Source organism: Xenorhabdus indica (genome assembly GCF_014467235.1).
Taxonomy (GTDB): Bacteria; Pseudomonadota; Gammaproteobacteria; order Enterobacterales; family Enterobacteriaceae; genus Xenorhabdus; species Xenorhabdus indica.
The window spans coordinates 1-57,671 of the sequence record NZ_NKHP01000015.1 but is presented as its reverse complement, the minus strand read 5'-3'; the positions used below and the strand labels follow the sequence as shown (position 1 = coordinate 57,671).

The following is a 57,671-nucleotide window of genomic DNA, read 5'->3' as shown; positions in this document are numbered from 1 at the left end:
AATCCTGTGTTTTTCCCGTAAGGCTGTTTTATTATGGTCTGCAAGAAAGACTATTCTGGAAAAGTATTATGGAAAAAAAATATCTGCATATTGCGGCAGGAATTATTAAAAATAGCAATGATGAAATTTTTATCACCCAACGCCGTGCTGATTCACACATGGGGGGATTTTGGGAATTTCCGGGAGGGAAGCTCGAACAGGGAGAAACACCAGAACAGGCTTTGATCAGGGAATTAAAAGAGGAAGTTGGTATCACGGTAACTCATTGTGAATTGTTGGAAACTATCATACATGAATTCTCGGACAGAAATATTACCCTTTACTTTTATTTGGTTGACCAATGGAAGAATGAGCCATTTGGTAAAGAGGGACAGCCTTATCGTTGGATCCCGCAAGCTGAATTAATTGCTGATGAATTTCCACCAGCAAACCGCAGTATCGTCAATCTATTAACTAAAGGTTAAACTAATTGAAACAGATATCGCGGTAGTGCCAGATGATTCGATACTACCGTGATATGTTTTAGCGAAAAGCACCGTACACTTTCGCCCAATGCAGGCGGAAATATAAGATGTGATTACTAATCAGGTTATTCACTCCAGTCATCATTTTCTGTACTGTCGCCCTGACTGGGGATTTTCTTTTCTTCATTCGCCCATTCGCCCAAGTCAATTAACTGGCAACGTTTACTGCAAAATGGGCGATGAGGACTGATTTCACCCCATATTATTGTCTTGCCGCATGTCGGGCATGCGACAGTCAATACTTCAGACATTTTAGTTCTCTCCTGCTTAGTTTGATGATTATATTAACAGCAGGCCAATTCAAATGACAAATGCGTAGGCACAGTACCGTTTTCACTATCCATTGGTAAGAAACGGATAGCAAAACGGGTTTTGTGGCCGGAGATTTGTGGATAAATCAGTGAGTTCAGCACAATATCTAATTTTAATCTCAATAGATCTGCCTCATCGGCGTTTCCCTGATAGAAACCGTTATGACTGATTTGCGCAGAGAACATCGTTGAGTGGCGTATCAGCCCTAGAATACTTTCTAATGCTTGTTTTAATGGTAACAAACTGTCTAGCCAGGATTTAACTGTTTCATCCCGGATAGATTGTGGTAGATGTAGCCACAGATGTAATGTCGGTAAGTCAAAACTGCAACATCCTCCAGGGATGCTGAGCCGTTGACGCACCATGCTGATAATACGATCTTCTTTAATTTGTTGGCTAAGGCGCGGAGCATGATGTAATGCGAGGCTCCGCTCTTTTAGTTGCTCTATCAGTTTGTGAATCATAGGAGTGTCCACATTAGGTGCACTGAGCCATTGTTTTAATTTTATTTGTTGGCGATCCAGTTCCTTTAATAATTCAGAGCGCACTTCACCACGTTCCAATATCTCAATTAATTCAGCAATCGTACGAAAAAACGCGAGACTGTTTGCTTGTGAATCCAGATAACGCTGTTTTTCTAGTTGTTGTAGTGAAGACTCAATCCTCAACCATGAACGCATTTTCTCATTTAGTGGGTGTTCAAAAATAATAGCGGAGGTTTCATCATTCATTACGTTCTTCCTGTCTAACTAATTCTGCTTGTTTCAAATATTTTTGATGTAATTCGATTATACGTGCAGTGAGATCTTGCTTTTTTTGATCGTTAAGTATGACATCATCTGCCTTTTCCAGCCGTTCTTGACGGCTGGCTTGCGCAGCCAGAATATTTTCAACTTGTTCACGGCTGATGCCATCACGTGTAATTGTCCGGCTGATTTGTATCTCAGGAGGAACATCAACAACCAGGATACGGTCAGCCAAGTGTGTTAAGTTGTTTTCTATTAACAGAGGAACAACCCAAATAACATAAGGATAACTGACCTGATTTAATTGCTGTTGTGTTTCTGCATGTATTAGTGGATGAAGAAGTGAGTTGAGCCATTGTTTCTCTTCTGGTGCTGAAAAAATCTTCTGACGTAGCGCGGTGCGGTTTAAACTGCCATCTGGTAATAAGATGTCGGAGCCAAAGTATTCTGAAATTGCTTGTAATGCGGGAGAACCAAGAGTAACAACCTCTCTGGCAATAATATCTGCATCAACAAGCGGGACACCAAGGGATGAAAATACATTAGAGATAGTCGTCTTACCGCTACCAATTCCACCTGTGAGTGCAACAATATAATTCATTCTATCCCTTAAAAGATTTCTGATAGCATATGCAAATTGTAACTCAAGGGATGCACATGAGCTATAAACAAACATGTATAATTCCAGTTTTTACACCCCTTGAGAAAAAATAATGAAAACATGCAAATTAAGCTGTTACGCCAAAATAGTACCTAATTGAAAGATAGGCAAGTACATGGCGAGTAGTAGCAAGCCAACAATCACTGCCATAATCAGCATTAATACTGGTTCAAGTAATTGCACTAATTTATCAGCATAGTTGATAAATTGTTCTTGATACCATAACGCTAGATTACCCAAAAATATGTCAAGTTCACCTGATTCTTCACCAATTATGACAAATTGTTTACATAATGGCGGAAAACAGTCTTCTCTTTTCAAGGCACTACTCATTGGTATCCCTTGCTGAATCTGTCGGTGAAGGCTTTTTATCCCCGCTATAAATAAAGGATGGTGTGTTGCATTCAGTGTACATTCCAGACCGCGGGTTAAGGTCAAACCTGCTTTCTGTGTCATAAACAGAATATGGAATATTTGGCTGGTGTGCTGGTAGATTATGAGTTTTCTGAAAAGAGGCAGCTTAAGAAGAAGCATTTTTTCCTTTGAATGCAACATAGGGAATCGAAAACGTAACCAGGAATAGAGGATTACCAATATTAATATCGTTGTTAAAAGTGGTATACCCCGGTTAGTCAGAAAGTCAGAGGTTGACAAAACTCCTTGTGTTAATAATGGCAGTGAGGCATCAAATGCAGAATATACCTGTTTGAATTCGGGCAGGACGACAATTAACATTAACAAAATGACAAGTACTGTGATAAAGGCGACTATCAAAGGATAGCGATACGCTTTTTGGATCTTTTTATGCAGTATATTTTGTTGTTCTAATCTATGAATGAGTAGTTGGCAGCAAGTTTCGAGTTGGCCGGTTTGCTCCCCTACTGCGATAATTTGGCAAAATAAGCGAGAAAATAATCGGGGATAGTGTTGCAACGCGGTGGAAAATGATTCTCCTTGGCTGATTTTTTGAATAAGATCTGTCAATACACATCGCCAAATGATGTTCTTGCATTCTTGTAATAGGATAGTCAGCCCCTGCAATAAAGGGATACCTGATGTCAGTAATGTATTTAGTTGATGGATGAAATGCAGACGATAAGTAATTTCCTTTTCGCTGTAATAAATAAATTTTTTACATTTTATCGTATAAGGTTGCAAATCAAGTTGGCTCAAGTACTGGAAAATAGAGTGTCTATTTCGGCCAATACTTTCTCCTCTTATAATATTTCCTTTTTTATTAATCGCTTGCCATTGATAAATATATTCCATTTTCATTCTGTACTCTCTGCCTTGATCTCTATTGGATATGTCTCTTGTCCTGTAATTTGATAAATCTCTTCCAGTGTCGTTGTCCCCTGTTCTACTAACTCCAATCCAGCAGAGAAAAGAGTTGCTTGCTGTTGTCGGACGGGCAAACAAGGAAATTTGTCAGAAAATTGTTCTGATAAAGTTTGCTGGAGTTCAGGCTTGATTTCGAGAAATTCATAGATGGCTGTCCTGCCATAATAACCAGAAAAACAGTGTTCACAGCCGACTGCCACCCATTGCTGCACAGTAATTTGTTGTTTTATTTCTCTGTTTTCAAAATGTATGATCGTAGGTTCTTCCGTTTTTTGCCGGCAATGGGGACAAAGTTTGCGAACTAACCGTTGGGCAATAATTAATTTTACACATGATGCAGTGGTATAGCCTGAAACCCCAAGATTTTGCAAGCGAGATAGTGTGTCTATTGTGGAATTCGTATGCAGAGTGGATAAAACCAAATGGCCTGTTTGAGCGGCTTTCATTGATATTTCAGCCGTTTCGTTATCACGAATTTCACCAACCATGATGATATCGGGATCTTGCCGCAATAATGCCCGTAAGACTTTAGCGAAATCGAGTCCAATTTTGTTATTTACCTGTGTTTGATTGATGCCCGTTAAAGGAATTTCTACCGGATCTTCAACACTACAGATATTCTTCTTCGCTTGATTTAAATATTTCAGGCAACTATACAATGTGACAGTTTTACCGCTTCCTGTCGGACCTGTGACCACAATCATTCCCTGTGGTACACGAAGTTTCTGCTTTAAAAGCTGTAAATGGGACTCAGATAGACCGAGTTGTTCCAATGATAATTGGTGTATGGTGTTTAAAATTCGCAGAACAATTTTTTCTCCATACAATGTTGGTAATGTAGATATGCGTATTGCATAACTGGTTTTGTGATCATTCCAGTCAAATTGCCCGTCTTGCGGTTGGCGCTTTTCAGCAATATTAAGTTTTGCCATGATTTTTAAGCGAGCAGGAATACCCGCATTCATTTGAGAAGAGGGTGATGACATAGAATGCAGCACACCATCAACTCGAATACGTATCCGATAGTTGTATTGAGAAGGTTCAAAATGAATATCTGATGCTCTTTTTTGTATAGAGATTGAGATTGTCTGATTAATTAACTGAATGACGGGAGTATCAATATCTTCGGTATAGCTGTCATTGAATTGTGTATCATTGTGATTATTGTTTGGAGTACTTAATTTTTCTCTTCGGTAAGTTTTTGTTTCATCGTTTTCAGCACAGTAACTTTCTGTACAAGGTATAAATGGTCCTTCTTGTGTCAACATAGATTCAATTTTAGCTTTTGGCCAAATATCAAAATCAATTATTGCACCAGAAATAAAACGTAGTGAAGCAATGAACTCTTCGTTAGGGGATTGGCTACAGGCAATAGTTATAGTATAAGCATTCCTTTTTATAATAATTGCCTGATGTTTTTGGCAGAGTTCTTTGATTTTTCTTTCAATTAAAATATTTTCCGTATTTTTCATTTATTATATTCCTTTGCTATTTAAATGGCTTAATGATTTTTGTCCAAATAGTATCTTGGAAAGATATTATTTTTTATAAAAATGAATTTTTATATTTTTCAATTATTAACTAATGATTAAATTAATGACTGTTAAAATTTCAGTGTTTCTTGACATTTTGTTTTTAATGATTCATTTTCGGCATTACATGTCGTTTGCCAATGTGTAATACCTGTTTTAATATCCTGAATCGGTTTTAAGATGGCATTAAGGCCATTGAGATTTTGTTTACCAACGATAGCTATTTCTCCCATTTTTACAGTTATAGTACTGATATAACGGCTATTGTGACCAGATGGAATGGATGTATGACCAGTGTTGCACTCTTTGTAGCTTTCTGTTTCAAAACGGCAAATTTCAACTCCAGACTTATAAGGTATAATAGCCTGGAGTACATCGGTTAATGCTGCCTTTTGAATATAGCCTTGATAACTGGGAATACCAATTGCACCAAGGATAGATACAATTGCCATCACAACCATGACTTCCATTAATGTAAATCCTTGCTGATTCATATTATCTCCTTTTTATTTTCTTCTTTTATGTGTTTTTCTGCATATCCCACTATATTTTTTTCAGAGCGATGCATGATTTTTAATATGAGTTGGTGCTAATAAGGATGGAGATATTTTAAAAAAAGAAAATGATGTTAGTGAATTTTGTGGAAATGGCTCGAAAAGATAACTATTGATTACATTTTTTACTGGAAAATTTTCGAGCTTGCTCGCAAATGAAAGTAAGAGCGAAAAAATCTCTCGATTGAAAATGCTAACATACTAATCTGTTACACTTTGAGCAGTTGTCTTCCAATGTTGTGGAAAAATTAGCGATGAAACAGTTCGATGGAGTAAGAGAATGAAGTTAAATGAAGGGTGGATTGATGATGCCAGAAAAGTGACTTCTCCACATTATGATTTGCGCCCGGAAGGGGAAATCCCATCATTACTTGTCATTCATAATATTAGCTTACCACCCGGTAAGTTCGGTGGGCCGTATATTGATCAGTTATTTATGGGAACGTTGGATCCCAATGAAGATCCTTTCTTTGAAGAGATAAAAGGACTGCATGTTTCTGCTCACTGTTTGATCCGTCGAGATGGTGAAGTTGTACAGTATGTTCCATTCGATAAAAGGGCTTGGCATGCGGGTGTTTCCTGTTATTGTGATCGTGAAACGTGTAATGATTTTTCAATAGGTATTGAGTTGGAAGGGACGGATTACGAACCATTCACTGAAATCCAGTATTTTAAGTTGGTGGAAGTCACTCAGCTACTTATCAAACAATACCCTGATATTCGTAACAATATTACAGGGCATAGTGAAATCGCACCGGGTAGAAAAACCGACCCAGGGCCTTATTTTTATTGGGAACATTATCGGCAATTATTGAAGGAGCGAGTTGGATGACCCTCTTTATCCTATTGTTAATACTGGCATGGGAGCGCATTTTTAAAATGGGAGACCATTGGCAGTTGGAACACTATCTGGCCCCTTTTTTTGCCAGAGTAAAATTATATTCACTGTGGGCAAGCTTAGGGATGACCCTTGTGGTTATTTTTTTGATCTGGAAGCTCATTGGGGTTCTGAGTACAGTGGTTTTTGGTATGCCGGCAATTTTATTGAGCATCATGATTAGTTTGTTATGTGTTGGTGCGGGTTCTTTGCGTCATAGCTATCGTGAATATCTCCGAGCTGTGCGTATTGATGATTCAGATCAGCAAAATATCCATCTTACCCATTTGACAATGGGACAAGGAATTCCATCGAATATAACAAAAGATGAACGATTGCGTGAAATACAGAACGCATTAATCTGGATCAATTTCCGTTACTACCTTGCTCCAATTTTCTGGTTAGTCGTGATGGGGGAATTTGGCCCGGCAATTTTGATGGGTTATGGTTTTTTAAGAGCATATCAAGGATGGTTAGCAAGATATGGGACTACTGTACAACGTGCTCAATCAGGTGTTGATGCGTTATTAAATTGTCTGGATTGGATCCCTGCACGTTTGGCTGGTATCGCTTATGCTCTGTTGGGACATGGTGAAAAGGCATTACCTGCCTGGATTGCATCACTCAGCGACTTGCGGACATCCCAATATAAAGTGGTCAGTCAATTGGCTCAATTTGCATTGAGTAAGGAACCTCATCTGGATCTTTTGGAGACTCCCCTGGCAGCAGTAAAAATCGCGAAAAAAGCGACATTTACGATTGTGATCATTGTTGCCTTGTTGACGATTTATGGGACGTTAGCCTAGTTGAGAACAGTCACTTTGGGGCAACATAAAAAAATCCCGCCGGTGTCAGGTTTGACATATGGCGGGAATTGCATGAAAAAGAGCTTTATACCGTCCATCTTTCAGGTTGCTTCTTTGATGGCTGTGAGTATTCACTTGCTACAGTGATGCAACTTGAAATCTATTGGTACATATCAATTAGCCTGAACCTCTTCATCCTTAATAGTTTTCCATCCTGAAAAGTTGGAATATTCCCTGAGTTGGCACTTAGTGTGACCATTTGAAGAAAATATCCATAACATTCTTGTTATTCCTGAGGGGGAGAGTATTGCGTTCAATGTGTCTTGCTGTTTTTTCTAACCACTCATTTGCCACTGCTGTGTAACTGACACTTCTATGTAACTTGATTCTTGAATATGTAGCTCACAATCTATCTATCTATCTATCTATCTATCCAGCATATTGATTGTCCAGCATATTGATTGTGTATATAGAATATACAGTAGTAATTTTTCAGTTATGATTAGAGATTAGACATTAGGAGTTTTACCGATAACATGCTCTTGTTGCTGTTATATTAAAGCATTATATCCATTTTCTCTTTACACCATGTGTTACAAACTAATAATAATGTATAAATTTAAATAATAAATAAACAAATGAATTGATATACTAAATGAATTATAATAATGGATAATGAATTCGTATTATGCCCTTAAATGCTTACTTATTTTATTGTCTGAAAGTCCCATTTAGTTATAATTTTCTGATAAAAATTAAAATAATTTGTTAAAATTTGCAGGTTTTTATGATTTAGCCCAAGGTCTTTATAGACAGCTAGTGAATACTTTGTTACTTTATGGCCTGTATTTTAAATTGGTATTACCAATTGACTAAATCCCGACTAAATGAAGTCAGTTGAATGAGGTTGATTGTCTAAAAGTTCGTCTGAATACCCTGTCAAACAGGGGATAGGGATATAGTTGAAGTAATTAATTCACATAAAACTAATTCACATAAAACTAATTCACATAAAAATAGTTCGAAAGTAACGTTTACTTACTGAATGGCTTACAGCAGATATGGCTTATAGCAAAATTCGCCAACCAAAGTTATCAGATGTGATTGAGCAACGTCTTGAACACCTCATTCTCGAAGGCTCATTACGTCCTGGAGAAAAGCTGCCGCCTGAGCGTGAACTGGCGAAGCAGTTCGAAGTATCACGCCCTTCATTGCGCGAAGCCATTCAAAAACTGGAAGCTAAAGGCTTTCTTTTCCGTCGTCAGGGGGGAGGAACGTTTGTACAGAATAATCTCTGGCAAAGTTTCAGTGATCCACTCGCCCAACTTATTGCAGAGAATCAAGAATCACAATTTGATCTCCTGGAAGCACGCCATGCACTGGAAGGTATTGCGGCTTATTACGCTGCTCTCAGGGGAACGGATGAAGATTTTAAACGTATTGAGAAAAAACACCTCGCTATTCAAGAAGCCCAACAATGCGGGGATATCAATGCGGAATCAGATGCTGTCTTGCAATATCAACTTGTTGTCACAGAAGCAGCCCATAATGTGGTATTGCTGCATTTATTGCGTTGTATGATCCCGATGCTGGAACAGAATATCCGGCGTAATTTCGAATTCATTTATACCCGCAAAGAAATGTTGGCAGCAGTAAGTAGCCACAGGGCAGAGATTTATCACGCAATAATGGCGAGAGAACCGGAAAAAGCGCGTGAAGCTTCGCATCGCCATTTGTCTTTTATAGAAGAAGTTTTATTGGATATGACTCGTGAGCATACTCGTCGTGAGCGCTCACTAAGACGGTTCCAACAACATCAGGACTAAGAGCCTATCCCCCGGGGCGTCATGGATTAATACAACTCCCAAATGGGATAGATTCTAAACTTGACTGTACAGATCCTGGCTGCTGCGTCTGTACAGTTGTTAGCTCTTTATTTAAGGGGTTTAGCGGCAACATATAGCAGGGCCTATCTTCCGGTCATGACTGACTGAATGTCAAAGGGTATGACCAGAAGATAGGCTCCAAAACAACCATTAGAAATAGATAACAGATAAGGAACACACCATGTCAGATATTTTGAAAAATGACGTGGATCCGATCGAAACTCGCGATTGGTTACAGGCGATCGAATCGGTCATCCGTGAAGAAGGTGTTGAACGTGCTCAATTCTTGATTGATCAGGTTTTGAACGAAGCACGTAAAGGTGGCGTTAATGTTGCGGCTGGTGCTGCAACCCGTGATTACATCAACACTATTCCGGTTGAGGATGAGCCGGCTTACCCTGGTAATCTGGATTTGGAGCGCCGCATTCGTTCTGCTATTCGCTGGAATGCAATCATGACTGTTTTGCGTGCATCCAAGAAAGATCTGGAGCTGGGTGGTCATATGGCTTCATTCCAGTCTTCCGCTACTGTTTATGAAGTTTGTTTTAACCATTTCTTCCGTGCTCGTAATGAGAATGATGGTGGCGACTTGGTTTATTTCCAGGGTCACATTTCTCCGGGCGTTTATGCACGTGCATTCCTTGAAGGTCGTTTGACAGAAGAACAGATGAACAATTTCCGTCAGGAAATTGGCGGCAATGGTCTGTCTTCTTACCCACATCCAAAATTAATGCCTGATTTCTGGCAGTTCCCAACTGTTTCAATGGGGTTGGGTCCAATTTCTGCTATCTATCAGGCTAAATTCCTGAAATATCTGGAACACCGTGGTCTGAAAGACACTTCTAAGCAAACCGTTTATGCTTTTCTGGGCGACGGTGAGATGGATGAGCCAGAATCCAAAGGTGCGATCACTATCGCAACTCGTGAAAAGCTGGACAACCTGGTCTTCATCATCAACTGTAACCTGCAACGTCTTGATGGCCCAGTAACGGGTAACGGTAAAATTGTTAATGAACTGGAAGGCATTTTCGACGGTGCTGGCTGGCAGGTACTGAAAGTCCTGTGGGGTGAGCGTTGGGATGCACTGCTGCGTAAAGATACCAGCGGCAAACTGGTTCAACTGATGAATGAAACGCTGGATGGCGACTACCAGACATTCAAGTCCAAGAATGGCGCGTATGTTCGTGAGCACTTCTTCGGCCGTTACCCAGAAACTGCGGAATTGGTCAAGGACATGACTGATGACGAAATTTGGGCTCTGAACCGTGGTGGTCATGATCCTAAGAAAGTTTTCGCTGCACTGAAAAAAGCGCAGGAAACTACAGGTAAACCAACTGTAATCTTGGCTCAAACCATCAAGGGTTACGGTATGGGTGATACCGCCGAAGGTAAAAACATTGCTCACCAGGTTAAGAAAATGAACATGGAAGGTGTTCGTCAATTCCGTGATCGCTTCAATGTACCTGTATCTGATGAGCAAATTGAAAACTTGCCATACGTAACTTTCGACAAAGACTCTGAAGAATCTAAATATCTGCATGAGCGTCGTAATGCACTGGGCGGTTACCTGCCAAGCCGTCGTATTAACTTCGACGAAAAACTTGATATCCCTGCTCTGGAAGATTTCAGCTCTCTGCTGGAAGAACAATCTAAAGAAATTTCTACCACTATCGCTTTCGTTCGTGCACTGAACATCATGCTGAAGAATAAGTCGATCAAAGATCGTCTGGTTCCAATCATTGCTGATGAAGCACGTACTTTTGGTATGGAAGGTCTGTTCCGTCAGATCGGTATCTACAGTCCGAATGGTCAGCAGTATACTCCTCAAGACCGTGAGCAGGTTGCGTACTATAAAGAAGATTCTAAAGGTCAGATCCTACAGGAAGGTATCAACGAGTTGGGTGCTGCGTCATCCTGGTTGGCTGCTGCAACTTCTTACAGCACCAATAACTTGCCAATGATCCCGTTCTATATTTACTATTCCATGTTCGGATTCCAGCGTATCGGTGATCTGTGCTGGGCAGCGGGGGATCAGCAGGCTCGTGGCTTCCTGATTGGTGGTACTTCTGGCCGTACGACTCTGAACGGTGAAGGTCTACAGCACGAAGATGGTCACAGTCATATTCAGTCTCTGACTATTCCTAACTGTATCTCTTATGATCCAGCGTTCGCTTATGAAGTGGCTGTTATCATGCATGATGGTCTGGAGCGTATGTATGGTGAAAAACAAGAGAATATCTACTACTACATTACCACTCTGAACGAAAACTACCACATGCCAGCAATGCCTGAAGGTGCTGAAGAAGGTATCCGTAAAGGTATCTACAAGCTGGAAAGCATAGAAGGCGCGAAAGGTAAAGTTCAGTTGCTAGGTTCTGGTTCTATCCTGCGTCATGTTCGTGAAGCAGCTAAGATCCTGTCTGACGAGTACGGCATTGGTTCTGACGTTTACAGCGTAACTTCCTTCACTGAACTGGCTCGCGATGGTCAGGATTGTGAGCGTTGGAACATGCTGCATCCTTCAGAAGAACCACGCGTTCCTTACATAGCTCAGATCATGAACGATGCACCAGCAGTCGTTTCTACTGACTACATGAAGCTGTTTGCTGAGCAGGTTCGTAACTTCGTACCAGCAAGCAAATTCCGCGTATTGGGTACTGATGGTTTCGGTCGTTCTGACAGCCGTGAAAATCTGCGTCATCACTTTGAAGTTGATGCTTCTTACGTGGTTGTTGCAGCTCTGGGTGAATTGGCTAAACGTGGCAACGTTGATGTGAAAGTGGTTGAAGAAGCAATCAAAAAATACAACATCAACCCAGAAAAAGTTAACCCACGTCTGGCATAAGAGGTAAAGATTAATGTCTATCGAAATTAACGTACCTGATATTGGTGCAGATGAAGTTGAAGTTACTGAAATTATGGTGAAAGCTGGTGACACAGTAGAAGCAGAACAGTCACTGATCACTGTTGAAGGTGACAAGGCTTCCATGGAAGTTCCATCGCCACAGGCGGGAGTGGTTAAAGAAATCAAAGTTGCAGTTGGCGATAAGGTGGAAACCGGCAAACTGATTATGATTTTTGAAGCTGCACCCGTACAACAGGAAGCGGCTCCGGTAGCAGCGTTTCCAGTAGTGGCTGAGAGCAAAGAAGTTGCTGTACCAGATATCGGTGGTGATGAAGTTGAAGTTACTGAAATCATGGTAAAAGTTGGTGACACCATCACTGAAGAGCAGTCACTGATCACCGTTGAAGGTGACAAAGCTTCTATGGAAGTTCCGGCCCCATTTGCGGGTACAGTGAAAGAGATCAAAATCGCAGTTGGCGATAAAGTAAAAACTGACTCTCTGATCATGGTATTCGAAGTTGCCGGCGCAACACCTGCAGCAGCTCCAGCAGCGGCTCCGGCTCCTGCGGCAGAACCTGCGAAAGCAGCACCAGCACCAGTAGCCAGCCAGCCAGCAGAAAGCAAAAATGAGTTTGCAGAAAACGATGCTTACGTTCATGCAACTCCAGTGATTCGTCGCTTGGCTCGTGAATTTGGCGTAAATCTGGCTAAAGTGAAAGGGACTGGTCGTAAAGGCCGTATCCTGCGTGAAGATGTTCAGGCTTACGTGAAAGATGCAATCAAACGTGCAGAAGCAGCACCTGCGGGTGGTAGTCTGCCGGGTATGCTGCCTTGGCCGAAAGTTGATTTCAGCAAGTTTGGTGAAATCGAAGAAGTTGAAATGAGCCGTATCCAGAAAATCTCCGGTGCTAACCTGAGCCGTAACTGGGTAATGATCCCTCACGTTAACCTGTTTGATGAAGCGGATATCACTGAAGTTGAAGAATTCCGTAAGCAACAGAACAAAGAAGCTGAGAAGAAACAGCTTGGCGTGAAGATCACTCCGCTGGTATTCGTTATGAAAGCGGCTGCGAAAGCACTGGAAGCAATGCCTCGCTTTAACAGCTCTATCTCTGAAGATGGCCAGAAGCTGATCCTGAAAAAATACGTCAACATCGGTATCGCGGTTGATACACCTAACGGTCTGGTTGTTCCTGTATTTAAAGATGTTAATAAGAAAGGCATCGTTGAACTCTCAAGAGAACTGGCAGAAGTATCTAAGAAAGCGCGTGCTGGTAAGCTGACTGCTTCCGATATGCAGGGTGGTTGCTTCACTATCTCAAGCCTGGGGGGCATCGGTACAACCGGTTTTGCACCAATCGTGAATGCACCAGAAGTAGCCATTATGGGGCTGTCCCGTTCTTCTATGAAGCCGGTCTGGAATGGCAAGGAGTTCGTTCCTCGTCTGATTCTGCCTATGTCTCTGTCTTTCGACCACCGTGTGATCGATGGAGCAGATGGTGCTCGTTTCATCACTTACATTAATCAATTGATGAGCGATATTCGTCATCTGGTGATGTAATGCGAAGGCCGGTAAATATGCCGGCCTAATAATTATGATCGTGACAGGTATTTTATACTTGTATCTGGCAGGTTGCGATTTCTGTCACGTTAACGCGCTTTTCAGGTTATTTACAATTCTGTAAACTGCTCGCGGTGTGTACGTCCCGGTGGAATATGTTTTTTTCGTCTGACCCGCCGGACAAATAATTAAGAGGTCATGATGAGTACTGAAATTAAAGCCCAGGTAGTGGTGCTTGGAGCAGGCCCGGCAGGGTATTCTGCTGCTTTCCGTTGTGCAGACTTAGGTTTGGATACTGTTCTGGTTGAGCGCTACTCTACTCTGGGTGGTGTTTGTCTTAACGTGGGTTGTATTCCATCTAAAGCATTGCTTCATGTTGCAAAAGTGATTGAAGAAGCAAAAGCGTTGTCACAACACGGTATCGTGTTTGGAGAGCCACAAACTGATATTGATAAAATCCGTCTCTGGAAAGAAAAAGTTATTTCCCAGTTGACAGGTGGTCTGGGCGGCATGGCTAAAGGCCGTAAGGTTAACGTTGTTAACGGTGTTGGTAAATTTACAGGTGCTAACACCCTGGTAGTAGAAGGCGAGAACGGTACAACAACGATTAATTTTGATAATGCCATTATCGCAGCGGGTTCACGCCCAATTCAACTGCCATTTATTCCACATGATGACCCTCGCGTATGGGATTCTACCGATGCACTGGAACTGAAAGCTGTTCCGGGACGCCTGCTGGTTATGGGCGGCGGTATTATCGGTCTGGAAATGGGTACTGTTTACCACGCTCTGGGTTCTCAGATTGACGTGGTGGAAATGTTCGATCAGGTTATTCCTGCTGCGGACAAAGACGTTGTTAAAGTGTTCACTAAGCGCATCAGCAAAAAATTCAGCTTGATGCTGGAAACTAAAGTGACCGCGGTAGAAGCTAAAGAAGATGGCATCTACGTGACAATGGAAGGTAAAAAAGCACCAGCAGAACCTCAGCGTTATGATGCTGTTCTTGTTGCTATCGGCCGTGTACCAAACGGTAAACTGCTTGATGCTGGCAAAGCGGGTGTTGCTGTTGATGACCGTGGTTTTATCCATGTTGATAAGCAAATGCGCACTAACGTACCTCATATCTTTGCTATCGGTGATATCGTTGGTCAGCCAATGTTGGCACATAAAGGTGTTCATGAAGGTCATGTTGCAGCAGAAGTTATCTCTGGCAAGAAACATTACTTCGATCCAAAAGTTATTCCATCTATCGCGTACACTGAACCAGAAGTTGCATGGGTTGGTCTGACTGAGAAAGAAGCGAAAGAGAAAGGCATCAGTTACGAAACTGCAACTTTCCCGTGGGCTGCTTCTGGTCGTGCGATTGCATCTGACTGTTCAGATGGTATGACTAAACTGATTTTCGATAAAGAAACTAATCGTATTATCGGTGGTGCTGTTGTTGGTACTAACGGTGGCGAACTATTGGGTGAAATTGGTCTGGCTATCGAAATGGGTTGTGATGCAGAAGACATTGCTCTGACTGTTCACGCTCATCCAACACTGTATGAATCAATCGGTATGGCTGCGGAAATGTACGAAGGCAGCATTACTGACTTGCCAAATCCTAAGGCGAAAAAAAAGAAATAATTCTTTATAATTTGCAGTAGGTTAGCAAAGATACTAAACGGCTTTCAGAGATGGGAGCCGTTACTTACAATATATGGCATTGCCAATTAAATAAAGAGTGGGATTTAGTTAATCGATAGCCATTAGGGATAACACTCCAGCGATTGCTTATTTTAGGGTCCAAACACATTTCAACGGCTCCAAAATTAGAATTGCCTGTAAATACAAAACCTAATCGTTGATAAATCGGTATGGCATAGCGCTCAGCGTAGAGTTTCAACATGCCTGAATGATTTAACGAAATGGAGAAATTCACGGCATATTCAATGAGTAAACTTCCATATCCTCGACCACCGGGATAAGTCAATATATATCCTATTAGATCAGCGGTATCGTGAGAAATTACTGATGATGCTGGAATGAATATCATGATGCCAACTGGTTCAGGAGTACAAAAACAGGCAAAATAACGATGCGTATTTATATTTCCTCCGATACTTGTATTGGTATAAATATTGTTTATTGAATTTGCCGTGCTGATAAATGATTGGTGTCTTCTCATATCGGGGTGAGCCAATGCCTCATTTCGCTTTAATCCGTTCAGTGCTGATATCATGTCTTCTTTGGAAACTTCTTTGATAATCGTTTTATAATCGGGATAACTTCCTTCTTCAAGGATGGGACTTGAATGAGAAGTAGATGGTATATCATTTCTTATTGGGGTATTTGGCATAACCCCCTCCATGACGGTGCATTTTGTGTAACATTTGGTGTTTTTTACTATTGCCTGACGGTATTGATTGCTTTTTTAGGTTAAGATAGCAACAAACAGCATTTAGTACTTTAATACATCTTTTAAGCTCATATATCCAGAATTTTATCACGGTTCAATGTTGATTTTATGTGAATGAATTAACATGCCATTCAAATTTTGGTATGCTAATTGTCCGAAGCTCGGCATAATTTTAGTGTTATGTGAGCAAAATCCTCTGACCTGGCATCCTTGATGGTCATTTCATGGTGATCGTTACCGGGTGCAGACAGCCGGGCATATAAATGACAATGAGAGCGAGGAGTAAGTCGTGCTAGAAGAATACCGCAAGCACGTAGCCGAACGTGAAGCGCAAGGCATCGTCCCTAAGCCATTAGACGCAGCTCAAGCAGCCGCGCTGGTCGAATTATTGAAGAACCCACCTCAAAGTGAAGAAAATTTTCTGTTAGACCTGTTGACAAACCGTGTTCCCCCCGGTGTTGATGAGGCGGCCTATGTAAAAGCTGGTTTCCTTGCTGCTATCGCTAAAGGTGAAACAACTTCACCACTTGTTACGCGGGAAAAAGCCATTGAGTTATTGGGAACCATGCAGGGTGGGTACAATATCCATGCTTTGATTGATGCTCTCGATGATAAAAAATTGGCTCCAATTGCAGTGAAGGGGCTATCCCAGACTTTGCTGATGTTTGACAGCTTCTATGATGTGGAAGAAAAAGCGAAAGCAGGTAATCCACATGCTCAACAAATTATCCAGTCATGGGCTGATGCAGAATGGTTCCTGGAACGTCCTGAACTGGCAGAAAGAATTACAGTTACTGTCTTTAAAGTCACCGGTGAAACTAACACCGATGACCTTTCTCCTGCACCAGATGCGTGGTCACGTCCGGATATTCCATTACATGCCCTGGCAATGTTGAAAAATGCCCGTGAAGGTATCGAACCTGATCAGGCGGGTGTTGTTGGTCCAATCAAGCAAATTGAAGAACTCAATAAAAAAGGCCATCCTCTGGCGTATGTAGGGGATGTCGTGGGTACAGGCTCTTCCCGTAAATCTGCTACAAACTCTGTATTGTGGTTTATGGGGGAAGATATCCCGTTTGTGCCAAACAAACGTGGTGCAGGTGTTGTATTGGGTGGAAAGATTGCGCCAATCTTTTTTAACACGATGGAAGATGCAGGTGCATTGCCGATTGAGGTAGATGTTTCCAAACTCAATATGGGTGATGTTATTGATATCTACCCTTATAAAGGTGAAATTCGTCATCACGATACCAATGAAGTGCTGGCAGCTTTTGAACTGAAAACGGATGTACTAATTGATGAAGTGCGCGCAGGCGGCCGAATTCCATTAATTATCGGCCGGGGTCTGACAGCGAAAGCCCGTGAATCTTTAGGATTGCCACACAGTGATATTTTCCGTCAGGCAAAAGCAGTTGAGAAGAGCAGTCGTGGTTTCTCGCTGGCACAGAAAATGGTAGGTCGTGCCTGCGGTACTACCGGGATCCGTCCGGGAGAATACTGTGAACCGAAGATGACTTCTGTTGGCTCTCAGGACACAACTGGCCCAATGACGCGTGATGAATTGAAGGATTTGGCCTGTCTTGGTTTTTCGGCTGATCTGGTTATGCAGTCATTCTGCCATACAGCGGCCTATCCAAAACCGGTTGATGTAACAACTCATCATACTTTGCCTGATTTCATCATGAACCGTGGCGGTGTATCCCTGCGTCCGGGAGATGGGATTATCCATTCCTGGCTGAACCGTATGTTATTGCCAGACACTGTAGGTACAGGTGGAGATTCCCATACGCGTTTCCCTATTGGTATCTCTTTCCCGGCGGGTTCTGGGTTAGTGGCATTTGCCGCTGCGACGGGGGTTATGCCGTTGGATATGCCTGAATCCGTATTAGTTCGTTTTAAAGGTAAAATGCAACCAGGTATAACCTTACGTGATCTGGTTCATGCAATTCCTTACTACGCGATCCAGCAAGGTTTGTTGACAGTAGAGAAAAAAGGTAAGAAAAATATTTTCTCTGGCCGTATTCTGGAAATTGAAGGTTTGCCAGAACTCAAAGTTGAGCAGGCATTTGAATTGGCAGATGCTTCCGCAGAACGTTCCGCAGCAGGCTGTACGATCAAACTGGATAAAGCACCGATCATTGAATATCTGCAATCTAATGTCGTATTGCTGAAATGGATGATTGCAGAAGGTTATGGTGATCGCCGGACATTAGAGCGCCGTATTATCGGTATGGAAAATTGGTTGAAAGATCCACAATTGCTGGAAGCAGATGCAGATGCAGAATATGCAGCAGTGATTGAAATTAATTTGGATGACATCAAAGAGCCTATTTTGTGTGCACCAAATGATCCGGATGATGCTCGTCTGTTATCAGAAGTTGCTAACAATAAAATTGATGAAGTATTTATCGGCTCCTGCATGACGAATATTGGTCACTTCCGTGCGGCTGGTAAGTTACTGGATCAACATAAAGGCCAGTTACCGACCCGCCTGTGGGTTGCTCCGCCAACGAAAATGGATGCTGCTCAACTGACAGAAGAAGGCTATTACAGCGTCTTTGGTAAGAGTGGTGCGCGCATTGAGATCCCTGGTTGTTCACTGTGTATGGGAAATCAGGCTCGTGTTGCAGATGAAGCGACGGTGGTATCTACGTCTACGCGTAACTTCCCAAACCGTTTGGGCGCGGGAGCCAATGTATATCTGGCATCTGCGGAGTTAGCTGCTGTGGCTTCATTGTTAGGTCGCCTGCCAACGCCAGAAGAGTATCTGCAATTCATGTCCAAGGTGGATGAAACAGCGGCAGATACTTATCGTTATCTCAATTTTGATCAATTGAACCAATATACCGAAAAAGCAGACGATGTGATCTTCCAAACTGCTGTGTAAAAAATATCTTGCTAAGAAATGAGAAGGCGAAGGCCTTAATACCGCTCGCTTAAACGCGAGCGGGCTTTTTTTGTAAGGATCATGCTTACCAATATGCTGAGACTGAATTTTAATCAGATGGAACAACAAAGGTTCTGTCGCATTAATGGTGTTTGATACGGGTCATGTATTAAATGGTTAGATTAAACATTAAAAATAATGTTCACGCTCAATAAAAGTTCCTATCACCTTATCGTGCATTTCTTCGAATTTTGAATAACCAATAGTTTTTCTATTCAATCTTTTTAATCGAGATAAACGTCTTTCCGTCAGATGCTCTTCTTCGGGAAGGTTGTCATAAACAACATAATCATTCGTGCAGTAAAACCGAATATTAAAAGGGGATAAGAGGGTAAGTATGTTCTGATTTGCGACAATAACGATAATGGACGTCAACTTTAACCATGTTTCACCATTAAAAAGCCATAATAACTAACCATTTAAGACACGGACCATCTTGGTTTACTTAAGTGAGCAGTATTAAGGCGGAGTCCTCCCTTTTTTATGTCTATTTTTTGTGGCAAATTTTGTGTCAGTTTGTGGATAGACTCTGGGGTGGACATCGGAAATGTTTAAAACCCAGATGTGGTTGATATAACAAAAAGGTGGAGGTAAGTGATGGAATATGAATTTATACAGGATATCACTGGTCAGGTGATGACAAATTTTTCAATGGATCATGAAGCTATTGGTCACTGGTTGAATGAGGAAGTAAAAGGCGATTTAAGTATTTTAGATAAGATAATTTCAGCATTGATGGATATAAAAGGTAGTGAACGTCAGTGGCAATTGAACGGTCATGAATACACACTGTTAATGAATGAAGAAGAAATTATGATCAGAGCTAATCAACTCCAGTTTGATACAGAGATGTTAGAAGAGGGGATGAGCTATTACGATAATGAGAGCCTGGCACTTTGTGGTACAGATGATTTTATTAATATGTTGGCAAATTACAGAGTTTTTGTTTTGCAAAACAATTAAAGGTAAGTGTTTATGTTCAACCAATGGCAGATTTCTGCCATAATCGATATTCCATCATTTTTGTGTAACATATTTGTGTGACATTGTACTGGCTTTTTATTTATAAACAGGAGCCTATATTGCTGGGAGTGTCTTCCCGGCAGGTTCCAACAAAAAAGGTAGGCTTTTATGGAAGAGATCAATCTATCAGGTGAGATTGATAAGGCAGCAAATTGGTTTGTCAATAATCAAAATCTACTGATCCAGTATGCAGTGAATATTGTGTTTGCCATTTTAATTCTGATTGTAGGCTTGGCTGTTGCTAAACTGGCAAATAAAGCTGTGAAACGCGTTATGACGCTACGTGGTATTGATGCGACTATTTCTGACTTTTTGTCAGCAATAATTCGTTATGCCATCATCGCCTTTACTATTGTTGCGGTGCTTGGAAAATTAGGCGTTCAGACCGCCTCTGTGATTGCCGTTATTGGTGCCGCAGGTTTGGCTGTCGGTTTGGCATTACAGGGTTCACTGTCAAACTTCGCTGCTGGCGTGTTGCTGGTAGTTTTCCGTCCGCTCCGCACTGGTGAATATGTCATTATTGGTGCAGTGGAAGGGACGGTTGTACAAGTACAAATTTTCTCCACAACATTACGTACTGCGGATGATCGTATTATTGTGATCCCTAACGGAAAAATTATTGCGGACAGTATTATCAATACCAGCCGTGAACCAAACCGCCGTACTCAGATAATGGTCGGAGTTGCTTATGACGCTGATATCGATGAAGTAAAGAAAGTGTTGGGTGACGTTATCAAAGCGGATAAGCGCATTCAGCATGAGAAAGGTGTCACTATTAGGTTGCATGAAATGGCGCCTTCATCACTCAATTTTATTGTACGTGTGTGGACAACTAATGGAGATGCCTGGAGCGTTTACTGGGATCTGATGGAAAATTTCAAACGAGCTTTGGATAAACACAATATTGGTATTCCTTTCCCACAAATGGATGTTTATCTGCATCAGCAGCAAGTTGCTCTACAGAAGAAAACGGAGCAATAATCAATATATTTGGTGTGAGAAATCTTGGTGTGAGAAAGTAGAAGTACTCTCACACCAAGTCAGCACTGCTTAAATAGCTTGGGGTTTGCCACTCTTTCCACTCTGTTTCTCCCAATACCTTTTAATTACTCTATAAGTTTCTTTAATGATAGATAAGAAATATTTATTTCTGCTAATGAATGAATTTTCCTAATATGTAGATAGAACTTATCTGATTGAATAAATATTAGGAATTTTTGCATGTTTTCAACATTGATTCAGGGCTTTTTTCTCAGTGCCGCAATGATTATTCCACTTGGACCACAAAATGTTTTTGTGATGCAGCAGGGTAGTAAAAAACGCTTTCATTTGATGAGTGCCGCATTATGTTCTATCAGTGACATTATTCTTATCATGGCAGGAGTCTTTGGGGGTAGTGCCTTGCTTGGGCAGTCAGCATTTCTGTTGCAAGCTGTAACATGGGGAGGCGTTGCATTTTTGCTATGGTACGGATGGGGGGCTTTTCGGCTGGCATTATCAACGGATATTGCATTCTCCAGCACAGAAACTCTGGCTCAAAGCCGCTGGCGGGTTATTGTGACATTATTTGCAGTAACCTGGTTGAATCCTCATGTTTATCTGGATACTTTCGTTGTATTAGGTAGCATTGGAGGACAATTATCAGCGGAACACAAACCGTGGTTTACTGCCGGTGCAGTTACCGCATCCATCAGTTGGTTCTTTGCATTGGCTATTCTGGCTGCATGGTTTTCATCAATTCTTAATCAGCCACGATCTCAGCGCATCATTAACTTATTTGTTGGTTGTGTGATGTGGTATATCGCATGGAATTTGTTTAAGCAAGAATTACAAATTTTTAATTAAATTAAACATTTCTTTATAATTTAAATACTTCTTTATAATTCAAACCGTTTTTTATAAATATAGTTCTTTATAAATATGGTTCTTTATAAATATAGTGTGCTAATGTTTCTGAAAGCAGCTTGTCTTAATATGAGAATTCTGTAGAAAATACTTATTTATTTGCTGTGTACCTAATAGATAAAGGGTATATCCGAAAGGAGGTTTTAGTGAAACGTAACTCACTGATATTTGCTGTTATGTTAGCTGCAGGCAGTTTGTCATGTATGACAGCTTCGGCTGCGGAATTACCGTCCACCCCGCATGTATCAACTTCTGGTAATGCGACAATCAAAGCGGCTCCAGATATGGCGACTTTGTTGATCCATGTGAAAGTGAGTCAGAAAAGTGCAGCAGATGCGAAGAGAAAAGTGGATGAGCGTGTTGCAAAATATTTTGATTTTTTGAAAACGAATGGTATCGAAAAGAAAGATATTAATGCAGCCAATATACGGACTCAGCCAGAATATCAGTATGATCAGAAAACAGGCAAATCAACGCTTACGGGATATGACGCTTCCCGCTCAGTTGAAGTCAAAGTTCGTAAGCTGGATCAACTGAATACACTGTTGGATGGAGCCTTGAAAGCGGGATTAAATGAAATTAATTCCGTACAGTTCAGCGTAGCCGATCCTCAGCGCTATCGTGATGCAGCCAGACAGAAAGCAATTGCGAATGCGATTCAACAGGCAACTGAATTAGCAAAAGGTTTTAACAGTAAGTTAGGTTCCGTATATAGCATCACTTATCGTCCGCCTGAAGCGGTGCCTTTTCCAATGAGTCGGTTGCAATTCAAATCAGCTTTAATATCTGCGGCTTCTGCGGAAAATTCATCTGATGAAACTTATGAACCGCAGAGCATAGAGTTTTCTGATCATGTTGATGCAGTTTTTGAGTTACAGCGTTAATTAGTTTCATCATCTTCCTGACGTAACATCTGGCGTCCTAGTTTTAACAGGGCGTCAGTCACTTTTCTCATCGCGCTGCTTTCCGGGGCAAAACGGTGCCAGTAAAGCATACGGCGTTGGCACAAGCCGGGGGTTAAATCAACCAATTCACCTGCCTTCAATTCTTTGTCGATTTGTAAATGGGGGATCATGCAACATGTCGATCCTTGTTTTGCCAATTGAACAAACGCTTCGGACGAGTTAACGATATGGCAAGGCACACTGCCCGGTGATAAATCAAAATATTGTTGCAAAAAGGCCTGATGCATATCATCCAAATGATCGAATGCAACAGCAGGGGCTTTCAATAAAGCTGAGCGAGTTACTCCATTGGGGAAAAAACGTTCAGCAAATTTAGGAGAGGAGACGAACAGATAATCAAGAGCACCTAGCTTATCTACCAGACAGCTTGGTAGGGGATGTGATTGAATACTGATTGCACCAACAACTTCCCCACGTCTCAGGCTTTCTTGTGTACGTGTTTCATCTTCCACCTGAATATTGAGCTGGATAGGTAAATCGGAAAGCACAGGATGAAGTGCCGGTAAGAGCCAGGTTGCCAGACTATCCGCATTGACGGCAAGAGAGAGCAATAAAGGAGTATCATTACCATTTTCATCACCAAGCCATTGTGCTTCGAGCAATTCTACCTGATGTAATAACGCAAGCAGTTTTTGCCCTTGCTCTGTAGGGCGCGGGGGAACGGTACGAACCAATAACGGTTGACCGAATAAATTTTCTAATTGCTTGATACGTTGGGATACTGCGGATTGAGTGATACAAAGCTTTTGTGCTGCACGTTCGAAACCGCGTTCACGGATCACGGCATCCAACGCTTGTAGGGATCGGTAATCAGGGCGTTTCATCGAAAATCAGGTTCTCCGTTTTTACTCTTCTCTTTGAATATCTGGGTACTATATTGTGTGTTCAAACGATTTTTGGGTCTAGGTAGCACTATGCCATATTTTTTCACAGGATAAGATAAAATATTGTTTATACTGGCGGCTGGATTTTTCTTGTAATTAATTATAGGCAGTAATTGATATGACACAGGACGAATTGAAAAAAGCGGTAGGTTGGGCAGCACTGGAGTATGTCAGACCGGGAACCATTGTTGGGGTTGGTACAGGTTCAACAGCATCTCATTTTATTGATGCGTTGGGGACGATGAAAGACAAAATTGAAGGTGCAGTATCCAGCTCGGAAGCATCAACGGAGAAATTGAAAAGTCTTGGCATTCCTGTGTTTGACTGTAATGAAGTTGATTCTTTGGATATTTATGTTGATGGTGCTGATGAAATTAATGGCAACATGCAAATGATTAAAGGTGGTGGAGCAGCATTGACCAGAGAGAAAATCATTGCTGCTGTGGCAAAGAAATTCATTTGTATCATTGATGAATCCAAGCTGGTTGATATATTGGGTAAATTCCCGTTACCGGTTGAAGTTATTCCGATGGCACGTGCTTATGTTGCCCGTGAGTTGGTGAAATTAGGAGGAACTCCGGTTTACCGTCAGAACGTTGTCACTGATAATGGTAATGTCATCTTGGATGTTCATAATCTTGCCATTCTTAACCCAATCGAATTAGAAAACACAATTAATGCTATTGCTGGTGTGGTAACTGTTGGCTTATTTGCTAACCGTAGTGCGAATGTCGTACTGGTTGGTACAGCTAATGGTGTAAAAACGGTTGCAGAGTAATTATTAGTTGAGGGCAGAATATTCTGCCCTTAAAAAATTTTCTGATTTATATTCAAAAAATAAAATTCAGATATATATATTGTATATTTGTTTAATTATCACTCAAAGTTCTATATTTATCTCGTAACTAAAAGTTTTACTTTGCGTAACAACTTTTTTATTGTTTCTTATGCTGTTTTACAGGCAAACGATTGTATTGCTGTTGACGTTTTTTTTGTTATTTTAGTGAAACCTATCGGCATTACGAAAATTAGTACAAATAAGGCGGATAAATGGTTAAGGTATCTTTAGAAAAAGATAAAATTAAGTTTCTGCTGCTGGAAGGCGTTCATCAAAGCACAGTAGACAATTTGCGGGCAGCAGGGTACAGCAATATTGAGTATCATAAAGGCGCATTAGAACCGGAAGCGCTGAAAGAAGCGATCCGCGATGCCAGATTTGTGGGGATCCGTTCCCGTACTCAGTTAACCGAAGAAATTTTTGCTGCTGCTGAAAAATTGGTTGCAGTTGGGTGTTTCTGCATTGGCACTAATCAGGTTGATCTGAACGCCGCAGCAAGACGCGGTATTCCCGTATTTAATGCGCCGTTTTCCAATACACGCTCAGTAGCTGAAATGGTATTGGGAGAATTGCTGCTGTTATTGCGTCGTGTTCCAGAAGTCAATGCCAAAGCTCATAAAGGGGAATGGCACAAACAGGCTGCGGGTTGTTATGAAGCACGTGGCAAAAAATTAGGCATTATCGGTTACGGTCATATCGGCTCACAACTTAGTGTCCTGGCTGAAAGCATCGGTATGAATGTCTACTTCTTTGATATTGAACATAAATTACCACTGGGGAACGCTCAACAAGTTCATCATTTATCTGAATTGTTAAATATGAGTGATGTTGTGAGTCTGCATGTTCCTGAAACATCTTCAACCAAAAATATGATCGGGGCGGCAGAATTAGAGCTGATGAAACCGGGTTCAATTTTAATCAATGCTTCACGCGGTACTGTTATCGATATTCCTGCATTAGTTAATGCGTTAGAAATTGGGCATATTGCCGGTGCTGCGATTGATGTATTCCCCGTGGAACCGGCAACCAACAACGAGCCTTTCGTCTCCCCATTAATTAAATTTGATAATGTACTGCTGACGCCACATATCGGTGGATCCACGCAAGAAGCGCAACAGAATATCGGTTATGAAGTTGCTGGAAAGTTGGTCAAATATTCTGACAACGGTTCTACACTGTCAGCGGTTAATTTCCCGGAAGTTTCACTGCCAGTGCACGCTAAGGATACTAATCGATTACTGCACATCCACGAAAACCGTCCGGGTATCTTAACCAGCATCAACCAGGTTTTCACCGATCAGGAAATCAATATTGAAGCACAATACCTGCGTACTGAAGGTGATATTGGTTATGTGGTTATCGATATCATGACGCAAAATCCGGCTCAGGCTGAATTAGTTTTACAACAACTCAGAGCCTTACCAGGTACTATCCGCTCCCGTCTGCTTTACTAAGGCGAGCTGTACTTAATTGAATGAACAAGTGAATTAGGTGAAAAACACGTAACCAAATAAAATAAGGGCTATTGAAGAAACAATAGCCCTCAAACTAATCTGCTAAACTCAGTCCTCTACAATTATCCCGGCCAATGCCATATTTTTTCTGGTGTGATAATTTCTGGTAATGGAATATCCCAGCTTGCACTGGGTAGTGCATTAATTAACTGAAAATTGTGTGCCAGCCCAATCGGATAAAAATTTTTCTGTTGCCATTTGGCAAGCGTTCTGTCGTAGAACCCTCCTCCCATGCCTAAGCGTTGTCCTGTAAGATCGAAAGCAACCAGAGGAATAAACATAACGTCCAGTTCAGAGATAGGTAAAACCTGCCTGACATCCAGTGATGGTTCTTCTATATTAAAGTGGTTGCGGACAAGAGAAGTTTCAGGTTGATAACGTAAGAACAATAAGTGATTCCGACTGAAAGGATGTAATACTGGTAAGTAAACCTGTTTATTTTGCTGCCAAAGTTGTTGAATCAATGGACGTGTATCTAATTCTCCGTCAAAAGAGAGATACAGGGCAATTTTCTCCGCTTGAAGGATCTTGGGATGAGCCATGACTCGCTCGGCAGCCTGTAGAGCAAATTGCAGTTGTTGTTCAGGAGAAAGGTTTTTACGTAGTTGTCGTATTTTTTGTCTGATACTTTTTCGGAGAGAAAAAAAAGAATCTGATTGCATGATACCTGCCTATTTAGTAGTGCAGAAAAGGATACAAAACAGATAGATAGGATTCTCCAAGATGCCGTTACAGGTGGTAACCCTTGAACCCTTGGTTCAAGGTGAACGTGGAGTCGCCCCTATTAGGCTTCTTGGTCTGGCCAAGCATGCTCACAAGAAACGGAGCACCACATTCTATAGATATGAAATATCGGCTCAGGGGACTTCCCTGCACACGAACACCTCAGAGAAAATTTTTTATCACTTAAACCATTGGCAGAGAACCATTAAATCAGGAGCCTACCTATTTGGTTTTAAGTAACATCATGTGACCTATTGTATGTAACTAAATGGAGAAAGCAACTGGTTATATTCATCTATCGTGACTACTGCCTGATTTATCAACAAAGATCTGTTTATTGACAGGTAGATGGTCAGCTAATTTTATTACCTTGCTCTAATAAGGCTTGCTCAATAGTCTGCTGGAGCATTTTAATTTTCTGTTCCATATTGTAGGAATAATCACGGGTTTTCATTTTTTCTTGTGCTAACTCGTGACAGATATTCAGTGCCACAATAAAAACCAGTTGCTCAGTGTTAGTCACTCTGGTGCGTTCTTTGAGGTTATGCAAACGCTGATCAAGTTCCTCCGCCGCAGCTTGCAATGCTTCTATCTGCTCTGGTGGACAATTGACACGTAATGACCGCCCAAAAATCTGAATATCTACTGGTTGTGCAGACATGACACCTTCCTGATTTATTACTGTATCGAACCTTTGTTGATACCTTAATTCTGATATACACCCTTTAGCTTTCAAGTTGCTATATGTTATTAGCTGTAACTCGAAATTTATTGGGGGTAAAAAAACATATTTTGGTATAAAAATAAGGCCGACACCAATCATTACCGTACAATACCAAAAGACAACCTGATTATGTTGTCTGGTATAGCGACTCCCCTTGATGGTAGCATAGCATGAACTTATATCGCCAACGATGATCAATATACATGTCTATACAAAACTCATTACCTAATTATCAATCATTTGATGAAATTTTGCATCAACAGTCCGTTGCACTGACAGCCGCAGAGATGCATGGCTTAATAAGTGGTTTATTATGTGGTGGAAATCACGACAGTAGCTGGCAGACTCTTGTACATGATCTCGCTAATGATGGTCTTGCATTTTCACAGATACTCGCACAGTCAATCAGAGAATTGTATGAAGTCACTTTCGAATCATTAGATGATAGTAACTTTAATTTTAATTTACTGCTTCCTGATGATGAAGCTGGTGTTTTTGCATGTGCTGACGCGTTGGCAGGATGGGTAAACCATTTCTTGTTGGGATTGGGAGTTGCAGATCCAAAAATAACAGAAAAAAAAGAAATTCAGGAAGTTATTACTGATTTACGCAATATAGGTATGTTGGGATACGACGAAGGCGAAGATCAAGAAGAGCTATCTCAGGCACTGGAAGAAGTATTGGAATATGTCCGTGTTGCAGTGCAGCTCTGTTACATTGCATTGGCGACGTCCAAAAAAGCAGGTAATACAACGAAAAAAGATGAAAAACCAACGCTGCATTGATTGGTAATTAACTAATTATTAATAATAACGAGATTGCAGGAGAGGGTATGACTAAACAAGAATATTTATCCCGTCGTCAGGTATTATTGTCAAAAATGGCACCGGCCAGTGCGGCCATTATTTTTGCGGCCCCGCCTGCGACACGCAACTCAGATAGTGAATATTCTTATCGTCAGCACAGTGATTTTCTTTACCTGACTGGATTTAATGAACCAGAAGCTATTCTTATTCTTATCAAAAGCGATGAAACTCACAACCACAGTGTGTTGTTTAATCGAGTGCGTGATCTTACTGCAGAAATCTGGTTTGGTCGTCGGCTTGGGCAGGAAGCCGCTCCAGAAAAACTGGCAGTGGATCGTGCTTTGCCATTTAATGATATTGATGAACAACTCTACCTCTTGCTGAATGGGTTAGATGTGGTTTATCACTCTCAGGGGGAATTTGAATATGCTGATAAGATCGTATTCAGTGCTCTGGATAAGTTGCGTAAGAATAGCCGCCGTAATCTCAGTGCTCCGTCAATAATAGCAGACTGGCGTCCGTGGCTGCATGAAATGCGTTTGTTTAAATCAGAAGCTGAATTGGAAATCATGCGCAAAGCTGGGAAAATCAGTGCTCAAGCACATACCAGAGCTATGCGAAGCTGCCGTCCGAATATGTTTGAATATCAGCTTGAAGCTGAAATTCACCATGAATTTACCTATCACAGTGCGCGATATCCTGCTTATAACACTATTGTTGGTGCAGGAGAAAATGCTTGTATTCTGCATTACACAGAAAACGACCGTCGTATGAAAGATGGTGATTTAGTGTTGATCGATGCAGGTTGTGAATATGAAGGGTATGCGGGGGACATTACACGGACGTTTCCGGTCAATGGCAAATTTACCCGTCCTCAACGAGAAATTTACGACATTGTGCTGAAATCCATCAATGTTTCCCTTGAACTTTATAAGCCGGGTACTAGCATTCGTGAAGTGACTGAGCAGGTTGTTCGCATCATGGTTGAAGAGCTGGTTAAACTAGGCATTATGCATGGTGAAGTAGAATATTTGATTGAGACCAATGCCTATCGCCAATTTTTCATGCATGGTTTAAGCCATTGGTTGGGGCTGGATGTCCACGATGTGGGGCATTACGGTATTGATCGTGATCGCATTCTGGAACCTGGTATGGTACTCACTGTTGAACCGGGGTTGTATATCGCACCGGATGCTGATGTGCCGTCGGAATACCGTGGTATTGGTATCCGTATTGAAGACGATATTGTGATTACAGAATCAGGCAATGAGAATTTGACGGAGTATGTTGTTAAAGATCCTGATGAAATTGAAGCACTGATGGCACAGGCAAAACCGGGTTACAGTCATCAGGAAGCCAAGTCATAATGAGCGTGATTATCGTGGGAGGAGGGATGGCTGGTGCAACATTAGCGCTTGCTATTTCTTCTTTGAGCCGGGGGCAGTTGCAAATCTCCTTAGTTGAAGCAGCAGAGCCAACACAAGAACATCCGGGTTTTGATGCAAGGGCGATTGCTTTAGCTTATGGCACATGTCAGCGTTTGAGTCAGATTGGTGTCTGGCCTGCACTTAGAGATTGTGTGACCCCAATTACTCACGTTCATGTCAGTGACCGCGGTTGTAGCGGTTTTGTCAATATCCGGGCTGACGATTATGACATTCCGGTATTGGGTAACGTGATTGAGTTGCACGATGCCGGAAGCCGTCTGTTTGATTTATTAAAACAAGCACCGAATATCAAACTTTATTGTCCGGCTAAAGTGAATGCTGTTGAGCGTCTGAACACTGCAGTTTCTATTACCTTGAATAATGGCAAAAAACTTACGGGAAAACTGTTGATAGCTGCGGATGGAAGCCAATCTTCCGTAGCAAAAGCCTGTAATATCCCGTGGCAGCGGCAGGATTACAGTCAGTTTGCCATCATTGCCAATGTCCTGACATCTGAACATCACCGAGGCCGGGCATTTGAGCGTTTTACTGAACATGGCCCGTTGGCACTGTTGCCAATGTCAGAAGGGCGTAGCTCGTTAGTCTGGTGTCACTCATTAGATAAATGGGCGGAGATTAATCAGTGGGAAGATGCCGAGTTTCTCCATCAACTGCAAAAAGCGTTTGGCTGGCGTCTGGGAAAAATGTTGGAAACAGGTCAACGGCACAGTTACCCGCTGGCCTTATCTACATCCAATCAGCAGATCAGCCATCGTTTGGCATTAGTAGGTAATTCATCCCAAACTCTGCATCCAATTGCAGGACAGGGTTTTAACTTAGGTATGCGTGATGTAATGGCATTAGCTCAGGTTATTTCAGCTGCTGCGATTGAGGGGCACGATATCGGCTCTTATAACGTTCTGACTCGTTACCAACAGCAACGTTTTGCAGATCGTGAGGCAACTATCGGTATTACTGATGGGTTGGTTCGGCTGTTTGCCAATGACTACTTTCCGTTGATAATCGGACGCAATCTTGGCCTGATGGTGATGGAAATGTTGCCACTGATAAAGGGCACACTGGCCCGTCAGACATTGGGTTGGGGCGCCCATCGTTCAACGGCAGAATAAGTCAGATTAAGAGGAATTAAAAACATGCAATCATTTGATGTGGTGATCGCAGGAGGCGGTATGGTTGGCCTTGCGCTGGCCTGTGGTTTACATGGTAGTGGCTTGCGCATTGCGATTGTAGAAGAGCATCCACCAACCAGTATTTTTCATACCGATGATGAACATGCGTTGCGTGTTTCTGCCATCAATGCAGCCAGTGAACGGTTATTAACCCATCTCGGTGTCTGGCATAAACTCCTCGCAATGCGTGTCAGCCCTTATCAGGGGATGGAAGTTTGGGATCAAGATAGCTTCGGTCGTATTCAGTTCAATGCGGCGGAAAATGGCCTCAATCATCTTGGACATATTATCGAAAATAATGTGATCCGGCAGGCTCTTTGGCAACAGGCTGAAAGTTTATCTGATGTAACTATGTTTACCCCTGCTTCTCTTAAGCATGTTGCCTGGGGAGAAAACGAAGCTTTTATTACCCTGTCCGATGAGCGAATGCTGACTTCACGGCTAGTTGTTGGTGCAGATGGTGCCCAATCATGGTTACGTCAGCATGCAGATATCCCACTGACTTTCTGGGATTACGAACAGTATGCATTGGTCGCTACTATTCGTACTGTGGAGCCTCATCAAGGGGTTGCGCGCCAGGTTTTTCATGGAGATGGTATTCTTGCTTTCCTGCCACTTTCTGATCCTCATCTATGTTCTATTGTCTGGTCATTGCCTGCGGAAGCGGCGCAACAGCGCAAGACAATGGAGACTGCGTTGTTTAATCGGCAATTGAGTGCCACTTTTGACATGCGATTGGGGCAGTGTGAGTTGATCAGTGACCGTCAGACTATCCCGTTAATGGGACGTTATGCTCGTAATTTTGCTGCACATCGGTTAGCTTTATTGGGAGATGCAGCCCATACAATCCATCCATTGGCCGGGCAAGGAGTTAATCTGGGGTTTATGGATGTAGCAGAGTTGATCGGAGAATTGATTCGTTTGAACCAGCAAGGCAAAGATATCGGTCAATATCTCTATCTTGGTCGTTATGAGCGTCGCCGTAAACACAGTGCGGCTGTCATGCTGGCTGGTATGCAGGGGTTTCGGCAGCTATTTGATGGGAATAATCCTGTCAAGAAATTATTTCGTGATGTAGGGCTGACTTTGGCTAACCGTTTCCCCGGAGTAAAGCCACAATTACTCCGTCATGCGATGGGGCTTCATGATCTGCCGGATTGGTTGATTACTCAAACCTCCTCAGTTGAAAAAATCTAATTCTTCCTCTTGTTTGGGATTAGTTTTTTTTATAACAGGCTAAAGTGTATTCAGTTGGTTTGCTTCACACTTTAGTCTATTTGTAATAAAAAAAAGAATATTTTTTACATATTACTGCCATTTTTTAGCGTTCCCACACAATAAAATAGAAAAAAATTCCGCATGATAGTGAAGGGTTTTTGAAGGTGTCATTGTTATGTTGATAATTTATTTTATGGTTCATTTCTATTTTCAGTGATAACTTCTAGTCCAAGGTATCGTTTGCGTCATTAACCGCTTCTTTGCTTCATGATCCAACATTTGCCGGTTAATACGCCGTATGTATGTTACTCAGATCAAGAACGTTTTCATGTTAAAAATGGAAAGAGGGAAATAATGTCAAAACACACCCCACTATATGATCAGCATCTGACATGCGGGGCGCGCATGGTGGATTTTCATGGCTGGATGATGCCCCTTCACTACGGTTCACAAATCGACGAGCATCACGCCGTGCGTACTGACGCAGGTATGTTCGACGTTTCCCATATGACCATTATGGATTTGCACGGTACAGGTTGCCGTGATTTTCTCCGCTATCTTCTGGCAAATGATGTTGCTAAGCTGACTGAAAAAGGCAAGGCGCTTTATACCGGTATGCTTAATGCTTCCGGTGGTGTTATTGATGACCTGATTGTCTATTTTTTCACTGATAATTTTTATCGTATGATCGTTAACTCGGCGACACGTGAAAAAGATTTAGCCTGGATCCAACGACATGCGGAAAAATACCCTGTTGAGGTCACTGTTCGTAATGACTTGGCGTTGATTGCAGTTCAAGGTCCTAACGCACAATCCAGAGTTCAGTCTTTGTTAAATAATGAGCAAAACCAATCCATTACAGGTATGAAACCTTTCTTTGGTGTGCAATCTGGTGACTTATTTATCGCAACTACGGGTTATACCGGTGAAGCGGGTTATGAAATTGCATTGCCTCACGAACAAGCTGTTAATTTTTGGCAGCAGTTACTGAAAGAAGGTGTTAAACCAGCGGGACTAGGCGCACGGGATACACTGCGCCTTGAAGCCGGTATGAACCTTTATGGTCAGGAAATGGATGAATCCATCTCACCTTTGGCTGCGAATATGGGCTGGACGATTGCATGGGCACCGGAAGAGCGACAATTTATTGGCCGTGAAGCCCTGTTGAAACAGCGTGAAGCAGGGACAGAACAATTGGTTGGGTTAATCATGCGTGAAAAAGGCGTCTTGCGCAGTGGGTTAACAGTTAGTTTCACAGATAAAACGGGTGAAGTCCGTTTTGGTGTTATTACCAGTGGAACATTCTCACCTACATTAGGATTCAGTATTGCCCTTGCCAGGGTGCCGCAAGGGGTTGGAGAGCAGGCGATTGTTCAGATCCGTAATCGCGAGATGCCGGTTCAGGTTGTTAAGCCGGGTTTTGTCAGGATGGGAAAATCGCTTGTAGGATGATTTTGGTCGCAACATTTTAATGAATAAAAATAAGGAGATGGAACCGATGAGTCATGTACCAACTGAATTAAAATATACCGAATCACACGAATGGATTCGCTCTGAAGGAAATGGCGAATATACCGTGGGTATTACCGAACATGCTCAGCAGTTATTGGGTGATATGGTATTCGTTGACTTGCCTGAAATCGGAGCGGTCATAAACAGTGGTGATGATTGTGCAGTCGTTGAATCAGTCAAGGCGGCTTCTGATATTTACGCACCACTGAGTGGTGAAGTTATCGCAGTCAACCCAGCTTTAGAAGGTTCGCCTGAATTAGTGAATAGCGAGCCTTATAACGAAGGCTGGCTATTCCGCATCAAAGTTACTGATGAAAGTGAATTGACCAACCTGCTGGATGCAGAAAGTTATCGGTCACTATTGGAAGAAGAAGAGTAGTAATCACCGCCCCACATCACCTACGTTGCCAACGCCATACAGTGAGTGGGGCGTTTTTTATGTGTGCCGTTTTTAGCTAGTTTCAGGAAATTATTATCAATGATCCAGACTCTAATCCAACTTGAAAATCAAGGTGAATTCATTCGTCGCCACATTGGTTCCTCTGCTGAACAGCAAAAAGAAATGCTGGCAATGGTTGGCTCGAACTCTCTTGACGATCTCACTAATAAAATTGTTCCCCGCGATATCGCATTACCAGAGCCACCAGCAGTAGGCGAAGGTGCGACAGAACAACAGGCACTGGCTGAACTGAAAGCAATAGCGGGTCAGAACAAACGTTATCAATCTTACATTGGTATGGGATATGCTCCCGCAATACTACCGCCAGTTATCTTGCGTAATTTACTGGAGAATCCCGGTTGGTACACAGCATATACGCCTTACCAACCTGAAGTTTCTCAAGGGAGATTAGAAGCCTTGCTGAATTTCCAGCAAGTCACCATCGATCTGACCGGATTAGATCTTGCTTCAGCATCCTTGTTGGATGAAGCCACCGCAGCAGCCGAAGCGATGGCAATGGCAAAACGGGTTAGTAAACTGAAAAATGCGGAGCGTTTCTTCGTAGTTGATGATATTCACCCACAGATATTAGATGTAGTGTGTACGCGAGCGGCAACATTCGGGTTTGATGTCATTGTTGATAAAGCAGAAAAAGTACTGGAACTAGAGGGTATTTTTGGTGTTTTGCTGCAACAAGTTGGTACTACAGGTCAGATCCATGACTACAGTGATCTTGTCGCAAAACTGAAACAGCAAAAAATTATTGTCAGTGTTGCCGCTGATATTATGGCACTGGTTATGCTGACTGCGCCGGGTAAACAGGGCGCTGATATTGTCTTTGGTTCAGCACAGCGTTTTGGTGTCCCAATGGGGTACGGCGGCCCACATGCTGCATTCTTTGCTTGCCGTGACGAATATAAACGCTCAATGCCGGGCCGTATTATAGGTGTTTCCCGCGATGCCGCTGGCAACCGGGCATTACGTATGGCAATGCAAACACGTGAACAGCATATTCGCCGTGAAAAGGCGAACTCCAATATCTGTACCTCACAGGTATTACTGGCAAATATTGCTGGTATGTATGCGGTTTACCACGGTGCTGAAGGTCTGAAAAGAATTGCGGGGCGCATTCACCGATTAACCGATATTTTAGCTGCGGGTCTACAAAAAGCGGGTATAACGCTACGTCACAAAACATGGTTTGATACATTGGCTGTAGAAGTCGCTGATAAGGCATTAGTACTGGCACGAGCGGAAAAAGCACAAATCAACTTACGGACTGATATTCTTGGTGCCGTTGGCGTGTCATTGAGTGAAAAAAACAGCCGTGAAGACTTGATAACCCTGTATCAGGTTTTAACTGGTTCTGAGACTGTGTTAGATATTGATGTTCTTGATAGTGAAGTATCAGAGAACAGCCAATCCATACCGGCTTCAATGCTGCGCAGTGATGAAATTCTGACACATGATACCTTCCGCCGTTATCATAGCGAAACAGATATGATGCGCTATATGCATAGTCTGGAACGTAAAGATTTGGCACTGAATCAGGCCATGATCCCATTAGGATCATGCACAATGAAATTGAATGCAGCAGCTGAAATCATACCGATCACATGGCCTGAATTTACTGACCTGCATCCTTTCTGCCCGCCAGAACAAGCGCAGGGTTATCAACAATTGATTAGTCAGCTCTCACATTGGTTGGTATTACTGACGGGATATGATGCGGTATCTATGCAGCCAAACTCTGGTGCTCAAGGAGAATATGCTGGCTTACTGGCAATTCGTCATTACTACGCCAGCCGAGGTGAACAACACCGTCATATCTGCCTGATCCCAAGCTCAGCCCACGGCACAAACCCTGCTTCTGCACATATGGCAGGCATGACTGTGATTGTGGTGAATTGTGATAAAGAAGGCAATATCGATCTGGCGGACCTGTGTGAAAAAGCGGAAAAACACCGTGATGAACTGGCTTGTATCATGGTTACCTATCCATCAACCCATGGTGTATATGAAGAAACTATCCGCCAGATTTGCGACATTATTCATCAAAATGGTGGGCAGGTTTATCTTGATGGTGCAAATATGAATGCTCAGGTTGGGATCACAACTCCGGGCTTTATTGGTGCTGACGTTTCACACCTGAATCTGCATAAAACCTTCTGTATTCCGCATGGTGGTGGTGGTCCGGGTATGGGACCGATTGGTGTGAAAAAACATCTTGCTCCTTTCCTTCCGGGGCATTCCGTGGTGGAAATGGGATCATTAACCACATCGGGTGCCGTATCAGCCGCCCCATTTGGCAGTGCATCTGTTCTGCCGATTAGCTGGATGTACATCCGCATGATGGGGGCAAAAGGGTTGAAACAAGCCAGTCAGGCTGCGATCCTGAATGCAAACTACATTGCTGCTCGTCTGAAAGGTGCTTATGAAATCCTTTATACCGGCCGTGATGGTTACGTTGCCCATGAATGTATTTTGGATATTCGCCCACTGAAAGAAGAATTCGGCATCAGTGAAATGGATATTGCTAAACGTTTGATTGACTATGGCTTTCATGCGCCAACTATGTCATTCCCTGTCGCTGGAACTCTGATGGTTGAGCCAACAGAATCAGAAAGTAAGATTGAAATTGATCGTTTTATTGATGCGATGCTGGCAATCCGCGGCGAAATCAGAAAAGTGGCGGAAGGTGATTGGTTACTGGAAGATAACCCGCTGGTGAATGCACCACATATTCAGGCTGAGCTGATTGCTGACTGGGACCATGCGTACAGCCGTGAAATTGCCATTTTCCCGACAGCAGAGACAAAAGCAAATAAATATTGGCCGACGGTGAAACGCCTTGATGATGTGTATGGGGATCGTAACTTGCATTGCTCTTGTGCACCAATTGAAGATTATCGTTAAGCATGGATCATGGTGTTGTGAATTGATTTAGAATAAAATGAAATAAAAGCAGTGTTGAGAGCCATCTCACACTGCTTTTTTATATCAGCTAGAGGCATCCGTTGGAATAATTCAATCCTTTTCTAAGGTGATAAAGTGATAAGAATCCATTTTGTGGTACATGAATATTTTGAAGCACCTGGGGCATATGAAGATTGGGCTAACGCAAGAGGATATCAGACTACATTTTCACGGGTTTATCTCGGCGATAAATTACCAGATTCAGTTGAGGGTATTGATTTTCTGATAGTAATGGGAGGGCCTCAAAGCCCTGCAACCACAACGACTGACTGTGCGCATTTTGATGCAGCAGCGGAAAAGCAACTTATTGTAAAAGCGATTGCATCAGATAAGGTCGTTATGGGTGTCTGTCTTGGTGCACAGTTAATTGGAGAAGCATTAGGGGCTGCTTTTGAGCATAGTCCTGAGAAAGAAATAGGAAAGTATCCAATTATGCTTACTGCTGAGGGTTTAAAAAATGATAAATTTATTCATTTCGGTGAACTTCTTGAAGTTGGGCATTGGCATAACGATATGCCGGGTTTGACTCAGGATGCAAAAATTATTGCTTATAGTGAAGGTTGCCCCAGACAGATTATTGAATACCAAAGTTTGGTTTATGCTTTCCAGTGTCATATGGAACTGACTACAGAGGTAGTTGAATTGCTTATCCAAAATTCAGAAAAAGACCTTAGTAAAGCGGATAAGTATACTTTTGTTCAAACACCGGAAATATTACGTTCCCATGATTATAGTGAGATGAATAATAATTTATTTGTTTTTCTCGATAAATTGGCTAACCAATATATGAAGTTAAATTGATTGATATAATCGTCACGACGGTTTTTAAGTCGTGACGATAAACTGAACGCTTTTAATTGGGAATAGAAAATTACACTTTTAACCAACCTTTTTCTCTTGCTGCTTCCAGTTGTGGTAGCAAATATTTCCAAAATTCAGGGTAACTTTCAGAAATAAACTGGAGCAAGTTAAAGACTTGTTCAAAACGAATACCATTTTCTACCCAACTCTGCCCATTATTATGCAAGTTCATAAATACTGGCATAACCCTGTCGAGCATTTTGGCAAAACGTGCTTCAGGTGTTTCTCCGTCTTCATACTCGTACCAAAGGGCGAGAAAATAATCTCTCTGCGTTTCTGGCAACAAGCCGAAAATACGTTTGGCAGCTTGCACTTCTTGTTCATGAATAGCTTCACGAGCAGCTAAATCAAACGCGATAACATCCCCGGCATCGATTTCCACAATATCGTGAATCAATGCCATCTGTATAACACGGCTGATGTTTACCTCTCCGGCATAAGGAGCAAAACTGATAACTGCAAGAGCAAAGTGCCAGCTATGTTCCGCAGAATTTTCATTGCGCTGATTGTTCAGAATTTTCGTTTTACGGTGAACATATTTTAATTTATCCAGCTCCATGATAAAGGAGATAACATCGGTAAACGGGCCGAAATTAACAGGAGATACAGTCGATGACATAAGAAACTAAACCTCAAATATTATTTTTCTTCCAATGAATAAGGTAGTGCCTGAATAGAGAGAGAATGCCCTTCATCGTTGCGAATACGGAATACATTATCTGTTTCCATATCATTGCTCATAACGATCTGTACCCAAACGGAGTCATCAGCCAATTTGACCGCAGCGAGAACTGAGCCAGTCCGACGCCATTTATCGCCTAACTGCCATTCCAGTTCATCACCTGCCACAGGAAGAGAAGAGGCGCTACCTGCCAGCCAATACATTGCCCGCTTATTAGCACCACGATATTTAGCACGTGCTACTATTTCCTGACCGGCATAGCAGCCTTTTTTGAAACTGATACTGTCTTTGATGGCCTGAAGATTAGTAGCCTGTGGAATAAATTGTGCGCTGCTTGCTTCATCAATTACGGGGAATCCTGCTTCAATCTCCAACGCCAGCCACTGCTGGCTATCGTTCAATTGTGCCTGAAATTTTTCAACTAACACTTTGGCTAATTTGGTTGCAGTCGTGTTATCTGTAACTAAAAGAAAACGTTCTGTAGGGAGAGAGAAATGAAGAATAGTTGTTGTTTCATGTTGGATAACGGTTGCTTCTGCATCAGGTAAAATGGGAAAAAGTGTTGCCAGTGCTTCCCGGCTTCCCACTCCGGCGATACCAAGCAAGATATTTTTTTCGTCTTTGATAAAGGACACTTTGGAGAATACAGCATACTTTTTCAATTCAGCCAGTTGCGTATCCAATACTGAGCGGCGTTCAATATAGGCAAAACCTTCTCCACGATGAAACAGCCGCAGATTGCTCCACATCTTTCCTTTAGCATCACAATGAGCACATAGTACATGTTGATTTGCAGCCAGGGAGTTAATATCTGCGGTCACCTGACCTTGCAGATATTTTTCTGTATCAGTCCCGGTTGCGGTGGCCATTGCCCAATCATCAAGGGAAATTAATGTCAGTGGAAGTGTTGTGGAAGATAATGGAGATTGTGCAGAAAACGGAATTTGGTAAGCCATAACAGCTCCTGCCATAAACTATCTGAGAAATAACGTTAATGGTAAAAGAGATGAAGCTCAATGCAAAGGAGTTATTTTTGTTATTTGCTGGTTGAAGGTTTATTGGCAGATTGGTGTGATACCTTTTATTGCGATACTTTTCGCATATTGTAGAGATACCAACAGTTCAATCGTTACCAACGATGAAAAACAGCCCAGAATCATAGATAATTACAGGTTCTTACTGTAACAAGTTTTTACAGTGATAACGTTTTTACAATGATAGGTATTGCCGTCCCTATGGCACGAATGAAAATAATCAAGAGGCTTTTTAAACATGGATATTGACAATAAAGCGCGTATTCACTGGGCATGTCGTCGTGGGATGCGTGAACTGGATATTTCTATTATGCCATTTTTTGAATATGAATATGACTCGTTGAATGATGATGAAAAACGCATTTTTGTTCGTTTGCTGGAATGTCCAGATCCTGATCTTTTCAATTGGCTGATGAATCATGGCCGCCCGGAAGATGAGGCGCTTTTCAACATGGTGCAATTGATTCAACGCAGAAACCAAGCTCGTGGTCCTGTGGCACAGTGAACTGAGAGTATCTCTCCGAACCCGCCTGTTTTCCTCTGGCGTGCATGGAATTATTCTTCTGGTTGCTCTATTAACACCGTGGTTTGCCAATAGTTTTTATGTCTGGCTTCTGCCGTTGATCATTATCTCCATCGTAGCGAGTTGGATAAGGAGCCTGAGAAATATCATGCAGTGTCAGGGGAAACTAATACTGTTTTGTGGCAATAAGGTATACTGGCAGAAAGAAAGATGGAAAATGACTCAACCACCGTGGCTTAGCCGTTATGGGATAATGCTCACCTTACGTACCTTTGAGCAAGCGGAAAGTTTTCGCCATCGGCCTAATATTCGATTATGGGTGGCATCGGATAGTATGTCGGTTAAAGATTGGCGTAGTTTTAGCCAGATTATGCGTAGTACAGAATTGTGGAAAGAAAAGGCAGAAAGATCATGAAAATCTGACAGATTTATTCCTGAGTGGAGAATCTGTTGTGGCTAAGAAATAGATATATCACTACTGAACTGGCGAATGGTAATAAGCTGTTTTATTAGCGAATTTGGTGACCGCCTAGACGGTCACCTTTGAGGAAAGGTATTCTCTTATCACCATCTATAAATCAGGCTACAAATTTTTATAATGAGTACCAACACTTTGAATCTCGATTATTTTGTCAGTGTCATTTTTGATGAATGTTACCCTGTGTTTTTGGCTTAGCCTTATACTAGATAAATCTCTACCTTGCAATTTTTCGAAGTTACTGCCGCTTTCTGTACCAATATTTCTTGCTGCTGTGATTGGATCATTACCCTTTTGTACCTCTTTTATAAATGAGCTATATTTTTGCTTTGCAGCATCGTCCATATTAGCAAATCCATTTTTGGATTTGTTATCTCTAAGTTTTTGCAAACTAACTTTCCATTTAGACGGTGCTGTTGTGGACGACGCTACTGGACCCAATTTAGGCCCTTTTGTTGGACCGGCCAGATAACCTATTCTGCCATCAGGTAGCTTCTGAGGTGGTCGAAAGAAAGGCTGAGAAAGTTTTTTTCTCCCAATATAATTCTCTAATGATTTAGTTTCTAGTCCGTTGTAAAAACTTCTTGAAAAAATCCTTTTTCCTAGTGATGTCGCAGCAGATAAGATAAATAAAAAATCAATTAATTTAAAAAATCTTGCCGCGTTTGATTGTTGATTTTCCTCCAGAGGGATTTCTTGTGAAGCAAAGAAATAGAGCGCTAATAATTTATCTTCATCTAAATAATCTTTCAATGGCTTATTTTCAAGACCAGGAACATCCCAGGTATTTTCAGGATATTCACCTTCAAAATCCAGTTCGTTCTGGAGAAATCCATTTGCCATATCTTTAGAAATTTGATCACCATTCTCACCCAATAGTGCAGATGAAAGATTAGACATGTATTCTTGATAAATGCTATCCGCGGTATCCTTATTCTTATAATAGTCATCTGGAAGTTGAGAGACATTATGAATACCACTTACCGCTAAAGCGTAAGCTAATATTACTTTTTTAGCTCGATATTCAATTCCATATGCTGCTGTATGACCTTCATCTGTTTGCTTAAAGTTTAGTATACGTATTATATCTCCCGCTATTTGTTTTTCAGCGGATGGATAACCTTCACCTCTAGCATCAGGCGTTAATTGTATTACACTCGAAGTTGTTATGGATTTTATAACCATTGTATTTTCAACCATTGTACTTTCCCATTATGTTGGCGTTTATTGAAATAAAGACTAATATAAATTGCAGCGTTGATTTCCGCTGTTACGGTTTTTTGACTGCTTTAATTAAATTATCAAGTTTATTTTCTCTCTATAATATCCTTACAAACACCTCGGATAATTGAGGTGCTAATATTTTAATAATAAGTAACTAGATAATCATTTTTTTATGATTATGACTTAATATAAAAAACATGTGTTTATGTGACTGATGGATATATAGATAACATAGCAATTTTATGGTGTCAAGCACTGCTAAGTGACTTAATTTTGATTATATTATAGGCATGAGTGATTTGATTTTAATTAAATCTCTGTAGCCTGAGCCAGTTTATCAGGACTCTTTTAGAGACAACTGTAGCGAATGAAACAGCATTATCTCTATATATTTTGTTTTAGTGTTATCTCTAATGACAATGGAGAAGAAAGTAAAACAGATAAAATTACGCGATGTAGTTTTGATATTAATTTTTTTCCATCATTATTGTATGGAATTTCTGACAAATATGTTGGCGCATATGCTGTTAAATTTTCTTTAAATTGTTGTTGGTTTTAATTGTGAAATAATTTAAGCGTTATCACATATTTCTCAATCTTTTATGGTGGTGAATTAATTTTGCAAATGGTATTTGCATTTCATTATATATTTATTAGTTATAGGTTAATGCTAATTTATTTGTGAGTAATATGTTTCAACTAATAACTAAGTAATTTATCATTAGTTCAATTTAAATTAACTTTAAAAGGTCATGAACCCAATGGTTAGATCGTTTAGAGAAAGTAGTATTCACGTTCAATGAATGTTCCTATTCAGAGCCAGCGTTGGTTTTTCTTGTTACCGACAAATGACCATTGTTCGTCTAGTTCACAGATAATCTGGATATCACTTCCTGCCAGAGGCAGTGTGGTTATCTGTCTGGGAGTGAGGTTTTTAGTGTGCGAATGACCGTGTTAATGCCGACCTTCAGGACGCGAGCGGTATCTCTGACACCGACGTTATTCATCGCCATATCAATGATCCGCGCTTGCATGCCAGGATGACAGGCTTAAACGTGATGCGAATCAAAAAAAAGCTCCGCATTGGCACGGAGCAGGAATGGGTAAAAGTAGCTGGGAAAATGTAGTACAAGAGCATAGTAATACTGTACTGCTAAACATCGATTAAACAAAAGCTAAAATGAGAAGAATAAAGGTAACCTCAACTATGGTTATATGGTAACCCTCTTTTTTTATTCATTTTTATCGTTAAAGTTTCAAATAGCCTATTCTGATTTATTTGTTTTAACGTGATATTAATTTGTGAAAGTAAAACTTAATGAATCGAGAAGCTTTTTTGGAATTTTGATTGTTGTTATAAACTTCTTGTATTAAACGAAACCATTTTTGAGCAGTAGATTCTCGGTTATATTCTTCAAATCTTTTTTTTCCATTTGATACCATCGATAAATATAAATTTGACTGATTTCTTAATTTATCCACTGCATCTATAAATTCTGTTGGAGTTTTTGCTATCAAATAATCTAACTCACTTAACCTTATTGCTCTCATTGAGGGTTCATCATCGCAAATAACAGGGCAACCTGCATTCCATGCATTGATGAGTTTACTGGCTGGTTTTCTTATGATATTTGTATAATCGCGTCTAAAACTTATAGCAATATCTATATTGCTATAATCAGTCCAATCTTTGTTCGATTTTATAAAAGTAATTTCCCTTGAATTTAGCTCATTTTCTAATGTTTTGTCTGAAAAGAAATCGGGTAATGCATCTTCATGTCCAAAAAAACCAATAGTTTTTATTTCACCATTATTTTTTGCCCTTGGTTTTAATCCTGGCTGAGGCCAATGAGGGATGAAAATTTTTCCATTCTTAGCCTGTAGGGGATTTTGCACAATCACATAATCAGCACCGTGAACGGATGGACGATCAGCCTGGCAAACTATAGTATTTCCTCTCCATGGTTTAGTCTTAGAACTAAAGTTATCATAGTGTAATATATTAATGGCATTATCTTGGGCTTTATTGGTTAATCTAATGTCTAGACAATCTCCATAATAATAATTAAGGTTAATTAAAGTTTGCATGACCCAACAAGATTTTCCTTTACGATAATATCTTTCTGAGAGGCTGTCGAGATCTGTTTTTCTATTTATTATATATTGAAAATCGTAAGCATATTTTTCTATGAAATTTTTATCTGAAATGCCATTGATAATGATTTTACTCATGCTGTTCTACATATTTAGTTTTAAAATTCATAAAATATATCATAATATATATGATATATTCAATGAATATCGATTTTTATGAAAGAGATAAATGAAAGTAACCAACAAAGGAAGTGATTTTGAAAATATCGTGTATATTTATTATGGGGGATTTTTATCTCTTATAGTGTTTTAACTAAAAAATATCAGCCTTATTATTTGTGACAGAAAAGAGGTAAATATCTCGCTTCCTGCCACAAAATAAGTTGGTTATTGGAATGAATTTCACTTTTATTAATCTCATTTTTAATGAGACACCGCATCTCGTATTACGTCCAATGAAGCAGGATTTTCAATTAAAGCAATATCACTGGGTTCACGACCTTCACAAATGGCCTGCATGGTACGGCGTAACATTTTCCCAGAACGTGTTTTTGGCAATTGCGTGACAAAATAGATACGTGCCGGACGTCCAACACTGCCAATTTTCTTATCGACCAGACTCATCAGTGATTTTTCCAAAGTGGCAAAATGGTCCGCACTCTGAATTTCACGTCCTTCTTTGAGGACGACAAAGGAAACTGCGGCCTGTCCTTTTACATCATCTTTGATACCGATAACCGCGACTTCAGCAACATCTTCATGGCTGGCGATACACTCTTCGATTTCCCGGGTGCCCAGACGATGCCCCGAAACATTAATCACGTCATCTGAACGTCCCAAAATAAAGTAGTAACCATCACGATCACGGATCCCCCAATCGAAAGTGGAGTAAACTTGCTGATCAAAATGCTTCCAGTAAGTATTCACAAAACGGTTATTATCACCATAAATAGTTTGGATACATCCGGGAGGCAAAGGGCCTTTGACGACCAACATGCCTTTTTCGTTGTCATCACACTCCTGTCCGGTCAGTTCATTAATCAATTTGACGTTAAAACCATACATCGGGAATCCCGTACTGCCAAAACGACTTGGTCTATCATCCAGTGCTCGTGCTATCGCCATAATTGGCCAGCCCGTTTCTGTTTGCCAGTAATTGTCAATCACAGGTACGTTAATGGTTTCAGTCACCCAACGTGCAGTATGCTCATCAAGTGGTTCACCTGCCAGATAGAGTGTTTCAAGAGAAGAAATATCGTATTGAGAGAGATTATCTGTAGGATATTTCTTCAGAACTCGAATGGCCGTTGGTGCGGAAAACATCCTGTTGACCCGATATTTTTCCACAATTTGCCACCAAATACTGGCATCTGGCCGGATGGGCAAACCTTCATACATAATAGTTGCCATACCCGCGATCAGCGGAGCGTACACAATATAGGAATGCCCGACGATCCAACCGATGTCTGATGTACAAAAGAATACACCGCCAGCTTTACCGCCAAAAATAATCTCCATTGATGTTGCCAGTGCTACTGCATAACCACCAACGTCACGTTGTACACCTTTGGGTGTTCCTGTTGTTCCTGATGTATAGAGAACACAAGAAACTTCATTGGATTCCAGCCATGTTACCGGAACCTTTGCATCCAGATAGGATTGTCGCAAGGTGGCAAAATCCACATCCCGGTTTCTGACCCAATTTATCTCTGCCAGGCCACGGTTGACCATCAATACATGACGTGGTGTGTGTACTGCTAATTCAATGGCTTCATCCAGCAATGGCTTGTAGGGAATGATTTTTCCTCCACGAGAGCCTGCATCAGCAGAAACGACTAGTACTGGCTCAGCATTATCTAATCGGGTAGCGAGGCTATGGGCAGCAAAACCGCCAAAAACCACAGAGTGGATAGCACCGATACGGGCGCAGGCAAGTAAGATAAATAAGGCTTCTGCCACCATCGGCATATATATCACAACACGATCGCCTTTTTTGACACCGAGAGAAAGCATGATAGCGGAGGCCCGGTTAACTTCCTGATATAACTCCTGGTAAGTGAAGACTTGTTCAGTATTCGTTTCTGTTGAAATCGCAATCAGTGCCTTAGCATCAGGTTGTCTTTCCAACCAGCGATCCAATGCGTTGTAACATAAGTTGGTCTTTCCACCGCAAAACCAGCGGGCAAAAGGCGGATTACTGTGATCCAGAACTTGTGCAAAAGGGTGCTGCCAATGAATTCGTTTGGCTTGTTCTACCCAGAAGGCGTTGGGTTCATTAATCGAACGTTGGTAAAAATCTTTGAATGACATAATTTCTCCTAACGCAGTATTTTCCTAACATAACGTAAGGATAGCGGTTCCTGAAATAAGAACCGCTGAAAATAGGCAGATTAAACAACGTACAAATCAAGATATTCGTTTACCGGGGTGTCTTTGATATCGTTCAGTTCAAGGGATGCTGACAGTATTTTTTGTTGTTGCTTTGCTGAGAAGCGTCGGGCCAGATTGGTTTTAAATTTTTCCAGCAGAGTGGGGATACCATCGGCACGCCGTCGTCTGTGCCCAATTGGAAACTCGATTATGACTTCATCAAACTGGCTGTTATCGTTGAAGGAGATAGTCAGGGCATTGGCAATCGAGCGTTTTTCCGGGTCATGATAATCTTTCGTAAAATCAGGATCTTCAACACAGACTATTTTTCCCCGTAAGGCATCAATACGCGGATCTTTAGCGACATCATCTTCATAATCCGTAGCGGTGAGACGACCAAACAGCAATGGAATCGCAACCATATACTGAATGCAGTGATCTCTGTCGGCCGGATTATGTAACGGGCCTTGTTTATCGATAATACGGATACAAGCCTGATGAGTACGGATAGTGATTTTGGCGATATCTTCGATATTTTTACCGAATTTTTTCAACTGATTATGCAACTGCATGGCGGCTTCAACCGCAGTTTGTGCATGAAACTCAGCGGGGAAAGAAACCTTGAACAGTATATTTTCCATCACATAGCTGCCATAGGGGCGTTGAAATTGAAATGGCTCGCTGTTGAACAAGACATCATAAAATCCCCAGGTTTTAGCTGTTAATACAGAGGGATAACCCATTTCACCTTTTTGTGCCATCAGGGCCAGACGCACAGCACGGGAAGTCGCGTCTCCCGCTGCCCAGGATTTGCGGGAACCTGTATTGGGAGCATGACGATAAGTTCTTAAGGATTGACCGTCTACCCAAGCGAGTGAAACGGCACTTAATATCTGTTCACGATCCAGCCCTAACATTTGAGCAATCACTGCGGTTGAAGCAATTTTGACCAGAACGACATGATCCAGCCCGACTTTATTGAAAGCATTTTCCAGTGCTAAGCAACCCTGGATCTCGTATGCCTTAATCATGGCGGAAAATACATCCCACATAGTGAGTGGTTGTTCCCCACGGGCTACAGCATTTCTTGACTGCCAGTCAGCGACAGCAAGTATTCCGCCGATATTGTCAGACGGATGTCCCCATTCAGCAGCCAGCCAGGTATCGTTGAAATCCAGCCAGCGGATAAGAGTACCTATATTGAACGCAGCCTGTACCGGATCAAGCTCGAACTGAGTACCCGGCACTCGTGCACCATTGGGGACAACTGTACCCGGCACAATCGGCCCCAATAATTTGGTACAGGCGGGATACTCCAATGCCTCTAACCCACAGCCTAATGCATCTAAAAATGTGTGTTGGGCTGTGACATAGGCAATAGGGGAGACGATGGTGTAATCCATGACATAATCCACGATATCTACAATCACCTGATCATATTCGGGACGATCATTAACAACGGGAGTTAGTGTAGAAGCAGGAATAGAGGTAGACATAATCAATCCTTTTCGAAAAATTGCATGTAAGGTATGAATTAGTACTATTTAAAAGGTAATTATCAGTCAGTGTCAGCGCTGTTCAATTGGAACAAAGAACAAATTTTCCGGGCCGGTATAATTGGCAGAAGGGCGAATAATTTTGTTATCAACACGCTGCTCAATAATGTGTGCAGCCCAACCGGAAGTACGGGCAATAACAAACAGTGGAGTAAACATAGCGGTGGGAACGCTCATCATGTGATACGATACGGCTGCAAACCAGTCAAGGTTTGGGAACATTTTTTTCTTATCCCACATCACAGATTCAATTCTATCCGCAATATGAAACATTTGAAGTGTGCCTGTTTCTTTGGACAGGGTCAGGGCTATATCTTTAATCACTTTATGGCGTGGATCAGAAACGGTATAAACCGGATGTCCAAAGCCAATGATCACTTCCTTTTTTTCTAATCGCTTGAGAATATCGGCTTCTGCTTCATCTGGTGTGTCATAACGCTGCTGAATTTCGAATGAAACTTCATTGGCACCGCCATGTTTTGGCCCTCGCAGGGCACCGATGCCTCCAATAATGGCGGAGTACATATCTGAGGCTGTACCGGCAATCACGCGGCTGGTAAAAGTAGAAGCATTGAATTCATGTTCTGCATACAAGATCAGAGAAGTATGCATCGCCTTTTCCCAAGATGGGGGGGATTTTTTGCCATGCAAAAGATGAAGGAAATGGCCGCCGATAGAATCATCATCAGTTTCAACATCAATACGGCGTCCGTTATAACTATAGTGATACCAATAAAGCAGTATGGAGCTGAGGGAAGCAAGTAAACGATCAGCAATATCACGGGCACCTGGGAGATTATGATCTTCTTTTTCCGGTAGAGTGCAACCAAGAACGGAGACACCCGTACGCATGACATCCATTGGATGGGCGACTGCGGGCAGGGCTTCCAGCGCAGCCTTAACACTGCTTGGCAAACCGCGCAATGCTTTCAGTTTGGTTTTATAAGCGGCCAACTCCGCACGGGAAGGGAGTTTTTCATGGATTAACAGGTAGGCAACTTCTTCAAATTCACAATGGGCTGCTAAATCGAAAATATCATAACCCCGGTAATGTAACTCCTTACCATTTTTTCCAACAGTACAAAGTGCGGTATTACCCGCAGTAATACCCGATAAGGCAACAGATTTTTTCGGTTTAAATGGGGTAGCTTCAATCTTTGTATTTTGTTCATTCATGTGTATCACCTCTGTTATTTTTCTGGGAAAACAGGGCATCCAGTTTCTGTTCAAAATCGTAATAGTTGATGCTTTCATACAGTTCATTACGGGTTTGCATCATACCGAGCACATTTTTTTGAGTGCCATCACGACGGAGTGTGGTATAGACCTGTTCTGCGGCCTTGTTCATGGCGCGAAAAGCTGACAGGGGATAGAGGGCGATAGAGACATCCACGCTTCTTAACTCTTCGAGAGTAAAGAGTGGAGTGGCGCCGAATTCAGTAATGTTTGCCAGTACTGGAACCTGAGTTATTGCAGCAAACGTTTTATACATTTGTAGCTCAGTCATTGCTTCCGGAAACAGCATATCTGCTCCTGCTTCAATATAGGCTTCGGCTCTATCAAGGGCAGCACTCAATCCTTCTACTGCCAATGCATCGGTACGAGCCATAATGACAAAATGTTCGTCGCTACGGGCGTCAACGGCGGCTTTGATACGGTCTACCATCTCATTTTTTGAGACAATTTCTTTGTTTGGCCGATGACCACAACGTTTTGCACCGACCTGATCTTCAATATGTAGTCCGGCAGCGCCTGCTTTAATAATAGACCGAACTGTACGGGCAACATTGAATGCTGATGAGCCAAATCCGATATCTGCATCTACCAGCAGTGGTAAATCACATACATCGGTGATGCGCCGGGTATCGGTCAGCACATCATCCAGTGTTGAGATGCCAAGATCCGGCAGACCTAATGAACCGGCTGATACGCCGCCACCGGAAAGGTAGATAGCTTTATAGCCTGCTCGTTTTGCCAGCAATGCATGATTCGCATTGATGGTTCCTACCACCTGTAACGGAGATTCTTCTTTTATTGCCTGACGAAAAGTCAAACCAGCAGAATAAAATCCCATGTATAACCCCATTATTATAAAAATGAAACTAATTTGTATTAAATTGTTAGCAAAGCAAAGTTTGTGCCAAAAAGTAAAAATGGGGGGGGTAATTGAGACAGATAATGAGTGGGTTTTTATTTTATATTTACAATCAATATATTAATTGGTATTTCCTATGTTGTGGTTTCTGAGTTTCTATGAGGTATAGTATATACTTGTTTTAAAATGAACCTGATGATGTTTCAATTTTGTTTCATTATGGGGAAATGAAACATCGTAAAGAAAGGACGGGCAGAAAACGCAGAAGGGGAAAGATATGATACCGATACAAATCGAAGAACGTGATAGTAGTAAGCCGGTTATCTGGACAGTTTCCATCTCCCGCCTTTTTGATCTTTTTCGAGATATCACACCAGAGTTTAATCATCAGGCTGATATCACACCAATCCATCTTGGTTTTGAACAAGCGGTGCAACATATTCGCAAACGTCTGGAAAATGAACATTGTGATGCCGTGATTTGTGCCGGCTCTAATGGCTCATACCTAAAAAGCCGCTTATCAGTGCCGGTGATCATAGCCAAAGCCAGTGGGTTTGATTTTATGCAGGCACTGGCTCGTGCCCGACAAATTAGCTCCCGCATTGGGGTGATCACTTATCAGAGTACCTTGCCTGCTTTGGAGGAATTTCAGCAACGTTTTAATCTGCGCATTGAACAACGTAGTTATGCGACAGAAGAAGATGCCAGAGCACAGGTTAATGCCTTGAAAGCGATTGGAATTAAAGTGATTGTAGGTGCCGGATTGATCACCGATCTGGCTTATGAAGCTGAGCTGGTGGGTGTGTTTGTCTATTCTGCTGCTTCTATCCGGCAGGCATTTCATGATGCTTTAGATATGGCTAAAATGGCCAAACTTAATCAAGCCGTGATTTCACCTTATCCTACTAAAGATAAACTGCGGATCAGACATACTATCAATGACATTCGGGGAAATTCCCCTGCAATAGAGCGTGTACGCAGCACAATTATGCTATATGCCCGTTCAACGGCTACCGTATTGATTCAGGGAGAAAGTGGTACAGGTAAGGAGTTAGTTGCACAAGCTATTCATCATGAATATACCTTGCGTTATGGTCAGTTAAAGGGAAAGCATCCACGGCCATTTGTTGCCGTCAACTGTGGGGCGATTGCTGAGTCATTATTAGAGGCTGAATTGTTTGGCTACGAAGAAGGTGCATTTACCGGCTCCAGACGGGGTGGGCGTGCAGGATTATTTGAGATTGCGCACAGAGGAACTTTATTTCTGGATGAAATTGGTGAAATGCCATTGCCATTACAAACACGTTTATTAAGGGTATTGGAAGAGAAATCTGTCGTCAGAGTTGGGGGATATCGTCCAATTTCGGTTGATGTCCGCATCATTTGTGCAACTCACTGTGATTTGGATCAATGGGTACGCGAAGGGCGTTTTCGTGTCGATCTATTTTATCGCTTAAATGTATTGCGGATTAATCTTCCAGCATTACGGGAGCGGGGAAATGATATAAGTATGCTGGCGCTGGAATATTTACGGCGGGCATTTGCGACACTCAATTTACCTGTTTCTGCTTCAAGAGTACGTGAACTTTCTCATTGCGATGAGATATTGCAATCTTATCATTGGCCGGGAAATGTGAGGGAATTGCGTAACCTGATGGAGAGAATCGTTCTCTACATAAGTGCTAATCCTGAGCAGGTATTGACTCCTGCATTAATACTGTCACTTTCGCCTGAACGTCAGGTTGATATTGGTCCAACAAACAATAACCTGCAAACGCAGATAGCCGCTTTCCCCTTTAAGGAAACATTGTTGTCAGAGCATGATATTTCAGTACATGACGTCGTGGCACGTTTTTCAGGCAACCGTCAGGCAGCAGCAGAGTATTTGGGGATTAGCCGTACAACATTATGGCGGAGACTGAAACAGACGCAGGGGAAAAATTAACTGAAAAGACCCTCATCTTTCTACTAATTACTTAATTTACTTGTTAACTTACGGTTAGAAAGATGACTGTAAGTTGAAATTTCCACCGGAATAGGGAAGTAATACTCTTTTAAAATTCCACGCAACCTTGCGGTATCCAGCCTGTTTCACCACATCTTTTATGTGCCAGAAACCAACCGTTTAATAACTTTTCCAAATATAGACATTCGCCGATTTGTACAGTTAATTCGTGAGCGATGTAGTTTTCTGTACAGATCGCTTGATTAGTTTGGATGAAACAGAGGATTTGTTGCGGAACCCAACCACTTATTTCTGATGTATCTGTCGCCCAAACCCAGTAAGGATACTCTATATCACTGTGACTGATTACAACAACATCGCCAGCTTGTAAGCGAATTGGATTTGGATAAGCGCTGACATAATTTTTGATCACGATACTTTTACCAAACATGTTTTCTCCAGATTTAGCTTAATTTAGCTGGTGGAATGATAATCAGTAATTATACATCGAATAGAATTGTATATCTATGTAACTTCGACGGTCAGATATTAAAAGGAAACGGGTAAGAGAAAAATTATTCTGTTTTATTTTACGAAAAAACTATCAATGAGGTTATGTTATCATTTCTATGATGAATTTATTTTTATCTGTTTTTTTTAATCCGGAATGTCAACGAGTTAATGATGACAAATTAATTAAAAATTTATAACCATGATTATTTTGAAATGTTTTGATAAATAATCATCATTATAACATGTAAAGTAAATTATTATGTTTAGCAGTTAAGCAGCATATTATTGGTGATTAATCTATATAAAATACAATTTAACATTTCTTTATTGTGATAAAAAAATTCTTTATAAGGACACTTTTTGAGACTTGGCTTTTATATTATTTTGTTATGATATGTTCTGTAAGAAGCTTATAAATAAAACGCAGACCCAGTGCTATGTTGGTCGCGTAGCAAAACATACTAATACCATAAACAAATGAGGGTACTATAATGTCTAAAATGATTGATGTATTAATGGGTGTAAGAACCGAAGATATTATGAATGATTTTGGTAAACTTAGCAAAGATATTAATAGTCCAGTTTCAATGTGGTCTGCGGATGTTTTCAAAAAATATGTTACTTACATCCATGAAGATGAAACAATGACTTCTGTTGATAGCTCAGGAAATTTAATGGTTAAATGCGATGTGGGAGATGTCATTCGCATGAATTTAATAACATTAAATAATAATCCTGACTATTCTGTTGCTATGATGAAGATGGATCCGATGATGAAAATGGACTCCATGATGAAGATGGATTCTATGATGAAAATGGACTCCATGATGAAAATGGATCCGATGATGAAAGTCATGCAGGGTGACATGGTTCAAATGCTGGAGCCACACAAAATGGTTGCCAGCACAAAATACATGCCTGTTGTTGACGTAAGAAATCCAATGGATGTGGATATGCAGAAAGTGAAAAGTTGCTATTTGATGACCAGAGTCAACATGATGCCTCCTATGGGCACTATGCGTGTAATGTATTATGAGTGTATTTTGGGAATATATAAAGAAGGCATGTTGCAGGGTTACATTGCCGCAGAGCCTGGCCTTGTTCTGGATAACAGATAATTTTTATCAGGTAAAAAAACTGAATTAAATTTAAACCTTTTAGGTCGCGCAGACGCGCGGCCTTTTTATATCAGTAAAGTCAAATTATCTGTTGGATTAACGGTAGGATGAAATTACTTTAAATTTTAATAATCATAAGTGAGGAATTTATGTCAGAAATTAATGCTCAAAAAATTGCTTTTTCAGATTATATGTTGGTTGCTGATATTACTTTAGGAATTAAAGTGTATAAGATAAATAGTTTTGTTGATAATATTTCTTGGGGATACTTGAATAAACCAAGGATGGAAGTTCCAATAAAGGGAACAGTACCAGATTATGGTTCTTTCAATGTAATAAAAAATAGCACAGGATTTGCTTATGTTATGATATTTGGATGGAATGAGTATGTTAAATTTGATAATAATGAACATCCTGAGCTTCAAAATGTCTTTACTACGCCGAAACTTGTCTTTTCTTACTTATAATAGTCAAGAAAATTACAATGATATCGATAATTGCTTTAAAAATAAAGAGCTTCATATAACAATCGGTGATGAAAAATATAACCTTGGTAAACGTATACGTAGCTTAGTTGGTACAGTCCCCTATGAAATTATCAGTTGGTATGAAGGTTACGATTCATTAAAATTTGGTACTGAATTGAAAAAATCGGGTGAGACTAAGCGTCTTTGTATGAAGTGGATATAACTGGATTATATTTATAATTGAATTCAAGGTTGTACTCTGTTGTGACTGGTGATGTTTCTCATTTATTGATGTATTGGTCGACTGTCGATAACGGCACATTAAGCGCCGATAATCACAATATTTTCCATAATAAATCCTTAATTCTTATTATCATTAAAATAGAAGGAGGCCGATAATAAATATCAGAGCGGAAAAAAAGAGTGCCGTGATGCAGTAGCCCATAATATCGCGTACCCCAAGCCCTGCAATAGCCAGCGCCGGTAATGCCCAAAACGGCTGTGCCATATTCATCCACTGCTCACCATAAGCGATAGCCATAACTGATTTACCTAAATCTGCGCCCAACACTTCAGCAGCAGACATGACGAACGGCCCTTGAATAACCCAGTGACCACCACCAGATGGCACCGCAAGGTTAATCAGTGCGGAACTGAAGAAGGTCATAATTGGGAAAGTGTCTTTGTTCGCGACGTTGATAAAGAACTCCGTGATAAGCCCGCCTAGCCCTGAACTTTCCATCATCAGTTGAATACCTGCATAGAAGGGGAACTGCACCAGAATACCCGCAGTACTTTTCGCCGCAGCCCTCACTGCACGCATATATGCCATTGGGGTTTTATGCAGTAATAAACCGGTCAGCAGGAAAATCATGTTGACGGTGTTAATGGTAATGTTGAACCCGTTCTTGGCAAAGTATATACCGAGGTAGGTGAATCCTAGTATTCCGATGATCCACGCGATAATACGGCTTTCTTCCATGCGTTCAGATAGAGGAGCGTTTTTCGGCAGTTTTTTCTGGAAATCCGGCTCTTCTTCCAGCAAAGCCGGGTCGATAATCATAATTTCCTCTTTTTTCGGCATCATCATACGGGTAACAAACGGCATGACGGCGATAAGACTGAGAGTGATAAAGATGTTGTAACTGGTAAAGATAGTCTGGCTGACAGGGATCAGACCTGATATATGCTCAACCGGATTGCCAGGCGTTGCTGCCAACAGCGGCATTGAGCCGGAAAAACCACCACCCCACGTCAGGAAGCCGATGTAGGCGCAGGCGATCAGAAGCGGGTAATCAGAACCGGGAACTTTACGGGCGACCTCACGGGCAAACATAACTCCTACAACTAACCCGAATCCCCAGTTAATGACACAAGCCACGGAGCCGAAGAAGGTTACTAGCATCACACCCTGTGTGGGTGTTTTTGCCAGTGAAGCTGATAGCCTCAGAATACGTTTAACAGAACCAGAGCTCGCCAGCGCGTGACCAGTGACGATAATCATCGCCATCTGCATCCCGAAAGCAAGTAGGTTCCAGAATCCGTCTCCCCACATTTTAACCAGATCCATTGATGTGCTGGATGTCAACGACAGCGCGAGCATAAATGTGAGTATGGTGAGCAGCATTGCAAAAATCAGCGGATCTGGCAGATAGCGGCTCACAAACCGTGTCATTACACGAGAAATGCGGCCTATCATACGCTATCCTCAGTCACATTAAGAGACATCACTTTCACGTGTGGAGAAACGATAAATTTGGCTTCGGTTTTCGCCTTGATGGTGTCAATATTTACACCCGGTGCGTATTCAAATAGCACCATCTGACCGTTTTCGAAACGGAATACCGCAAGTTCAGTAACCAGCGTATCTACTGCATTCACTGCTGTCAGCGGCATAGTGCATTGACGTAGAATTTTGGCTGAGCCATCTTTTGCACAATGTTCCATTGCAATGATCACTCTACGGGCGCCGGTCACCAAATCCATCGCGCCACCCATGCCCGACACCATCTTGCCTGGAATCATCCAGTTAGCCAGATTGGCATTCTGGTCTACCTGTAATCCGCCTAGCACACTAGCATCAACGTGACCACCTCGGATCAGAGCAAAGGAGAACGCACTATCAAACATAGACGCGCCCGGTAGTACACCACAAAGTTGTCCTCCAGCGTTCACCAGATCTTTATCCGGCTGTGTGACAGACCCCAGACCGAGAAAGCCGTTTTCAGACTGTAGGGTGATCTGTACCCTTTCAGGCAGGTAGTTCACTACCTGAGTTGGTAGGCCGATACCAAGATTAACGATATCTCCATCATTCAATTCAAGGGCTACGCGGCGGGCGATAAGTTCTTTAGCGTTCATGGAATTTTATCCTTATTGAACAATGAGATGGTCGATGATAGCACCCGGTGTAACAATGCAGTCAGGATCGAGTGAACCAACCGGTACGATTTCATCCGGTTCAGCGAGCGTGATACCTGCGGCCAGTGCAATAAGTGGGTTAAAATTACGTGCGCTGAGGTGGTAGGTCAGGTTGCCGAAAGTGTCTGCTTTGTGTGCCTGAATCAGTGCCAGATCGGCATACAGCGGCAGTTCAAGAAGGTATGTCCGGCCATTGATGACTTTTTTCTCTTTGCCTTCTTCCACTACGGTGCCCACGCCGGTTGGTGTCAGAAAACCACCTAAACCAGCACCGGCGCAACGGATCTGCTCTGCCAGCGTACCTTGTGGCACCAGTTGTACTTCCATTTCACCGGAGATCATGCGACGGCCAGCTTCTGGATTGGCACCGATATGGGATGCAATTAATTTTTTTACTCGGCCATTAACAATCAATGGCCCCAGACCGATATCAACAAAGGCTGTATCATTGGTAATAAGGGTTAGATTTTTTACACCGGTTTCTAATAGCGCTGTCATTAAACGTGGAGGGGTGCCCACACCCATAAATCCACCCACCATAATGGTCATCCCATCGCAGAAAAATTCCTTTGCCTTATCAATCGTTATTTGTTTATTTTTCATGTTTCTTTCCTTAGTAAGAAAGATATCTCAAACAGTAAAATAGCAAAGGGTATGCCGATAGATTAAATTTTATATTCCACTAACAATAAACTTTTTTAAATAATAAATATTATTGGTTTTTAATGGTATGATAATTTTTGGTTGGCTGTGATTTAATTAATATTAAATAGCATAAAATGGTATGTTGTAAAAAATGTATAGCAAAGATCAGAAAAAAACGGCAGGAGTTCAATTTAAGAAAAAAAGATTAAAGAGAAATAGGAAGTTAGCAAAATAATTAGATGTTAAAGAAATATTGAAAGTATTGGCTTCTTTATTTTTGTAAAAGAGAAGATAAGCAAAAGCCCTCTTAAAGCTGTCTCTTCTACACAAATCCCTCGATTGAATCGAGGGATTTTTTTGAACCTTTTTCTACCTGGCTGATCTCAATAAGAAATACTACGTTGAGGTCACGTATGATGTTTTCAACAGATGCTGAGCAATGGGCAAAAGACACTTTTCAATATGCTGATTTAGGGGATAGCCGCCGCACTAAGCGGCTGATCAAACT

General features: G+C 41.6%; 51 protein-coding genes, 1 other RNA gene and 2 pseudogenes. 29 read left to right on the top strand and 25 right to left on the bottom strand.

The window, feature by feature from the left end; genetic code table 11:
- Window positions 1-68: 68 nt before the first annotated feature.
- Window positions 69-464, top strand: a complete 396-nt coding sequence (mutT, locus tag Xind_RS12670; protein WP_047681791.1) for an 8-oxo-dGTP diphosphatase MutT — start codon at window positions 69-71, stop codon at window positions 462-464.
- A 125-nt stretch (window positions 465-589) separates the two neighbouring features.
- Here the strand turns inward: mutT and yacG are convergent, their stop codons facing one another.
- The 6 genes from yacG to ppdD all read right to left on the bottom strand — a co-directional run bounded on the left by yacG (window position 590) and on the right by ppdD (window position 5,610).
- Window positions 590-775 carry a DNA gyrase inhibitor YacG gene (gene yacG / locus Xind_RS12665; RefSeq protein ID WP_047681794.1) on the bottom strand — a complete coding sequence of 62 codons (186 nt, stop codon included), beginning with the start codon at window positions 773-775 and terminating at the stop codon, window positions 590-592.
- A gap of 33 nt (window positions 776-808) precedes the next feature.
- Window positions 809-1,567 (bottom strand): cell division protein ZapD, encoded by a 759-nt coding sequence (gene zapD / locus Xind_RS12660; protein ID WP_047681797.1) that lies wholly within the window; start codon window positions 1,565-1,567, stop codon window positions 809-811.
- Window positions 1,560-2,183, bottom strand: a complete 624-nt coding sequence (coaE, locus tag Xind_RS12655; RefSeq protein ID WP_047681799.1) for a dephospho-CoA kinase — start codon at window positions 2,181-2,183, stop codon at window positions 1,560-1,562. Before coaE ends, zapD begins: the two co-directional genes overlap by 8 nt.
- A 135-nt stretch (window positions 2,184-2,318) precedes the next feature.
- On the bottom strand, window positions 2,319-3,518 hold the full coding sequence (gene hofC / locus Xind_RS12650) for a protein transport protein HofC (protein WP_047681802.1): 1,200 nt from the start codon (window positions 3,516-3,518) through the stop codon (window positions 2,319-2,321).
- Window positions 3,515-5,056 carry a type II secretion system protein GspE gene (gspE, locus tag Xind_RS12645; RefSeq protein WP_187650165.1) on the bottom strand — a complete coding sequence of 514 codons (1,542 nt, stop codon included), beginning with the start codon at window positions 5,054-5,056 and terminating at the stop codon, window positions 3,515-3,517. Before gspE ends, hofC begins: the two co-directional genes overlap by 4 nt.
- A gap of 131 nt (window positions 5,057-5,187) precedes the next feature.
- The gene (gene ppdD, locus Xind_RS12640) at window positions 5,188-5,610 is read right to left on the bottom strand and encodes a prepilin peptidase-dependent pilin (protein ID WP_047681807.1); all 423 of its coding nucleotides are present in this window, start codon (window positions 5,608-5,610) and stop codon (window positions 5,188-5,190) included.
- Window positions 5,611-5,950: 340 nt separating this feature from the next.
- Between ppdD and ampD the strand changes: the two genes are divergently transcribed.
- The 6 genes from ampD to lpdA all read left to right on the top strand — a co-directional run bounded on the left by ampD (window position 5,951) and on the right by lpdA (window position 15,274).
- Entirely contained in the window at window positions 5,951-6,502 is a 552-nt protein-coding gene (gene ampD, locus Xind_RS12635) for a 1,6-anhydro-N-acetylmuramyl-L-alanine amidase AmpD (protein WP_187650164.1), read from the top strand.
- Complete coding sequence (ampE, locus tag Xind_RS12630) at window positions 6,499-7,353, top strand: beta-lactamase regulator AmpE (protein ID WP_047681812.1); 855 nt, start codon at window positions 6,499-6,501, stop codon at window positions 7,351-7,353. Before ampD ends, ampE begins: the two co-directional genes overlap by 4 nt.
- 1,061 nt (window positions 7,354-8,414) lie before the next feature.
- On the top strand, window positions 8,415-9,179 hold the full coding sequence (gene pdhR / locus Xind_RS12625; protein WP_047681814.1) for a pyruvate dehydrogenase complex transcriptional repressor PdhR: 765 nt from the start codon (window positions 8,415-8,417) through the stop codon (window positions 9,177-9,179).
- Between the two features lie 241 nt (window positions 9,180-9,420).
- Window positions 9,421-12,084: a pyruvate dehydrogenase (acetyl-transferring), homodimeric type gene (gene aceE / locus Xind_RS12620; protein ID WP_187650163.1), complete on the top strand. Its 2,664-nt coding sequence runs from the start codon at window positions 9,421-9,423 to the stop codon at window positions 12,082-12,084.
- A 13-nt stretch (window positions 12,085-12,097) separates the two neighbouring features.
- A complete protein-coding gene (gene aceF / locus Xind_RS12615) occupies window positions 12,098-13,645 on the top strand; it encodes a pyruvate dehydrogenase complex dihydrolipoyllysine-residue acetyltransferase (RefSeq protein WP_187650162.1) in 1,548 nt (515 codons plus the stop codon).
- A 201-nt stretch (window positions 13,646-13,846) separates the two neighbouring features.
- Window positions 13,847-15,274, top strand: a complete 1,428-nt coding sequence (gene lpdA / locus Xind_RS12610; protein ID WP_187650190.1) for a dihydrolipoyl dehydrogenase — start codon at window positions 13,847-13,849, stop codon at window positions 15,272-15,274.
- Window positions 15,275-15,338: 64 nt separating this feature from the next.
- On the opposite strand, the gene Xind_RS12605 is transcribed toward lpdA, so the two are convergent.
- A complete protein-coding gene (locus tag Xind_RS12605) occupies window positions 15,339-15,986 on the bottom strand; it encodes a GNAT family N-acetyltransferase (protein WP_047681824.1) in 648 nt (215 codons plus the stop codon).
- A 349-nt stretch (window positions 15,987-16,335) separates the two neighbouring features.
- On the opposite strand from Xind_RS12605, the gene acnB reads away from it, so the two are divergent.
- The gene (gene acnB, locus Xind_RS12600; RefSeq protein WP_047681827.1) at window positions 16,336-18,933 is read left to right on the top strand and encodes a bifunctional aconitate hydratase 2/2-methylisocitrate dehydratase; all 2,598 of its coding nucleotides are present in this window, start codon (window positions 16,336-16,338) and stop codon (window positions 18,931-18,933) included.
- Between the two features lie 189 nt (window positions 18,934-19,122).
- Here acnB and Xind_RS12595 read toward each other — a convergent pair.
- Window positions 19,123-19,338: pseudogene (locus Xind_RS12595) on the bottom strand (IS1 family transposase); the annotation flags it as partial.
- Window positions 19,339-19,590: 252 nt separating this feature from the next.
- Between Xind_RS12595 and Xind_RS12590 the strand changes: the two are divergent.
- The 4 genes from Xind_RS12590 to Xind_RS12575 all read left to right on the top strand — a co-directional run bounded on the left by Xind_RS12590 (window position 19,591) and on the right by Xind_RS12575 (window position 22,805).
- Window positions 19,591-19,956: a YacL family protein gene (locus tag Xind_RS12590; protein WP_047681830.1), complete on the top strand. Its 366-nt coding sequence runs from the start codon at window positions 19,591-19,593 to the stop codon at window positions 19,954-19,956.
- Between the two features lie 168 nt (window positions 19,957-20,124).
- On the top strand, window positions 20,125-20,997 hold the full coding sequence (mscS, locus tag Xind_RS12585) for a small-conductance mechanosensitive channel MscS (protein ID WP_187650161.1): 873 nt from the start codon (window positions 20,125-20,127) through the stop codon (window positions 20,995-20,997).
- A gap of 240 nt (window positions 20,998-21,237) precedes the next feature.
- Window positions 21,238-21,861: an arginine exporter ArgO gene (gene argO / locus Xind_RS12580; RefSeq protein ID WP_047681836.1), complete on the top strand. Its 624-nt coding sequence runs from the start codon at window positions 21,238-21,240 to the stop codon at window positions 21,859-21,861.
- 206 nt (window positions 21,862-22,067) lie between these two features.
- Window positions 22,068-22,805 carry an oxidative stress defense protein gene (locus tag Xind_RS12575; protein WP_047681839.1) on the top strand — a complete coding sequence of 246 codons (738 nt, stop codon included), beginning with the start codon at window positions 22,068-22,070 and terminating at the stop codon, window positions 22,803-22,805.
- On the opposite strand, the gene Xind_RS12570 is transcribed toward Xind_RS12575, so the two are convergent.
- Window positions 22,802-23,710 carry a LysR family transcriptional regulator ArgP gene (locus Xind_RS12570; RefSeq protein WP_047681842.1) on the bottom strand — a complete coding sequence of 303 codons (909 nt, stop codon included), beginning with the start codon at window positions 23,708-23,710 and terminating at the stop codon, window positions 22,802-22,804. The genes Xind_RS12575 and Xind_RS12570 overlap by 4 nt on opposite strands.
- A 178-nt stretch (window positions 23,711-23,888) precedes the next feature.
- On the opposite strand from Xind_RS12570, the gene rpiA reads away from it, so the two are divergent.
- Window positions 23,889-24,548 carry a ribose-5-phosphate isomerase RpiA gene (gene rpiA, locus Xind_RS12565; RefSeq protein WP_187650160.1) on the top strand — a complete coding sequence of 220 codons (660 nt, stop codon included), beginning with the start codon at window positions 23,889-23,891 and terminating at the stop codon, window positions 24,546-24,548.
- A gap of 272 nt (window positions 24,549-24,820) precedes the next feature.
- Entirely contained in the window at window positions 24,821-26,062 is a 1,242-nt protein-coding gene (gene serA / locus Xind_RS12560) for a phosphoglycerate dehydrogenase (RefSeq protein WP_047681848.1), read from the top strand.
- Window positions 26,063-26,184: 122 nt separating this feature from the next.
- Here serA and Xind_RS12555 read toward each other — a convergent pair whose 3' ends face one another.
- From Xind_RS12555 to zapA, 3 genes are all read right to left on the bottom strand, one after another.
- On the bottom strand, window positions 26,185-26,784 hold the full coding sequence (locus Xind_RS12555; RefSeq protein ID WP_187650159.1) for a 5-formyltetrahydrofolate cyclo-ligase: 600 nt from the start codon (window positions 26,782-26,784) through the stop codon (window positions 26,185-26,187).
- 49 nt (window positions 26,785-26,833) lie between these two features.
- Window positions 26,834-27,017, bottom strand: a non-coding RNA gene (gene ssrS / locus Xind_RS12550) — 6S RNA.
- A gap of 180 nt (window positions 27,018-27,197) precedes the next feature.
- Window positions 27,198-27,506, bottom strand: a complete 309-nt coding sequence (zapA, locus tag Xind_RS12545; RefSeq protein ID WP_038270060.1) for a cell division protein ZapA — start codon at window positions 27,504-27,506, stop codon at window positions 27,198-27,200.
- A gap of 266 nt (window positions 27,507-27,772) precedes the next feature.
- On the opposite strand from zapA, the gene Xind_RS12540 reads away from it, so the two are divergent.
- The 8 genes from Xind_RS12540 to Xind_RS12505 all read left to right on the top strand — a co-directional run bounded on the left by Xind_RS12540 (window position 27,773) and on the right by Xind_RS12505 (window position 37,938).
- Entirely contained in the window at window positions 27,773-28,354 is a 582-nt protein-coding gene (locus Xind_RS12540; protein ID WP_047681856.1) for a YecA/YgfB family protein, read from the top strand.
- Window positions 28,355-28,401: 47 nt separating this feature from the next.
- Window positions 28,402-29,742, top strand: coding sequence for a Xaa-Pro aminopeptidase (pepP, locus tag Xind_RS12535; protein ID WP_047681859.1), 1,341 nt, complete (start codon window positions 28,402-28,404; stop codon window positions 29,740-29,742).
- On the top strand, window positions 29,742-30,932 hold the full coding sequence (gene ubiH / locus Xind_RS12530) for a 2-octaprenyl-6-methoxyphenyl hydroxylase (RefSeq protein WP_187650158.1): 1,191 nt from the start codon (window positions 29,742-29,744) through the stop codon (window positions 30,930-30,932). The genes pepP and ubiH overlap by 1 nt, the downstream gene beginning before the upstream one ends.
- Before the next feature lie 24 nt (window positions 30,933-30,956).
- Window positions 30,957-32,189 carry an FAD-dependent 2-octaprenylphenol hydroxylase gene (gene ubiI, locus Xind_RS12525; RefSeq protein WP_187650157.1) on the top strand — a complete coding sequence of 411 codons (1,233 nt, stop codon included), beginning with the start codon at window positions 30,957-30,959 and terminating at the stop codon, window positions 32,187-32,189.
- Window positions 32,190-32,564: 375 nt separating this feature from the next.
- Window positions 32,565-33,662 (top strand): glycine cleavage system aminomethyltransferase GcvT, encoded by a 1,098-nt coding sequence (gcvT, locus tag Xind_RS12520; protein WP_187650156.1) that lies wholly within the window; start codon window positions 32,565-32,567, stop codon window positions 33,660-33,662.
- 46 nt (window positions 33,663-33,708) lie between these two features.
- Window positions 33,709-34,101 (top strand): glycine cleavage system protein GcvH, encoded by a 393-nt coding sequence (gcvH, locus tag Xind_RS12515; protein ID WP_038270074.1) that lies wholly within the window; start codon window positions 33,709-33,711, stop codon window positions 34,099-34,101.
- A gap of 99 nt (window positions 34,102-34,200) precedes the next feature.
- Window positions 34,201-37,077 carry an aminomethyl-transferring glycine dehydrogenase gene (gene gcvP / locus Xind_RS12510; protein ID WP_187650155.1) on the top strand — a complete coding sequence of 959 codons (2,877 nt, stop codon included), beginning with the start codon at window positions 34,201-34,203 and terminating at the stop codon, window positions 37,075-37,077.
- A 138-nt stretch (window positions 37,078-37,215) separates the two neighbouring features.
- Complete coding sequence (locus Xind_RS12505) at window positions 37,216-37,938, top strand: glutamine amidotransferase-related protein (RefSeq protein WP_187650189.1); 723 nt, start codon at window positions 37,216-37,218, stop codon at window positions 37,936-37,938.
- Between the two features lie 70 nt (window positions 37,939-38,008).
- On the opposite strand, the gene Xind_RS12500 is transcribed toward Xind_RS12505, so the two are convergent.
- Both Xind_RS12500 and ygfZ read right to left on the bottom strand, forming a co-directional pair.
- The gene (locus Xind_RS12500) at window positions 38,009-38,617 is read right to left on the bottom strand and encodes an HD domain-containing protein (protein ID WP_047681873.1); all 609 of its coding nucleotides are present in this window, start codon (window positions 38,615-38,617) and stop codon (window positions 38,009-38,011) included.
- Between the two features lie 20 nt (window positions 38,618-38,637).
- Window positions 38,638-39,636 carry a tRNA-modifying protein YgfZ gene (gene ygfZ / locus Xind_RS12495; protein ID WP_187650154.1) on the bottom strand — a complete coding sequence of 333 codons (999 nt, stop codon included), beginning with the start codon at window positions 39,634-39,636 and terminating at the stop codon, window positions 38,638-38,640.
- Window positions 39,637-39,952: 316 nt separating this feature from the next.
- On the opposite strand from ygfZ, the gene sdhE reads away from it, so the two are divergent.
- Window positions 39,953-40,219, top strand: coding sequence for an FAD assembly factor SdhE (sdhE, locus tag Xind_RS12490; protein ID WP_187650153.1), 267 nt, complete (start codon window positions 39,953-39,955; stop codon window positions 40,217-40,219).
- Entirely contained in the window at window positions 40,200-40,652 is a 453-nt protein-coding gene (locus tag Xind_RS12485; RefSeq protein ID WP_338114354.1) for a protein YgfX, read from the top strand. Before sdhE ends, Xind_RS12485 begins: the two co-directional genes overlap by 20 nt.
- Window positions 40,653-40,820: 168 nt before the next feature.
- On the opposite strand, the gene Xind_RS12480 is transcribed toward Xind_RS12485, so the two are convergent.
- The 7 genes and pseudogenes from Xind_RS12480 to prpB form a co-directional block, all read right to left on the bottom strand.
- The gene (locus tag Xind_RS12480) at window positions 40,821-41,915 is read right to left on the bottom strand and encodes a Txp40, insecticidal toxin (previously name A24tox) (protein ID WP_246432536.1); all 1,095 of its coding nucleotides are present in this window, start codon (window positions 41,913-41,915) and stop codon (window positions 40,821-40,823) included.
- Window positions 41,916-42,755: 840 nt separating this feature from the next.
- Window positions 42,756-42,988 (bottom strand): annotated as a pseudogene (locus Xind_RS21695) (IS1 family transposase); the annotation flags it as partial.
- A gap of 235 nt (window positions 42,989-43,223) precedes the next feature.
- Window positions 43,224-44,171 (bottom strand): glycosyltransferase, encoded by a 948-nt coding sequence (locus Xind_RS12465; RefSeq protein ID WP_047681886.1) that lies wholly within the window; start codon window positions 44,169-44,171, stop codon window positions 43,224-43,226.
- Window positions 44,172-44,456: 285 nt separating this feature from the next.
- On the bottom strand, window positions 44,457-46,343 hold the full coding sequence (locus Xind_RS12460; protein ID WP_047681890.1) for a propionate--CoA ligase: 1,887 nt from the start codon (window positions 46,341-46,343) through the stop codon (window positions 44,457-44,459).
- 80 nt (window positions 46,344-46,423) lie between these two features.
- Window positions 46,424-47,899 carry a bifunctional 2-methylcitrate dehydratase/aconitate hydratase gene (locus tag Xind_RS12455; RefSeq protein ID WP_047681892.1) on the bottom strand — a complete coding sequence of 492 codons (1,476 nt, stop codon included), beginning with the start codon at window positions 47,897-47,899 and terminating at the stop codon, window positions 46,424-46,426.
- A 72-nt stretch (window positions 47,900-47,971) separates the two neighbouring features.
- The gene (gene prpC, locus Xind_RS12450; protein ID WP_187650152.1) at window positions 47,972-49,135 is read right to left on the bottom strand and encodes a bifunctional 2-methylcitrate synthase/citrate synthase; all 1,164 of its coding nucleotides are present in this window, start codon (window positions 49,133-49,135) and stop codon (window positions 47,972-47,974) included.
- Window positions 49,128-50,033, bottom strand: coding sequence for a methylisocitrate lyase (prpB, locus tag Xind_RS12445; protein WP_047681897.1), 906 nt, complete (start codon window positions 50,031-50,033; stop codon window positions 49,128-49,130). The genes prpC and prpB overlap by 8 nt, the downstream gene beginning before the upstream one ends.
- Window positions 50,034-50,331: 298 nt before the next feature.
- Here prpB and prpR point away from each other — a divergent pair, with 298 nt between their 5' ends.
- Window positions 50,332-51,999 (top strand): propionate catabolism operon regulatory protein PrpR, encoded by a 1,668-nt coding sequence (gene prpR / locus Xind_RS12440; protein ID WP_187650151.1) that lies wholly within the window; start codon window positions 50,332-50,334, stop codon window positions 51,997-51,999.
- A 109-nt stretch (window positions 52,000-52,108) separates the two neighbouring features.
- Here the strand turns inward: prpR and Xind_RS12435 are convergent, their stop codons facing one another.
- Window positions 52,109-52,450, bottom strand: coding sequence for an SH3 domain-containing protein (locus tag Xind_RS12435; protein ID WP_047681899.1), 342 nt, complete (start codon window positions 52,448-52,450; stop codon window positions 52,109-52,111).
- Between the two features lie 553 nt (window positions 52,451-53,003).
- On the opposite strand from Xind_RS12435, the gene Xind_RS12430 reads away from it, so the two are divergent.
- From Xind_RS12430 to Xind_RS12420, 3 genes are all read left to right on the top strand, one after another.
- Complete coding sequence (locus Xind_RS12430) at window positions 53,004-53,630, top strand: AidA/PixA family protein (RefSeq protein WP_187650150.1); 627 nt, start codon at window positions 53,004-53,006, stop codon at window positions 53,628-53,630.
- Window positions 53,631-53,779: 149 nt separating this feature from the next.
- Window positions 53,780-54,097, top strand: a complete 318-nt coding sequence (locus Xind_RS12425) for a hypothetical protein (protein WP_187650149.1) — start codon at window positions 53,780-53,782, stop codon at window positions 54,095-54,097.
- Entirely contained in the window at window positions 54,057-54,320 is a 264-nt protein-coding gene (locus Xind_RS12420) for a DUF7823 domain-containing protein (protein ID WP_187650148.1), read from the top strand. Before Xind_RS12425 ends, Xind_RS12420 begins: the two co-directional genes overlap by 41 nt.
- A 153-nt stretch (window positions 54,321-54,473) precedes the next feature.
- On the opposite strand, the gene Xind_RS12415 is transcribed toward Xind_RS12420, so the two are convergent.
- From Xind_RS12415 to atoD, 3 genes are read right to left on the bottom strand one after another with little or no spacing between them, the layout of a single operon-like run.
- Window positions 54,474-55,796 carry a TIGR00366 family protein gene (locus Xind_RS12415; protein WP_187650147.1) on the bottom strand — a complete coding sequence of 441 codons (1,323 nt, stop codon included), beginning with the start codon at window positions 55,794-55,796 and terminating at the stop codon, window positions 54,474-54,476.
- Entirely contained in the window at window positions 55,793-56,458 is a 666-nt protein-coding gene (locus Xind_RS12410; protein ID WP_187650146.1) for a 3-oxoacid CoA-transferase subunit B, read from the bottom strand. Before Xind_RS12410 ends, Xind_RS12415 begins: the two co-directional genes overlap by 4 nt.
- Window positions 56,459-56,470: 12 nt before the next feature.
- On the bottom strand, window positions 56,471-57,121 hold the full coding sequence (gene atoD, locus Xind_RS12405; RefSeq protein WP_187650145.1) for an acetate CoA-transferase subunit alpha: 651 nt from the start codon (window positions 57,119-57,121) through the stop codon (window positions 56,471-56,473).
- A 455-nt stretch (window positions 57,122-57,576) separates the two neighbouring features.
- Between atoD and Xind_RS12400 the strand changes: the two genes are divergently transcribed.
- The coding region (locus tag Xind_RS12400) for a transposase DNA-binding-containing protein (protein WP_420856071.1) at window positions 57,577-57,671 on the top strand (95 nt) is incomplete at its 3' end.

Coding starts and splice junctions, on each gene's coding strand:
- mutT (WP_047681791.1), top strand. CDS start 69: ATGGAAAAAAAATATCTGCATATTGCGGCAGGAATTATTAAAAATAGC.
- yacG (WP_047681794.1), bottom strand. CDS start 775: ATGTCTGAAGTATTGACTGTCGCATGCCCGACATGCGGCAAGACAATA.
- zapD (WP_047681797.1), bottom strand. CDS start 1,567: ATGAATGATGAAACCTCCGCTATTATTTTTGAACACCCACTAAATGAG.
- coaE (WP_047681799.1), bottom strand. CDS start 2,183: ATGAATTATATTGTTGCACTCACAGGTGGAATTGGTAGCGGTAAGACG.
- hofC (WP_047681802.1), bottom strand. CDS start 3,518: ATGAAAATGGAATATATTTATCAATGGCAAGCGATTAATAAAAAAGGA.
- gspE (WP_187650165.1), bottom strand. CDS start 5,056: ATGAAAAATACGGAAAATATTTTAATTGAAAGAAAAATCAAAGAACTC.
- ppdD (WP_047681807.1), bottom strand. CDS start 5,610: ATGAATCAGCAAGGATTTACATTAATGGAAGTCATGGTTGTGATGGCA.
- ampD (WP_187650164.1), top strand. CDS start 5,951: ATGAAGTTAAATGAAGGGTGGATTGATGATGCCAGAAAAGTGACTTCT.
- ampE (WP_047681812.1), top strand. CDS start 6,499: ATGACCCTCTTTATCCTATTGTTAATACTGGCATGGGAGCGCATTTTT.
- pdhR (WP_047681814.1), top strand. CDS start 8,415: ATGGCTTATAGCAAAATTCGCCAACCAAAGTTATCAGATGTGATTGAG.
- aceE (WP_187650163.1), top strand. CDS start 9,421: ATGTCAGATATTTTGAAAAATGACGTGGATCCGATCGAAACTCGCGAT.
- aceF (WP_187650162.1), top strand. CDS start 12,098: ATGTCTATCGAAATTAACGTACCTGATATTGGTGCAGATGAAGTTGAA.
- lpdA (WP_187650190.1), top strand. CDS start 13,847: ATGAGTACTGAAATTAAAGCCCAGGTAGTGGTGCTTGGAGCAGGCCCG.
- Xind_RS12605 (WP_047681824.1), bottom strand. CDS start 15,986: ATGCCAAATACCCCAATAAGAAATGATATACCATCTACTTCTCATTCA.
- Xind_RS12590 (WP_047681830.1), top strand. CDS start 19,591: ATGGAATATGAATTTATACAGGATATCACTGGTCAGGTGATGACAAAT.
- mscS (WP_187650161.1), top strand. CDS start 20,125: ATGGAAGAGATCAATCTATCAGGTGAGATTGATAAGGCAGCAAATTGG.
- argO (WP_047681836.1), top strand. CDS start 21,238: ATGTTTTCAACATTGATTCAGGGCTTTTTTCTCAGTGCCGCAATGATT.
- Xind_RS12570 (WP_047681842.1), bottom strand. CDS start 23,710: ATGAAACGCCCTGATTACCGATCCCTACAAGCGTTGGATGCCGTGATC.
- rpiA (WP_187650160.1), top strand. CDS start 23,889: ATGACACAGGACGAATTGAAAAAAGCGGTAGGTTGGGCAGCACTGGAG.
- serA (WP_047681848.1), top strand. CDS start 24,821: ATGGTTAAGGTATCTTTAGAAAAAGATAAAATTAAGTTTCTGCTGCTG.
- Xind_RS12555 (WP_187650159.1), bottom strand. CDS start 26,784: ATGCAATCAGATTCTTTTTTTTCTCTCCGAAAAAGTATCAGACAAAAA.
- zapA (WP_038270060.1), bottom strand. CDS start 27,506: ATGTCTGCACAACCAGTAGATATTCAGATTTTTGGGCGGTCATTACGT.
- Xind_RS12540 (WP_047681856.1), top strand. CDS start 27,773: ATGTCTATACAAAACTCATTACCTAATTATCAATCATTTGATGAAATT.
- pepP (WP_047681859.1), top strand. CDS start 28,402: ATGACTAAACAAGAATATTTATCCCGTCGTCAGGTATTATTGTCAAAA.
- ubiH (WP_187650158.1), top strand. CDS start 29,742: ATGAGCGTGATTATCGTGGGAGGAGGGATGGCTGGTGCAACATTAGCG.
- ubiI (WP_187650157.1), top strand. CDS start 30,957: ATGCAATCATTTGATGTGGTGATCGCAGGAGGCGGTATGGTTGGCCTT.
- gcvT (WP_187650156.1), top strand. CDS start 32,565: ATGTCAAAACACACCCCACTATATGATCAGCATCTGACATGCGGGGCG.
- gcvH (WP_038270074.1), top strand. CDS start 33,709: ATGAGTCATGTACCAACTGAATTAAAATATACCGAATCACACGAATGG.
- gcvP (WP_187650155.1), top strand. CDS start 34,201: ATGATCCAGACTCTAATCCAACTTGAAAATCAAGGTGAATTCATTCGT.
- Xind_RS12500 (WP_047681873.1), bottom strand. CDS start 38,617: ATGTCATCGACTGTATCTCCTGTTAATTTCGGCCCGTTTACCGATGTT.
- ygfZ (WP_187650154.1), bottom strand. CDS start 39,636: ATGGCTTACCAAATTCCGTTTTCTGCACAATCTCCATTATCTTCCACA.
- sdhE (WP_187650153.1), top strand. CDS start 39,953: ATGGATATTGACAATAAAGCGCGTATTCACTGGGCATGTCGTCGTGGG.
- Xind_RS12480 (WP_246432536.1), bottom strand. CDS start 41,915: ATGGTTGAAAATACAATGGTTATAAAATCCATAACAACTTCGAGTGTA.
- Xind_RS12465 (WP_047681886.1), bottom strand. CDS start 44,171: ATGAGTAAAATCATTATCAATGGCATTTCAGATAAAAATTTCATAGAA.
- Xind_RS12460 (WP_047681890.1), bottom strand. CDS start 46,343: ATGTCATTCAAAGATTTTTACCAACGTTCGATTAATGAACCCAACGCC.
- Xind_RS12455 (WP_047681892.1), bottom strand. CDS start 47,899: ATGTCTACCTCTATTCCTGCTTCTACACTAACTCCCGTTGTTAATGAT.
- prpC (WP_187650152.1), bottom strand. CDS start 49,135: ATGAATGAACAAAATACAAAGATTGAAGCTACCCCATTTAAACCGAAA.
- prpB (WP_047681897.1), bottom strand. CDS start 50,033: ATGGGATTTTATTCTGCTGGTTTGACTTTTCGTCAGGCAATAAAAGAA.
- prpR (WP_187650151.1), top strand. CDS start 50,332: ATGATACCGATACAAATCGAAGAACGTGATAGTAGTAAGCCGGTTATC.
- Xind_RS12435 (WP_047681899.1), bottom strand. CDS start 52,450: ATGTTTGGTAAAAGTATCGTGATCAAAAATTATGTCAGCGCTTATCCA.
- Xind_RS12430 (WP_187650150.1), top strand. CDS start 53,004: ATGTCTAAAATGATTGATGTATTAATGGGTGTAAGAACCGAAGATATT.
- Xind_RS12425 (WP_187650149.1), top strand. CDS start 53,780: ATGTCAGAAATTAATGCTCAAAAAATTGCTTTTTCAGATTATATGTTG.
- Xind_RS12420 (WP_187650148.1), top strand. CDS start 54,057: ATGTCTTTACTACGCCGAAACTTGTCTTTTCTTACTTATAATAGTCAA.
- Xind_RS12415 (WP_187650147.1), bottom strand. CDS start 55,796: ATGATAGGCCGCATTTCTCGTGTAATGACACGGTTTGTGAGCCGCTAT.
- Xind_RS12410 (WP_187650146.1), bottom strand. CDS start 56,458: ATGAACGCTAAAGAACTTATCGCCCGCCGCGTAGCCCTTGAATTGAAT.
- atoD (WP_187650145.1), bottom strand. CDS start 57,121: ATGAAAAATAAACAAATAACGATTGATAAGGCAAAGGAATTTTTCTGC.